General features: G+C 63.7%; 44 protein-coding genes (1 of these 44 only partly in view). 12 read left to right on the top strand and 32 right to left on the bottom strand.

Annotated features, from left to right (window positions below):
- Nucleotides 1-550 precede the first annotated feature (550 nt).
- A complete protein-coding gene (gene kce / locus C7450_RS10005) occupies nt 551-1,483 on the top strand; it encodes a 3,5-dioxohexanoate:acetyl-CoA acetone transferase (protein WP_110374277.1) in 933 nt (310 codons plus the stop codon).
- A 556-nt stretch (nt 1,484-2,039) separates the two neighbouring features.
- Nucleotides 2,040-3,428 (top strand): enoyl-CoA hydratase-related protein, encoded by a 1,389-nt coding sequence (locus tag C7450_RS10000; protein WP_110374276.1) that lies wholly within the window; start codon nt 2,040-2,042, stop codon nt 3,426-3,428.
- Between the two features lie 26 nt (nt 3,429-3,454).
- On the opposite strand, the gene C7450_RS09995 is transcribed toward C7450_RS10000, so the two are convergent.
- The 7 genes from C7450_RS09995 to C7450_RS09965 form a co-directional block, all read right to left on the bottom strand.
- Nucleotides 3,455-4,915 (bottom strand): pyruvate carboxylase, encoded by a 1,461-nt coding sequence (locus tag C7450_RS09995; protein WP_110374275.1) that lies wholly within the window; start codon nt 4,913-4,915, stop codon nt 3,455-3,457.
- Between the two features lie 4 nt (nt 4,916-4,919).
- Nucleotides 4,920-6,287, bottom strand: a complete 1,368-nt coding sequence (locus C7450_RS09990; RefSeq protein ID WP_110374274.1) for an acetyl-CoA carboxylase biotin carboxylase subunit — start codon at nt 6,285-6,287, stop codon at nt 4,920-4,922.
- A 16-nt stretch (nt 6,288-6,303) separates the two neighbouring features.
- A complete protein-coding gene (gene accB / locus C7450_RS09985) occupies nt 6,304-6,807 on the bottom strand; it encodes an acetyl-CoA carboxylase biotin carboxyl carrier protein (protein WP_110374273.1) in 504 nt (167 codons plus the stop codon).
- Between the two features lie 100 nt (nt 6,808-6,907).
- Nucleotides 6,908-7,624, bottom strand: coding sequence for an ABC transporter ATP-binding protein (locus C7450_RS09980; protein WP_110374272.1), 717 nt, complete (start codon nt 7,622-7,624; stop codon nt 6,908-6,910).
- Nucleotides 7,621-9,405, bottom strand: coding sequence for a branched-chain amino acid ABC transporter ATP-binding protein/permease (locus C7450_RS09975; protein WP_110374271.1), 1,785 nt, complete (start codon nt 9,403-9,405; stop codon nt 7,621-7,623). The genes C7450_RS09980 and C7450_RS09975 overlap by 4 nt, the downstream gene beginning before the upstream one ends.
- On the bottom strand, nt 9,402-10,277 hold the full coding sequence (locus C7450_RS09970) for a branched-chain amino acid ABC transporter permease (RefSeq protein WP_110374270.1): 876 nt from the start codon (nt 10,275-10,277) through the stop codon (nt 9,402-9,404). Before C7450_RS09970 ends, C7450_RS09975 begins: the two co-directional genes overlap by 4 nt.
- Nucleotides 10,278-10,377: 100 nt before the next feature.
- Complete coding sequence (locus tag C7450_RS09965) at nt 10,378-11,556, bottom strand: ABC transporter substrate-binding protein (protein WP_170147169.1); 1,179 nt, start codon at nt 11,554-11,556, stop codon at nt 10,378-10,380.
- A gap of 298 nt (nt 11,557-11,854) precedes the next feature.
- On the opposite strand from C7450_RS09965, the gene C7450_RS09960 reads away from it, so the two are divergent.
- The gene (locus tag C7450_RS09960; protein WP_110374268.1) at nt 11,855-12,898 is read left to right on the top strand and encodes an amidohydrolase family protein; all 1,044 of its coding nucleotides are present in this window, start codon (nt 11,855-11,857) and stop codon (nt 12,896-12,898) included.
- 7 nt (nt 12,899-12,905) lie between these two features.
- Nucleotides 12,906-13,694, top strand: coding sequence for an enoyl-CoA hydratase/isomerase family protein (locus C7450_RS09955; RefSeq protein ID WP_110374267.1), 789 nt, complete (start codon nt 12,906-12,908; stop codon nt 13,692-13,694).
- Here the strand turns inward: C7450_RS09955 and C7450_RS09950 are convergent.
- The 16 genes from C7450_RS09950 to C7450_RS09875 form a co-directional block, all read right to left on the bottom strand.
- Complete coding sequence (locus C7450_RS09950; protein WP_170147168.1) at nt 13,681-14,379, bottom strand: EthD domain-containing protein; 699 nt, start codon at nt 14,377-14,379, stop codon at nt 13,681-13,683. The genes C7450_RS09955 and C7450_RS09950 overlap by 14 nt on opposite strands.
- A gap of 63 nt (nt 14,380-14,442) precedes the next feature.
- Nucleotides 14,443-15,609: an ABC transporter substrate-binding protein gene (locus C7450_RS09945; RefSeq protein ID WP_110374265.1), complete on the bottom strand. Its 1,167-nt coding sequence runs from the start codon at nt 15,607-15,609 to the stop codon at nt 14,443-14,445.
- Nucleotides 15,610-15,702: 93 nt separating this feature from the next.
- A complete protein-coding gene (locus C7450_RS09940; RefSeq protein WP_110374264.1) occupies nt 15,703-16,419 on the bottom strand; it encodes an ABC transporter ATP-binding protein in 717 nt (238 codons plus the stop codon).
- Entirely contained in the window at nt 16,412-17,188 is a 777-nt protein-coding gene (locus C7450_RS09935) for an ABC transporter ATP-binding protein (RefSeq protein ID WP_110374263.1), read from the bottom strand. Before C7450_RS09935 ends, C7450_RS09940 begins: the two co-directional genes overlap by 8 nt.
- On the bottom strand, nt 17,178-18,125 hold the full coding sequence (locus C7450_RS09930) for a branched-chain amino acid ABC transporter permease (RefSeq protein WP_110374262.1): 948 nt from the start codon (nt 18,123-18,125) through the stop codon (nt 17,178-17,180). Before C7450_RS09930 ends, C7450_RS09935 begins: the two co-directional genes overlap by 11 nt.
- Nucleotides 18,122-18,994 carry a branched-chain amino acid ABC transporter permease gene (locus C7450_RS09925; protein WP_110374261.1) on the bottom strand — a complete coding sequence of 291 codons (873 nt, stop codon included), beginning with the start codon at nt 18,992-18,994 and terminating at the stop codon, nt 18,122-18,124. Before C7450_RS09925 ends, C7450_RS09930 begins: the two co-directional genes overlap by 4 nt.
- 74 nt (nt 18,995-19,068) lie before the next feature.
- Nucleotides 19,069-19,953, bottom strand: a complete 885-nt coding sequence (locus C7450_RS09920; RefSeq protein WP_110374260.1) for an alpha/beta fold hydrolase — start codon at nt 19,951-19,953, stop codon at nt 19,069-19,071.
- Nucleotides 19,953-20,996: an alcohol dehydrogenase catalytic domain-containing protein gene (locus C7450_RS09915; RefSeq protein ID WP_170147167.1), complete on the bottom strand. Its 1,044-nt coding sequence runs from the start codon at nt 20,994-20,996 to the stop codon at nt 19,953-19,955. The genes C7450_RS09920 and C7450_RS09915 overlap by 1 nt, the downstream gene beginning before the upstream one ends.
- On the bottom strand, nt 20,993-22,078 hold the full coding sequence (locus C7450_RS09910) for an acyl-CoA dehydrogenase family protein (RefSeq protein ID WP_170147166.1): 1,086 nt from the start codon (nt 22,076-22,078) through the stop codon (nt 20,993-20,995). The genes C7450_RS09915 and C7450_RS09910 overlap by 4 nt, the downstream gene beginning before the upstream one ends.
- 38 nt (nt 22,079-22,116) lie before the next feature.
- Complete coding sequence (locus C7450_RS09905; protein WP_110374257.1) at nt 22,117-23,307, bottom strand: acyl-CoA dehydrogenase; 1,191 nt, start codon at nt 23,305-23,307, stop codon at nt 22,117-22,119.
- Nucleotides 23,308-23,309: 2 nt separating this feature from the next.
- Complete coding sequence (locus C7450_RS09900) at nt 23,310-24,098, bottom strand: enoyl-CoA hydratase/isomerase family protein (protein WP_110374256.1); 789 nt, start codon at nt 24,096-24,098, stop codon at nt 23,310-23,312.
- On the bottom strand, nt 24,095-25,657 hold the full coding sequence (locus C7450_RS09895; protein WP_110374255.1) for a class I adenylate-forming enzyme family protein: 1,563 nt from the start codon (nt 25,655-25,657) through the stop codon (nt 24,095-24,097). Before C7450_RS09895 ends, C7450_RS09900 begins: the two co-directional genes overlap by 4 nt.
- Before the next feature lie 3 nt (nt 25,658-25,660).
- Entirely contained in the window at nt 25,661-26,506 is an 846-nt protein-coding gene (locus C7450_RS09890) for an MBL fold metallo-hydrolase (protein ID WP_110374254.1), read from the bottom strand.
- A 28-nt stretch (nt 26,507-26,534) separates the two neighbouring features.
- Nucleotides 26,535-27,464: a Zn-ribbon domain-containing OB-fold protein gene (locus C7450_RS09885; protein ID WP_110374253.1), complete on the bottom strand. Its 930-nt coding sequence runs from the start codon at nt 27,462-27,464 to the stop codon at nt 26,535-26,537.
- A gap of 12 nt (nt 27,465-27,476) precedes the next feature.
- On the bottom strand, nt 27,477-28,628 hold the full coding sequence (locus C7450_RS09880; RefSeq protein ID WP_110374252.1) for a thiolase C-terminal domain-containing protein: 1,152 nt from the start codon (nt 28,626-28,628) through the stop codon (nt 27,477-27,479).
- A 2-nt stretch (nt 28,629-28,630) separates the two neighbouring features.
- A complete protein-coding gene (locus C7450_RS09875) occupies nt 28,631-29,749 on the bottom strand; it encodes a thiolase C-terminal domain-containing protein (protein ID WP_110374314.1) in 1,119 nt (372 codons plus the stop codon).
- Between the two features lie 33 nt (nt 29,750-29,782).
- On the opposite strand from C7450_RS09875, the gene C7450_RS33515 reads away from it, so the two are divergent.
- Both C7450_RS33515 and C7450_RS09870 read left to right on the top strand, forming a co-directional pair.
- The gene (locus C7450_RS33515) at nt 29,783-30,181 is read left to right on the top strand and encodes a hypothetical protein (RefSeq protein ID WP_146227308.1); all 399 of its coding nucleotides are present in this window, start codon (nt 29,783-29,785) and stop codon (nt 30,179-30,181) included.
- 78 nt (nt 30,182-30,259) lie between these two features.
- Nucleotides 30,260-31,003: a TetR/AcrR family transcriptional regulator gene (locus C7450_RS09870; protein WP_110374251.1), complete on the top strand. Its 744-nt coding sequence runs from the start codon at nt 30,260-30,262 to the stop codon at nt 31,001-31,003.
- Nucleotides 31,004-31,006: 3 nt separating this feature from the next.
- On the opposite strand, the gene C7450_RS09865 is transcribed toward C7450_RS09870, so the two are convergent.
- On the bottom strand, nt 31,007-32,002 hold the full coding sequence (locus tag C7450_RS09865; RefSeq protein WP_110374250.1) for a Bug family tripartite tricarboxylate transporter substrate binding protein: 996 nt from the start codon (nt 32,000-32,002) through the stop codon (nt 31,007-31,009).
- Nucleotides 32,003-32,199: 197 nt separating this feature from the next.
- Here C7450_RS09865 and C7450_RS09860 point away from each other — a divergent pair, with 197 nt between their 5' ends.
- Both C7450_RS09860 and C7450_RS09855 read left to right on the top strand, forming a co-directional pair.
- Nucleotides 32,200-32,658, top strand: a complete 459-nt coding sequence (locus C7450_RS09860; RefSeq protein ID WP_110374249.1) for a tripartite tricarboxylate transporter TctB family protein — start codon at nt 32,200-32,202, stop codon at nt 32,656-32,658.
- Nucleotides 32,655-34,160, top strand: coding sequence for a tripartite tricarboxylate transporter permease (locus C7450_RS09855; protein WP_110374248.1), 1,506 nt, complete (start codon nt 32,655-32,657; stop codon nt 34,158-34,160). The genes C7450_RS09860 and C7450_RS09855 overlap by 4 nt, the downstream gene beginning before the upstream one ends.
- A gap of 113 nt (nt 34,161-34,273) precedes the next feature.
- Here C7450_RS09855 and C7450_RS09850 read toward each other — a convergent pair whose 3' ends face one another.
- On the bottom strand, nt 34,274-36,688 hold the full coding sequence (locus C7450_RS09850; RefSeq protein ID WP_110374247.1) for an arylsulfatase: 2,415 nt from the start codon (nt 36,686-36,688) through the stop codon (nt 34,274-34,276).
- Nucleotides 36,689-37,073: 385 nt separating this feature from the next.
- Nucleotides 37,074-37,457, bottom strand: a complete 384-nt coding sequence (locus C7450_RS09845; protein ID WP_110374246.1) for a DUF2147 domain-containing protein — start codon at nt 37,455-37,457, stop codon at nt 37,074-37,076.
- Nucleotides 37,458-37,668: 211 nt separating this feature from the next.
- Here C7450_RS09845 and C7450_RS09840 point away from each other — a divergent pair, with 211 nt between their 5' ends.
- Nucleotides 37,669-38,079, top strand: coding sequence for a DUF2177 family protein (locus tag C7450_RS09840; protein WP_210206411.1), 411 nt, complete (start codon nt 37,669-37,671; stop codon nt 38,077-38,079).
- Here C7450_RS09840 and C7450_RS09835 read toward each other — a convergent pair.
- From C7450_RS09835 to C7450_RS09815, 5 genes are all read right to left on the bottom strand, one after another.
- Nucleotides 38,063-38,650 carry a hypothetical protein gene (locus C7450_RS09835; RefSeq protein ID WP_110374245.1) on the bottom strand — a complete coding sequence of 196 codons (588 nt, stop codon included), beginning with the start codon at nt 38,648-38,650 and terminating at the stop codon, nt 38,063-38,065. The two genes, C7450_RS09840 and C7450_RS09835, sit on opposite strands and share 17 nt — an antisense overlap.
- Nucleotides 38,647-39,675, bottom strand: a complete 1,029-nt coding sequence (locus tag C7450_RS09830; protein ID WP_110374244.1) for an SAM-dependent methyltransferase — start codon at nt 39,673-39,675, stop codon at nt 38,647-38,649. Before C7450_RS09830 ends, C7450_RS09835 begins: the two co-directional genes overlap by 4 nt.
- Complete coding sequence (locus C7450_RS09825) at nt 39,672-40,505, bottom strand: DUF1295 domain-containing protein (RefSeq protein ID WP_110374243.1); 834 nt, start codon at nt 40,503-40,505, stop codon at nt 39,672-39,674. The genes C7450_RS09830 and C7450_RS09825 overlap by 4 nt, the downstream gene beginning before the upstream one ends.
- 162 nt (nt 40,506-40,667) lie before the next feature.
- The gene (locus C7450_RS09820) at nt 40,668-41,318 is read right to left on the bottom strand and encodes a ChrR family anti-sigma-E factor (RefSeq protein WP_110374242.1); all 651 of its coding nucleotides are present in this window, start codon (nt 41,316-41,318) and stop codon (nt 40,668-40,670) included.
- The gene (locus C7450_RS09815; protein ID WP_210206416.1) at nt 41,318-41,896 is read right to left on the bottom strand and encodes a sigma-70 family RNA polymerase sigma factor; all 579 of its coding nucleotides are present in this window, start codon (nt 41,894-41,896) and stop codon (nt 41,318-41,320) included. The genes C7450_RS09820 and C7450_RS09815 overlap by 1 nt, the downstream gene beginning before the upstream one ends.
- Nucleotides 41,897-42,073: 177 nt before the next feature.
- Here C7450_RS09815 and C7450_RS09810 point away from each other — a divergent pair, with 177 nt between their 5' ends.
- From C7450_RS09810 to C7450_RS09800, 3 genes are read left to right on the top strand one after another with little or no spacing between them, the layout of a single operon-like run.
- On the top strand, nt 42,074-43,453 hold the full coding sequence (locus C7450_RS09810) for an NAD(P)/FAD-dependent oxidoreductase (RefSeq protein ID WP_425351168.1): 1,380 nt from the start codon (nt 42,074-42,076) through the stop codon (nt 43,451-43,453).
- Nucleotides 43,453-44,277 carry a DUF1365 domain-containing protein gene (locus C7450_RS09805; protein WP_110374240.1) on the top strand — a complete coding sequence of 275 codons (825 nt, stop codon included), beginning with the start codon at nt 43,453-43,455 and terminating at the stop codon, nt 44,275-44,277. Before C7450_RS09810 ends, C7450_RS09805 begins: the two co-directional genes overlap by 1 nt.
- Nucleotides 44,264-45,484, top strand: coding sequence for an SAM-dependent methyltransferase (locus C7450_RS09800; RefSeq protein ID WP_110374239.1), 1,221 nt, complete (start codon nt 44,264-44,266; stop codon nt 45,482-45,484). The genes C7450_RS09805 and C7450_RS09800 overlap by 14 nt, the downstream gene beginning before the upstream one ends.
- A 294-nt stretch (nt 45,485-45,778) precedes the next feature.
- Here C7450_RS09800 and C7450_RS09795 read toward each other — a convergent pair whose 3' ends face one another.
- Nucleotides 45,779-46,837 carry the 3' portion of a M14 family metallopeptidase gene (locus C7450_RS09795; protein WP_110374238.1) on the bottom strand. The gene runs 147 nt beyond the window's last position, so 1,059 of the gene's 1,206 nt are visible here — the last part of the coding sequence; its start codon lies off the right edge, out of view; its stop codon occupies nt 45,779-45,781.

The raw sequence follows: 46,837 nt of genomic DNA, 5'->3' as shown, positions 1-46,837 counted from the left end.
GAAACCGCCGGCCATGATCACCATCCCGTCAAACAGAACATCGTCCAGTGCTGACGAGGCGTCCTCGTAACGCTTATTCCGCATGTACCCTCCCTTTGAATGAGCAGCGCCTGAGTATTTTTAGGCAGCAAAGCCAATCCGAAACGCGTCGGCGTGTTGCCGTGTAGCGCAGGACGTCCCGGAAACCGCCTCGGCCGAGCCTCCCTTGATGGCTCGCTCCACCTGCCATGTTGCGACAACCGCCATATTTCCCGGAAAATATTCGGGAAACGTTTCGCGCATTTGATTAGCACCGTTATGAGAGAACTGAAAGACATAGGATTGCAAAATATAAAATCCGAATATAATTCTGTTTCTGCGCCAGCGACGTGAGCAAGGAGGCATGCCACCGTGATGGGGTTGATCGACCACAGGCTCACACGACGCGGAGGATTGGCCGCCGGCCGCGGCACGATCGATCGCCTTGCCGCAACAGCGCCTCGTCGACAATCACTGTGACATATCGCTTCGCAATGCGGAGAGGCGGTTCGGCACGACAGGAGGAAAACCCATGAAACGCTCTAAGAAGGTCATCATCAGCTGTGCCGTGACTGGCTCGGTGCATACGCCGTCAATGTCGCCATATTTACCGGTCACGCCCGCCCAGATCGCCGAACAGGCGATCGAGGCGGCAGCTGCGGGCGCCGCCATTCTGCATCTGCACGCACGTGACCCGGAGACGGCGAAGCCGACGCAGTCGCCTGACGCCTTCCGCCTGTTCCTTCCGCAGATCAAGCAGGCCTGCGACGCCATCGTGAATATCACGACGGGGGGCGGGCTTGGCATGAGCATGGACGAGCGTCTGAGCGCGGCGAAATGGGCGAAACCCGAACTCGCCTCGATGAACATGGGCTCGATGAACTTCAATCTCTCCGGTGCGACGGCCAGGATCGCCGCATTCAAGCACGACTGGGAAAAGCCGTATCTGGAGAATACCAAAGACTACATCATGCCGAACACCTTCGCGCAGATCGAGCGGGCCATGCTGGAGCTCGGCGATCTCGGCACGCGCTTCGAGTTCGAATGCTATGATACGAGCCATCTCTACAATCTCGCGCATTTCGCCGAGCGCGGCATCGTCAAGCCGCCGTTCTTCGTGCAGGCGATCTTCGGCGTGCTCGGCGGCATCGGGCCGGAGCCGGAGAACCTGATGTCGATGAAGGCGACCGCCGACCGCCTGTTCGGTGACGACTACTACCTGTCGATCCTCGCCGCTGGCCGCTATCAGATTCCCTTCACGACCATGGGTGCCATTCTCGGCGGCCATGTCCGCGTCGGGCTGGAGGACAACCTGTTCCTCAACAAGCGCGAACTCGCACCATCCAACGCGGCGCTCGTCGCGAAAAGCCGGCGCATTCTCGAGGAACTCTCCCTCGACATCGCCACTCCCGAGGAAGCGCGGGCCATGCTGGGCACCAAGGGTGGTGACCAAGTTGGCTTCTAGTGGTTCTGCTCCGACATTTGCATCCGCCTGATACGGGCCTTGGAGCCAATGTCGGAGTCAAGAGAGCCACTAGCAAGTTAATGGTTCTAGTGGAGCTTTTGAATTTGACATTTGATCGAGAGCTTAATGTCAGGCGGGACTCACATGTCAAATTCGCTCCACTAGTGGTTCGGCTCCGACATTTGCATCCGCCTGATACGAGCCTGGGAGCCAATGTCGGAGTCAGGAGAACCACTAGCAAGTTAATGGTTTTAGTGGAGCTTTTGAATTTGACATTTGATCTGGAGCCTCATGTCAGGCGGGACTCACATGTCAAATTCGCTCCACTAGTGGTTCTGCTCCGACATTTGCATCCGCCTGATACGAGCCTCGGAGCAAATGTCGGAGTCAGGAGAACCACTAGTAAGTTAATGGTTTTAGTGGAGCTTTGAATTTGACATTTGATTTGGAGCCTCATGTCAGGCGGGACTCAAATGTCAAATTCGCTCCACGAGGTGACCATACTGCGACCGGTATTCCTGTTGCAGGAGAATGCCGTGGAGTGCGGAGCAGAGCCATGATCGCGAACGCGCCTTTCCATCTCGACCACTTCCGCTTTGAGATGGTGAGGCCGGCGATCGGCCATCTCATCTTCGATTCGCCGGGGCGCAAGGTGAATGTGCTCGGGGCGGCAGCGCTCGCCGATCTGGAGAGGATGGCCGCCTGGCTGCCCGAAAGCGGCCTTACAGGTCTCGTCTTGTCCTCGGCCAAGGCGAGCGGTTTCTGCGCCGGCGCCGACCTTGCGGCGTTCGAGGCGATCCATGCCATGGTTGCGGCGGCTGCGCCGGACGATCGCTTTGTCACCCTTCATGCCCACTTCGCACCCTTCACGCGCGCTTTCCGCCGTCTCGAGACGGCAGGCCCGCCGATCGCCGTGGCGATCGAAGGCCCGGCGCTGGGCGGCGGTTGCGAGCTGGCGCTCGCCGGGCATTGGCGGGTCATGGCGTCTGGGAGTACGGCCGCTCTGGGACTGCCGGAGATCACCGTCGGTCTATTCCCAGCCGGTGGCGGCACCCAGCGCCTTCCGCGCCTTATCGGGCTGGATGCCGCCGTTCCCATGTTGTTCGACGGGACATGGCTGTCGGCGGAAGCGGCCGTCGCAGCGGGTGCCGCCCATGCGCTCGCAGCGCCGGGGGAGACCGTCGCTGCGGCAGTCGCATGGCTGGAGAGCGTGCCGGATTGGCTCCCGCCCTGGGATCGCCCGGGCGGGGTGCCCGCGCCTTCGCCGACGCGACTGGCGGCCCTCCGTCGGGACCGTGAAGCCAAGGCCAAGGGGCACTATCCGGCTGTCACAGCCATGCTCGACTGCCTCGAGCGGGGCCTGTCGCTTCCCATGGACCGCGCCAATGCAATCGAACGCGACGCTCTGGCACGGCTTCTTCTGCGGCCGGAGCCCTGGGCGATGGTGGCGACCTTGTTTCACGGCCGCCAGGCCTATCAGCGCGCGGCGAAGGACAAGGGCCTGCCGCCCTGGCTGGCGCCGCTGGTCGAGGATGTGGGCCGGGCGCTCGCCTTCGAAGCGAACCGCATGGGTCGGGCGCTGGCCGAGCCGGCGGCTGTTCAGGCGGGCTTCACGAAACCTTTGCCGTCCTTGCCGGATACCAACGGACACGCGTCTCGGCCGCCGGTCGTGCCTCTGCCCTCTTGTGCGCCACTGACATCGGCGCAGACCACGGGCTTATGGATCGATGCACCATCCGCCGGCTGGCAGGGACAGGCGGCGCGGCTGTTGTCCCGCGCGCTTTTCGCCGCCGAGGCCCATGGTGCGGGATTGGCGGAGGCGGACCGTCAGTTGGCCGACTATGCCATAGTGGCGGAACTCGGATTTCCCGCCTATCTCGGCGGGCCCTTCGCGCTCCTTACCATGGCAGGAAGCGGATGGGCGAGGGCGCAGCTCGAGGAGTAGCACCCCGCCAACCGCCGCAAGTCTCGTCACGCGTTACGGCGTAGCGAGACGGTCATTCCCGCGGACTTGACCTCGATGACCGGAGAGCGGGTCAATTTCATCAGCTTGCGCACCTGTTCCAGCTCCGGCGACGACAGCAGCGGGTAAGTCGTCTTGACAGGCCCGGCCGCCCGCATCTTGGCGATATCGGCCGCCGGCACGGTCGCGCGCAGGATCAATTCGTCCTCATCGTCGGTCGCGTATTGCTTCTTCAGGTCCTCCAGCGTCGGTTGCTGTGGCGGATTGGCCAGGACGTCCTTGGCACGCGGCGAGGCCATGATCCGGTCGAGCACATTCTCGTCCACCGGCGCGACGGTCTTGCCGTAGAAGCCGGCCGCATATTGCACGACCTCGTCGGGCACCGTGCCGTAGCGCTTGCCCGTGACGATGTTCAGGACGGCCTGGATGCCGACGAGCTGGCTGAAGGGGGTCGCCATGCCGGGATAGCCGAGCTCGCGGCGGACGCGCGCAACCTCGTCCAGGACATCGCCCAGCCGGTCCATCATATTGTGCTGGGCGAGCTGGGCCTTGAAGGTGCCCATCATGCCCCCCGGAATCTGATGTTCGATGGAGAACACGTCGTATTCGGCAAACTGATTGACGAGGAATCCCGCCGCCTTGCCGACCGCCTCGAAGTGATCGGCGACCGGCTTGAAGAGCGATGTGTCGAGCCCATGGCTATGGCCCTTCAGCTCCACATTGCGCGCCATGATCTCGGTGGAGGGCACGGAAGGGCCATTGGCCATGGGCCGGCTTGCCGTGTGGATGATCGATACGCCGAGGTCGATGGCATCGAGATAGGCCTTGGCCGACAGGCCGAGCAGATTGTTCGCGTGCATCTCGATTTTCTTGCCGCGTGCATTTGCCACGATGGCCGGCACGAGCGTTGATAGTCGCTCTTTCTCCAGTACGCCCGCGGTATCGTAGAGCAGAAGCGTATCGATATCGGGTGACGCCGACAGCTGATCAGCCTTGTCGGCATAGTATTCGTCCGTATGGACGGGGGACAGGGCGAACATGATCGCGCCCGCCACCTCGGCCTTGGCCTCCTTGGCGACCTTGGCGAGGCGCGTCATCTTGTCGATGTTGAAGAGGACGTCGTAGATCCAGAAGGATCGCACGCCATGGGCGCAGAGGCGGCGCACCCACAGATCCATCAGCGCGTCGGGCGTAACGCCAAAGGTGACATTGGCGTTGGCGCGCAGGCCCGCCCTGACGGGCGTATGCGGCATGGAGGCCACAAGAAGATCGAGGCCCTCCCAGTAGTTCTCGTGGCAATAGCGCGTCAGCACATCCAGCATGCCGCCGCCGGTCAGGTCGATGGTGCGAAATCCCGTGCGATCGATGAGCGGTGATACGGGCAACGCCATGCCCGCCTGCATGCGAAGGCCCCACAGGCTCTGCTGGCCGTCGCGCATGGTTTCATCAAGGAACTCGATACGAGCCATGGGGCTACTCCGTGTCGGGCCGGAAGGCGGGCAGGCCGCGGTCCTCCAGCCAGCGTGTGGTGATGGTGTTCGCGCGGAAGTCCGGGTGGTCGAGAATGAAGGCGTCGAGCGGCAGGGTGGTGCGGATGCCTTCGATGCGAAAAGCCTTCACGGCCGCGAGCAAACGATCGAGCGCCTCCTCGCGTGAGCGTCCATGGGCGATCAGCTTGCCGACCATGGAATCGTAGAAGGGCGGGACCAGATAGCCCTCGTAGACGTGGCTGTCGAGCCGCAGGCCGGGGCCTTCCGGCGGTCCCCAACGCGTGACGCGGCCAGGGGAGGGCATGAAATCGCGCCCCGGGTCCTCGGCATTGATGCGCACCTCGATGGCGTGCCCGGCGATGGTGATGTCGCCCTGACGCAGGCCGAGGCCCTCGCCGGCGGCGACGCGCAGTTGCAGTCCGATCAGGTCCTGCCCGGTGATGGCCTCGGAGACCGGGTGCTCGACCTGGATGCGCGAGTTCACTTCGATGAAATAGAAGTCGTCGCGGTCCACGTCATAGAGGAATTCGACCGTCCCGGCGTTGCGATAGCGCGCATGGGCGGTCAGCCGGACAGCGGCTGCATGCAGGCGCTCCCTGACAGCGGCCGAGAGGGCCGCCGATGGCGCTTCCTCAATCAGCTTCTGGTAACGGCGCTGGACCGTGCAGTCACGCTCCCCGAAATGGAGGACGTTACCCTCGCCGTCGCCGAGGATCTGCACCTCCACGTGCCGGGCACGCTCGACGAAGCGCTCCATATAGAGCCGGCTGTCGCCGAAGGCGGCTTCCGCCTCGCGCGAGGCGCGCGCGAAGGAGGTTTCTATATCGCTTTGAGACGACGCCTTGAACATGCCGCGCCCGCCGCCGCCCGCGGAAGCCTTCATGACGACGGGATAGCCAAGGGCTTCGGCCGCTGCCTTCGCCTCGGCGACGCCGGCGATATGGTCGGTGCCGGGAACAGTGGGAACACCCGCCTCGAGCGCGAGCGCACGCGCGCCGAGCTTGTCACCCAAGGTCGCGATCGTCTCCGGTCGCGGGCCGACGAAGGTGATGCCGTGCTCCGCGCAGAGCCGCGACAACTCGGGCTTTTCGGAGAGAAAGCCGTAGCCCGGATGCAGCGCGTCACAACCGGTTGCAAGCGCGGCGTGAAGGATCAGATTGACGTTGAGATAGCTCTGGCCTGACGGTGCGGGGCCGAGCACCACCGCGCGGTCCGCCATCCGTGCGCCCAGGCTGTCCTTGTCCGCGGCAGAAATGCCGATGACAGTCTCGATGCCGAGCGCTTCGGCCGCGCGCAGGATGCGCACCGCGATCTCGCCGCGGTTGGCAATGAAAAGGCGCTTGATCGCCATATCCTTGGCCGTCCTGTCATGGTTCGATGTAGAAGAGGACCTGGCCGTGCTCGACCATCTCGGCGTCGTCGACGCACACACGGCGAACCGTGCCCTTCGTGCCGGCCTGCACCGCCGTGAACAGCTTCATCACCTCGAGCAGGCAGATTTCGGTGGAGGCCTCAACCGCCTGGCCGATTTCGACGAAGGGTGCGGCGCCGGGCTTCGGGGCGCGGTAGAAGGTGCCGAGATTGGGGGCCTTCACGGGAACCCAATGGGCCGGAACAGCCTCGCCCTGGGCCGGCGCGGGCGTTGTCGGCCTGGCCGCAGGAGCCTGGACAGCTACGGGCTGCACAGAAATTGCGGGTGCGGGTGCTGGTGCGGGTGCCGCCGTGACGGCCGCACTGCCCGGGTAAAGCCTGGCATTGGGATCGGTCGACAGGAAGAGCTGGAGCCCTTCGATGGCGACATGCAGCTCGTCCCAGTCGGATTCGTTGAAGAGTTCGATCAGGGTGGCAATCTCTTCGGATTTGACGGGCATGTCTTATTCCCTTTCCGCCGCTCGGTGTGGCGTTCTGATCGTGGCGCAGGGCAGGCTTTGTCCATGGCCTGCGCGGTACCGGCTTATCTGTCGCGACAGTTCAGTGACCGAGATAGCCCGTGCGCAGCGCCTCATGCGTCGCTTCGTCATCGACGCCGCCGCGGAAGGAAATCTCGCCCTGATTGATGACGACGATGCTGTCGGCATGTCGCAGCGCATGGGTCGCGAGTTGCTCGAAGACGACCACCGTCACGCCGCCGCGCCGAAGCCCCGACAGCAGGTCATAGACCTTGGCGGTGAGGATCGGCGCCAGGCCCAGTGAGGGCTCGTCGATCAGAATGGCGCGCGGTTCGGCCATCAGCGCGCGTCCGACGACGAGCATCTGCTGCTCGCCGCCCGAGAGCGTGACGGCCGCGCGATGCTTGCCCTGGCGTACCGCCTCGGGCATCAGCGCATAAACCTTTTCGAGCCGCGCCTCACGCACCGCGCGCGGCTGGCCATAGGCGCCGAGCATCAGGTTCTCGTCCACGGTAAGCTGGCCGAACAGCCTGCGGCCTTCGGGGATGAGCGCCACGCCATTGCGGATGAGACCCTGCCGGCCGGCGCGCGCCGTCACGTCAGCGCCCTCAAGCAGGATCTGGCCTTTGGCGGGCCGGATCGCGCCGGCGAGGATCTGCGCCAGCGTCGACTTCCCCGCGCCATTCGGGCCGAGTATCGCCATGAACGTGCCCTTCGGCACATCGAGTTCGATGTCGTTGAGAGCGAGAACGCCCTGATAGCGATGGCCGATGCCACGGGCGGCGAGAAGGGCGCTCATGCGGTCATCACCTTTCTGGCGTCCACGGCATCCTCGCCGAAATAGGCGCGCAGGACTTCTGGATGGTTGCGGATCTCATCGGGCAAGCCCTCCGCCAGCAGGCGGCCGAATTCGAACACGACGACACGGTCGGAAATGCCCATCACCTCCTGCACGGCGTGGTCGATGATGAGAATGGAGACCCCAGCCGCACGCATGCCCTGGAGGATCGTGCGGATCGCGGCGCGCTCGCCGGCGTCGAGGCCGGCGAAAGGCTCGTCCAGGGCGACCACGGAGACGCCCGTGGCCAGCACGCGTCCGACATCGGCGACTTTCTGGATGCCGAAAGGCAGTTCACCGGGCTTCATGTCTGCGACTGCACCAAGGTTGAGCCCGGCGATGATCCGCTCAGCGACTTCGGCCGCCGTCATGTTCGGCAGGCCGTGCGCCCGGCGTCGGGCCGCCCCCTGGAGCGCAGCGACCGCGAATGTCTCGCGGAGCGTGAGATCGCCGAACAGTTCCGCGTGCTGGAAGGTGCGTCCGAAGCCGATGCCGATGCGGTCGGACGGCTTCAGGATCGTGAGATCGACGGGGCCGAGCCGGACCGCCTCGGCGGAGGTCGCTTGATAGAAGCCGCTCAGGACGTTGAGGAAGGTTGTCTTGCCCGCGCCATTCGGGCCGATCAGACCGACTGAGCGGCCCGGCGGCAATGTCAGGCCGACACCCTGCAGGGCCTTCACGCCCCCGAACTCGACGGCGAGGTCTCTGGCCTCGAGGGTTTCGGTTGCCGGCGGCAGCAGCGTGCCGACGACCTGGGCGATGGCGCGGCTGTCCAAGGCCTGGTCGGAAGGCGTTTCCGGCTTTCGTGTCTTTGACCGCCGCTTCAGGGCGGCGCCGATGCTGGGCACGATGCCCTGCCGCAGGAAGAGGAGCGTGAGCACGGTGGCGATGCCAAACACGAATTCGGAGAAGGCCGGCACGTTGCGCGCCATTTCCGGCACGACGACGATAAAGGCCGCGCCGAGGAGCGCGCCGAGCAGGCTGCCTGCGCCGCCGACCACTGTCGCGACGATGAGCTTCACGCCCATGTTCAGGTCGAAGCCCACGGGATCGAGATAGCCTATCGAGAAAGCTATGCCGATGCCGGACAGAGATGCGATGGCGGCTGAAAACCCGAAGGCCGAAGCATTGTCCAGCTGCGGCTTCAGGCCGATGGCGGTGGCCGCGGTTCGCTGGCTTTTGATGGCGAGCCATCGGCGGCCGATGGGGCCGCGGGCGATGATCTCGGTGAGCAGGAAGGCCAGCGTCGCGAGGAGAACGCACAGCACGACAGCGTCGCCGAGGTCGAGTTCGCGGCCCAGCATCAGGCTGATTGCCGGGGTGACGGCAATGCCCTCGTCGCCGCCGGTGACCTCGGTCCAGTGGCCGATGATCTCGCTGGCGGCCAGCGACAGGGCCATCGTCAGGAGGCCGAAGTAGAGCACCGAGAACCGCCCTGCGCTGAGGCCGAGCAGGAAGCCGACGGAGCCTGCGCCGATCATGGCGAGGGGAATGGCCACCTCGACGGGCCAGCCGCGCAGGGCAAGCTGGGCCGAGAGATAAGCGCCGAAAGCGACGAAGGCCATATGCCCCATCGACCAGATGCCGGTGAGACCCGCGAGTGTCGAGACCGCCAGCACGGAAATCGAGACGAAGGCGACCGAGGCGATGACGAACTGGCTGTAGCCTTCGGCGAAGCCGACGAGCAGGGCGACAGCGGCGCCAATGCCGATGATGAGGAGGCTGCGGGATAAAGCGTTCATACCCGCTCCTTTCGGCCGGCGCCGAGGAAGCCGGAGGGCCTGACGAACAGCACCGCGACGATGACGGCGAAGACGATGGTATCGCGATAATTCGCCGAGAGATAACGTCCGGCGAGATTGTCGAGGATGCCGATGGCGAAGCCGCCGATGGCCGCGCCGGGCATGGATGTCAGTCCGCCGAGGAAGACGCCCGCGAAGGCGCGGAAGAGGGCGGCCAGCGTGAGGTTGGCGTTCACCGAGGTGTCCATCGCGAGGAAGAAGGCGGCGATGGCCGCCAGCCCGCAGCCGAGGAACCAGGCAATGGCTGCGATGCGCCCCGGATTGATGCCGACGATGCGCGCGGCGAAGTGGTCCTCGGCGCTCGCGCGCATGGCGACGCCCATGGGCGTGAAGCGGAAGAACCAGGCGACCAGCGCCATCGCCGCCAGGGCGATGCCGGTCGCCACGATCTTGTTCCAGGTCAGCGCGACGCCGAAGACGCTCGCCGTTCCGGGAATGATGGCCGGAATGGTTGTCGGGCGGTGGCCCCAGATCGCGCCGAGCGCAGCATGAATCACCAGGCCGAGCCCGATGGTGACGACGAGCGCGATGAAGAGGCTCTTGTGGCCGGCTCCCAGCGGGCGGATCAGGAACCGTTCTGTCAGGACGCCCGTTCCGCCGGCGACGACGATAGCGATCAAGAGGCCGCCGGCGACCGGCACGCCAAAGCCGATGGCCGTGACCGCGATATAGACGCCGAGCGTCGCCATATCCCCGATGGCGAAATTCACCGTATCAGTGGAGCGGAAGATGATGACGATACCGAGCGCCAGGAGCGCATAGGCGGAACCGCTGACGATGCCGGCAGCGATCACGGGCAACAGGTCGTGCATGGGACCTCATTGGAAAGAGGGGGCTCGTTCAGACCGTCTCGCGATCACAAGGAGAGGCGCAAGCCGTCACAGCAACGGCTGCGCTTCCTGCTGGAGTGCGTTACCAGTTGGATAGGGCGTCCACGAATGTGCCGGCCGTAGCCCACTGACCGCCCTTGATCTCGACCGGAATGACTTCGGTCGTGCCGAGGTGCCGCTCTGGCGTGACCGTGACCTTGCCGATGATGCCCGTGTCGAAATCCTTCAGCGTGTTGAAGCCTGTCATCAGGCTCTCGCGTGTGAGCGGTTCGCCGGCGTTGCGGATCGCCTCGGCGGTCACCATTGCAAGCGCATAGGTGAGGAGCGAGCCGTAGTCGGGCTTCTCGTTCGGCGCGAATTTGGCGAGCGCCTCCCGATAGGCCGCGACGGCGGGTGCATCGCTGTTAACGGGGAGCGTGAGCGAGACGCTGCGCAACCCTTCGACGGCTTCGCCGCCCAGGGTAATCAGGTCATTCGCGACATTGCCGCCATAGGTATAGAGGCTGGTCTTGACCTTCTGCTGCTTCAATTCCTTGGCGAGCGCGACAAGCTCCTGCATCGTGCCGATGAAGACGACGGCGTCAGGCGTCTTGCCGGCCAGTTCAAGCGCGATCGGCGCATAGTCCGTGGTGCCGAGCTTGACGGGAACCATGGTGACTGTGGCGTCGGGGATGGCCGATTTGACGCCAGGTCCCACATTGGACGCCACCTTTTCGTAGGCCGCGACGGCCGCGTGCACGACGGCGACATTCTTGTGCCCGTCCTTGCCCGCCCAGCGGCCGACCGCCCGGGCCTGATAGTCGAGCAGGGTCTGCGCGCCTACGATGAGCGGCCGCGGCGGCTCATACCAGTCAAGCGCCCCGGCATAGGGCATGACGAAAGGTGCACCCTCCTGCTGGAGGTAGGGAAAGGCTGCAGCGCTCGGCCCGGTGCCATAGGCGCCCTGGATGGCCAGCACCTTGTCGCGGTTGACGAGTTTGCGCGCGGCAGCGACCGCCTGCTGCGGATTGTAGGCGTGATCCTCGGTGATTACACGGATCTTGCGCCCGTTGATGCCGCCTTCGGCATTCAACTTGCCGTAGAAGGCCGTCTGCCCGGCGACTCCGGGCACGCCATAGACGGCGAAGGGGCCGGTCAGGGCCGACCAGGAGCCGAGGGTGATGGTGTCGGCGGTGACGCCCGGCCCGTCCGCCCGGGCGGGAGCCATCGCCAGATTGGCGGTCAGGACCAGAGCCGCGAGCCCATACTGCAGATGTTTCATGGTGTCCTCCCTCCGAAAGGCGCCGCGACAGGTTTGCGGCATCTTCATGCGTGCAATTGCATTTTTTCCGAATTATTTTCGTGTTAGATCTTCGTTGCGGCTTTGTCAATGCTTCGCCCTGGCCCTGCACGACGAAAGACATGGGTTCTCTCGTATGAAAGCCATATCTATCTGCTGTTGGCAGGCTTTCGACATGCGGCGCCTTCCCGATTTCGGGAGGCGCAACAGGCGGGCGCTTTGACAGATATGCGTAGAGCAGGATATTACCGAATAAACTTCGATTTTATGGAGGTCGCCGATGGCGCTCGAGTTTACCGGGGCACTTCGCTATCCCAACCCGAGGGTGGAATGGCTGGCCTTGCAGGATGAGGATATCCTCGATCCGTCGCTGCCTATCGTGGATCCGCACCATCATATCTGGGCGCAGGAGGGCAATCCCTATGGTGTTGCAGATCTCGCCGAGGATATCGGGCACGGCCATCGTGTGGTTGCGACCGTCTTCGTCGAAGCCCATTCCAGCTACCGCATTGAGGGCCCGGAGGAACTGAAGCCGGTTGGCGAAACCGAGGCCATTGAGAAGGCACTCGCGGCGCGGCCGGATCTAGCCGATCGCGGGCTCTGCCGCGGGATCGTCGGCAAGGCCGATCTTACGCTCGGCGGTGCGGTGGAGCGCGTGATCGCGGCGCATAGCGCGGCATCGCCGGAGCGGTTTCGCGGCGTGCGTCACCTCGTGACGCGCGATCCCCATTTTCCGAATGGCATCGCCCTGCGGCCCTCTCCGGAAGGGCTCCTGAAGCGCATCGATTTCCGCGAGGGCCTGGCGACCCTCGCCCGCCACGGTCTGAGCTTTGACGCGATGCTCTACCACAGCCAGCTCTCGGATCTGATCGAGGTGGCGCGGTTCCTGCCGGAACTGGCCATCGTGCTTGACCATTTTGGCTGCCCGCTCGGCGTCGGGCCCTACAAGGGACGTGAGGACGAGACGTTCCGCCAATGGCGGGAGAACATCCGAATGCTCGCTGCCTGCCCCAATGTCGCGATCAAGATGGGCGGCATGGGCATGGTGGTGACGGGCGCGACCTGGCACGAAGGCCCGCGTCCGCCATCCTCCGGCGATCTGGCCCGGGCCTGGCAGCCGCTGGTCGAGACCGCGATCGAAGCCTTCGGCGTGGACCGCTGCATGTTCGAGAGCAACTTCCCCGTGGACAAGGGCATGTTCTCCTATCCCGTCGTGTGGAACGCCTTCAAGCGGCTCGCCGCGGGCGCCAGCACCGCCGAGAAGGCCGCCCTGTTCCACAACACCGCGGTGCGTGTCTATCGCCTGCCGATCCCGCTCGTTTGAGGTTGCCATGCAACACAAGTTCGGTTCTTTCACGATGACAGTCGACGTCGACGGTGTCGCCTCCGTCGTCTTCTCGCGTCCGCCGGTCAATGCGGTGTCGATATCGGTCTATGAGGACATCGGAGCGCTCTGCGGCGCCATCGAGGCAGAGCCCGAAATCCGTGTCGTGGTGCTCACGGCGCCCGATGGGGCGAAGGCGTGGTGCGGCGGGGCCGACCTCAACGATTTTGTCGGGATGACCAGCGAGAAGCGCAAGGAGCGCTACCGCTTCATCAACGAGCAGATCCCACGGCTCGGCAATCTGGAACGGCCCATTATCGCCGCGATCAACGGCGCGGCCATCGGCGTCGGCGTCATCCTGGCCGCGCTGTGCGATCTCCGCATCGCGGCGGAGGATGCGGTCTTTGCCTGCCCGGAAATCGACTATGGTCTCGTCGGCGGCGGCTCGGGGCTCCTTGCATCGCTCAATGTGCCGCAGGCGAAGATCCGTGAGATGTATTTCACGGGTGAGCGCTTCACGGCGCGACAGCTCGAGACGACGGGCTTCTTCAACTACGTTGTGCCGCGCGCGGACGTCCAGGCCAAGGCGATGGAGCTTGCGCGGACGATCGCGGGAAAAAGCCTGCCCGCCATCCGCGCCCGCAAGGTCGCGTCCATCGCAGAGGCCGGCCAGGATTGGATGGATACCTATCTCGACTGTCAGGCGCTGTCGGCCGATCTCGTTGCGGGCATCGACAGCGGCGAGGGTGTGCGGGCCTTTCTTGAGGGGCGCAGGGCACGTTTCATCGATCGTTGAAAAGGTCGTGGAAGACATATTCATCGGCGATGAACGACATTTGCCCATCGTCGGTGAATATGTGCGTCCGCTCCTCCCGCGTTTCGCGGAAATGGGCGTGCATGTCGTTCTCACTGTCGAACCAGAGCGACTCCATACAGTCGATGGCGAGCGGCTCCGCAACGGCGGCGCCAGGCAGGCGGAATGTGCCCGCGATGGCATGATCGACCCGCCATCCCCGGGGAGAAATGCGACCCGGACGGCTCACCATCTGTGCAAGCAGCATGCGCTGGCCGGCTTCGTCGAGCCCCGCGGGACGCCGCGACAGGGTGATGACCTTCACAGGCGCCTTGCCGGCGTTCAGCACCTGTTCGGTGGCCGCGAAGGAGATTGTCCGGTTCATGTCGATGAAATTGCGTTCGTCCGGGGCAATCCGGTCCCGGTACACGTCCGTCGCGGAGAAGGCGTCCTCGTTCGGCGAGGAACCCGGCAGCCAGAATTCCGCCATGCCGGCAAAGGCGAAGGGAGAGCCCACAGGCCCCGCCGCCATGACATGGTTCTGCACATAGCGCAGGCGCCAGCTGCGGTAGCCCGGTGAGCCGGCGACGAGAGGACCGTGGATCTCACGCCAGTGATATCGAAACGCCGCATCCGACAGGCCGGGCTTTGCCACGAGGAAGGCGATTTTCTTGATGGAAGGTTTCATATTCATCTCGCACGCGGCCAAGTCCCGCCTGAACCGACTGTTCAGGCGGGAGAGGCTGGGCTGTTACCGCGTTGTGAGGGACGAGATGACGCCGACTTTGCCGTCCTTCACCTCATTGATGTTGATGACAACGTCGGACTGTGTGCCGCCGTCGAACTTATAGGTCTGCAGAAGGCCCTTGAAGTTAAGCTTGCGCAGGGCGTCGGCGATCTTTTGCGGGTCAGTGGAACCGGCCGTCTTCATCGCTTCAGCAAGGAGGTTGATATTGTCCACGGCCGTGATGCTGAAGGGCAGGGCGTCAGACCCTGTTTCCGCCTTGAACGCGGCCCTGAAAGCATCGAGTTCGGGATTGGACGACGTCGTGGGGCCGGTTGAAATATACACGCCCTCCATATCGCGCCCGGCAGCCTTCAGGAAGACCGGAGAAGCCCAGATCACCGCGACCGAGAGGAAGGGCTGCTTGAGCTGCAGCTCCCGATATTGCTTGATCATCGAGACGCCGTCTTCGACGAAGGCCGCGCCGACGACAGCCTCGGGGCCAGCCGCGCGCGCCTTCGTTAGGAGGCCGTAGAAATCGGTGGAGCCCGACTCGAAATATTCCGTCATCACCACGTCGGCGCCGAGCTTCTTGGCAGTGTCCGCGATGCTCGCGCCGGCCGCGCGTCCCCAGTCGTCATTGCGGCCGATATAGGCGATCTTCTTGATCCCCTTGTCCTTGATGAGGAATTCGATCGACGGGGCCACATTCATGATGGCGCTGAGCGTCGTGCGGAAGCTCAGCGGATGGTCAGGGCCGGTGACCGAAGGCGCCGAGGCGACGAAGCTGAGCGCAATGCGGCCGTTCTTCTCGGCGATCGGCACGACAGCAAGCGTCGTGGTTGAAGAAGGCGGTGTCAGGATCACCGGAATGGTCTTGTCGGCCACCAATTTTTCCGCAGCGGCAACGGCGCGCTCGGCTTTCGACTCGTCGTCGATATTGACGAGCTCGAACTTGTAGGTCTCGCCGCCGACCTTTACGCCGCCGGCCTCGTTGATCTTCTTGATGGCATATTGGGTGCCGATCAGCGCCTCGGAGCCGATCGAGGCATTGGGGCCGGTCTGGGCGAAGATCGCGCCGATCTTCACCGTTTTGTCCTGGGCGCTGGCCTTCTGCGCCAGTGCCGCTGGAACAAGCGTTGCCGCCAGGACGGCGGCGAGCGCTGCGCGCCTGCCAAAAGTCATTCGCGTCATCTTTTCTCTCCACCCTCCGTCCACTTATGAAGACTGCTCGCCGGTGGACTCGGACCGAGCAGGGCCTTTACCCCGGATGCGGGCGCCTCGCCCTCAGGTTCCGGAATGGCCGCCGAGATAGCTTGCCTTCACGGCAGGATCGTCCAGCAACTCTTGGCCCGTTCCCGTGCGCGTCACCCGGCCGGTGGCAAGCACATAGGCCCGGTGCGCGAGGCGCAGCGCCATGCGGGCGTTCTGTTCGACGAGCAGGATGGTGGCTCCCCCACGGTTCAGCTCCTGAATGATCCGCCCGAGTTGCTGCACGATGGCCGGTGCCAGGCCCAGCGAGGGCTCGTCGAGCATGAGCAGCCGCGGGCGCGACATCATTGCGCGGGCGATGGCAAGCATCTGCTGCTGCCCGCCCGAGAGCGAGCCTCCCGGCTGCGAAAGGCGTTCCCGTAGGATCGGGAAGGTGTCGAGCGCGGCTTCGAGGTCGGCGCGCACAGCGGCGTGGTCGCGTCGGTAGTAAGCGCCGAGATCCAGGTTCTCGCGCACGGTCAATTGCGGGAAGACATGGCGCCCCTCCGGCACGAGAGCGACACCGCTTTGCACCATGCGTGCGGAGGAGAGCCCGATGGTCGGCTTGCCCTCGAAGCGGATCTCGCCGGAGCGCGGCTTGAGAATGCCGCAAATCGTCTTGAGGAGCGTGGACTTGCCGGCGCCATTCGCGCCGATGACGGTGATGGCCTCGCCTTCGGCGATGGTGAGATTAACCCCATGGAGGGCGACGATGGGGCCGTAGGCCGCCTCGAGATCGCGGATTTCAAGCATCCTCGTCGCTCCCCAGATAGGCCTCGATGACGCGCGGATTCGCGGCGATCTCGGCCGGTGCGCCTTCGGCGATCTTCGACCCCTGATCGACCACGACGATCCGGTCGCAGATCCCCATCACCGCGGCCATGTCGTGCTCGACGAAGAGCACGGTCACGCCGCTGTCGCGGATACGCTGCACCATGGCAGCGGCGCCGGCGGTTTCATTGGGGTTCATGCCTGCGAAGGGCTCGTCCAGCAGCAGCAGACGGGGCTTCAGCGCCAGGGCCAGGCCGACGCCGAGCAGGCTTTGATGCGCATAGGGCATGTCGCCCGCGATACGCTCTGCCTGCGCCGACAGGCCGATGAAGTCGAGCACGTTCGTGACTTCACCGCCGATCGCGGCATGAATGGCGCGTGCCGCCGGCAGCCCGAACCAGTCCGCCCAGAAGCCCACCGGCGCGCGGGCCAGAAGGGCGGTTTCAAGATTTTCGCGGACCGTGAGCGCCGGGAAGATCCGGGTGCCCTGGAATGTCCGGGCGACACCGAGCGAGGCGATGCGGTCCGGACGCTCGCCGCTGATGCGCCGGCCCTCCAGCCGGACCTCGCCGCCGGTGAGCGGCAGCAGGCCGGAGATGAGGTTGAAGGTGGTCGTCTTGCCGGCGCCGTTCGGTCCGATCAGGCCGAGGATTTCGCCGCGGTTCACGGTGAAGGTCACATCCTTCACCGCCTTCACGCCTCCGAAATGCTTGGCGATGTGGTCGACTGCAAGGAAGGGTTCACTGGCCATCGCGCGCCTCCCTTGCCAGGGTGCGTTTGAAACCGCGCAGCAGGCCGAGGATGCCTTGCGGCGCGAACAGGGTGACGACGATCAGCACGACGCCCATGAGGATGGGGCGGAAGTGATTGGCAAAACTCAGCAGTTCCGGAATGTAGGTGAGGAACGCCGCGCCTATGATCGGCCCCGCGAGCGTGCCGACGCCACCCACGACCACCATCACGATCATGTCCACCGAGGCGAAGAGCGTGAACTGGCTCGGCGCCAGGATGGTGAGAAACGGACCGAGCAGGATGCCGCCGAGGCCCGCGACGAAGGCCGAGATGCACAGGCCGGTCACCTTCTGCCGCATGATCGGGATGCCGACGAATTCCGCGAGGATCTCATCCTCCCGCACGGCGACCAGCATGCGGCCGGTCTTGCTGCGGACGAGCCGCAAGAGCGCCGCGAGGCTCACCACGAGCACGACGAGCGCGAGATAGTAGAAGGCGGTCTTGCTGGCGAAGGAGACGCCGAAGATCGGTTCCGGCGGCGCGATGCCGCGCAGCCCGAGCGGGCCGTTGGTCACTTCCTGCCAGTTGGCGATGATGAGGCGCACGATCTCTGCGAAGGCAAGCATCACGAGAATGAAGAACGGCCCTCTGAGCCGCAGCGTGATCAGCCCGACGATCGCGGCAATCCCCACGACGACGGCAAGCGCGATCGGCGCGGCGAGCCAGAAGCTCAGGCCGAAGTTGAGGCGCAGCAATGTCGAGGCATAGGCGGCGATGGCGACGAAGGCGATCTGTCCGAGATTGATCTGGCCGATATAGCCGAGGACGAGACCCATGCTGAGCGCCATGATCGCCCAGATCACGGTCAATGTCAGGAGATAGACCTGATACTCGCTGACGACCTGGGGCAGGGCCGCCATGACGATCATGAAGAGGGGCAGCGCGAGCTTGTTCATCGCGTCCTCCCGAACAGGCCGGCGGGGCGCAGCAGCAGCACGGCGATCAGCAGGAGGAAGGTGAAGATGTCCTTGAAAGCGAAGCTGATATAGGCCCCGGCGAGCGTTTCGATGAGGCCGAGCAGGAGCCCGCCGGCGATGGCGCCGGGCACGCTGCCGAGGCCGCCGAAGATCACGATCACGAAGGCTTTGAGCAGCGGTGCTCCCCCCATGGCGGGCTCCACGGCATAAAGGGTGCCGAGAAGACTGCCGGCGACGCAGGCGAGCGCTCCGGAGACTGCGAAGACGAAGGCGATGATCCGATCGCCGTCGAGGCCGATGGCGGCCGCGCCTTCGCGGTTCTGGGCGATGGCGCGCAGCGCCTTGCCGATGCGGGTGCGGTAGAGCATGAGATAGAGGGCGGTGACCATGATCGCCATGATGAGGATGACCACGAGCCGCTGGCGCGTCAGCACCACGTCGCCGAGCATGACGATGCCGGATATGCCCATTTCGATCTTGCGCGGCGCGGAGCCCCAGATGATGAAGGCGGATTCCCGCAGGACATAGAGCAGTCCGAGGGTCACAAGGATGACCTGCAGTTCGCCCTGCAGCGACGTATAGGACTTGCGGGTGAGGGGCCGGATGGTGAGGTAGAAGAGGATGACGCTGAGGAGCGCCGTGGCAGCCATGCCGGCGGGGAGGGCGGCGAAAAAGGGCAGGCCAAGCGCGCTCATCAACGTCAGCGTGAAGAAGGCGCCGAGCATCAGGATTTCGCCATAGGCGAAATTGACCAGGCGCGCTGCGCCGAAGATGAGCGTGAAGCCAAGCGCCGAGAGCGCATAGATGCTACCCAGCACTATTCCGTTCACAACTTGCTGGGCCAGCATGTCAGGGCCCTATACCGCGTGAGCGCATTATTCGACTGTCCTCCCTCTGCATTGTTTTGAGTTTCCGAACGCCTCTACGGCGGTCTGCTTATGAAATCCTCGATCAGCTTTGCCACGACGGCCGGTTCGTCATGGTGCAGGTTGTGGCTGGTGCCGGGGATCTGGCGGCGTGCGAGGCGCGGCATGAGAGCGGCCCGGCGCTCGATCTCGGCGGGAAAGCGCACAGGCGCATTCGGGCGCGTGTCCTCGGACATCACCCACAGGGCGGGGGCTGTGATGCCGGCCCACAGCCGCCCCCACTCCGCGATCGTGCGCAGCGACGGCAGCGAGCGCTGGAAGTCGCCGGTATAAAGCCAGCGTCTTTGGCCATCCGGGCCTTCCGCGCTGGAATGTTCGGCGAGCAGCATCGCCTGCCCTTGCGTGAGCCGGGGATTGGCCTGCCGCAGGCGTGCCGCCATCGTAGCGATATCCGGATAGGCACGCCCCTCGCGCTCCCTGGCCTCGATATGCCGCCGCAACAGGGCGACCGGATCCACGGGAACATGGTCGACGAGCGGGCCAAAGCCATCGAGCGAGACGAGATGGGAGATGCGCTCCGGCCGCAGGCCGGCGAAAATGCCGGCGACGTTACCGCCGAGGCTATGCCCGACCAGCGGCACCGCGCGTGACGGAAACAGAAGCTCAAAGAGTGCGGCGAGGTCGCCGACGAAATCATGGAGCCAGTAGGACTGGGCGCGGTCCGAATGCCCGTGGCCGCGCCAATCCGGGGCTATCACCTGCCAGTCGCCCTCAAGATGGTCCACCACGAACTGAAAGGTTATCGATGAATCACGGGTGCCGTGCACCATCAGGAGCGGCCGGGCATTCTCACGGCCCCAGCGACGGACGGAATAGCGGAGACCGCGGATTTCCAGGGTCTCGCAGCGGGACGGGATGTGCGGAGGGTCGGCGTCGGACATCAGCCACTCCCGCCATGGAGGAGTACCATCCGGCCGGACGTGCCGCGGGCTTCCATGCGACGATGGGCTTCGGCTACATCCTCGACGGGGAGGACGTCGGCGATCTCCGGCGTGATAGCGCCGCGTTCGACAAGGGCAATGACCTTCTGCAGATCGGCGAGGGTCGCATGGGCGCTTCCCACGAAATCCATCTCCCGCAGGATAGCCATGGCCGGGTTGAGCGCCACGCTGCCGGGGTCGACATTGCCGACGATCACCATGCGTCCCGCCGCCCTGAGCGCGCGGACGGAGGAAGGGAAGGTGGGCCGCCCGGCGATCTCGATCACCGCATCGGCGCCAAGGCCGCCGGTCAATTCCCTGACCCCCTTGTGGAACTGGAAATCGGGCGCGACAACAACCTCATCCGCGCCCGCAGCCCGCAGCCGCTCGACCTTGTCGGGCGACGAGGAGATGGCGATGGTCCTGAGGCCGAGCAGCCGCGCAAGCTTGACGGTATGGATGCCGACGCCACCGCTTGCGCCGGTGATGACGACACTGTCGCCAAGGGTGAGTTGCGCACGGCGCAGCGCGTGGAAGCCGGTACCGATGGCGCAGCTCAGCGTGCAGGCGATCTCGAGCGGGATCGCATCCGGCAGTTTCACCGTATTGCGCTCGGTGGCGAGTACATACGGGCCGTAGCCGCCGGAGACGTCCTCGCCATAGAAGCCGGGCCCCGACGTGCAGACATTTTCCCGGCCGGAGCGGCAGAGTGCGCACAGTCCGCACGGCATGCGCTGGATCGTCGTGACCCGGTCGCCCGGCGCAAAGCGCGTCACCAGGGGGCCAACCTCCTCCACCGTTCCTGCGATCTCATGGCCCATGACGGCGGGCAGTCGCGTATGCGGGAAATGGCCGGCCCGGTTCAGGAGATCATGGCCGCATACACCGCAGGCATGGACCCGCACCCGCATCTGGTCGGGCGCGCAGCGTGGCATGGGCATTTCGCGACATTCGAAGACCTCGGGTCCGCCGAAGCGGGGCAGGATCATGGCGCGCATCGTCATCCGGCCAGCTCCATGGAGCGCAGCGTCGCGCCGATGACCCGCTCGCGGTGCCAGTCGGCGTCGCCGAAGGAGGCCTCCTCGCATTTGATGCGACGCAGGAAGAGATGCAGCCCCAACTCCCAGGTGAAGCCGATGCCGCCGTGGAGCTGGATGGCTTGGTTGCAAGTGAAGCGGGCGTTGTCGCCACACCAGGATTTCGCCATTGAGACGGCCCGCGCTCGCTCGTCCGGCGCCGCTTCGTCCAATGCCCAGGCCGCGTAATAGGCAGCGGAACGGCAGGCATCGACGGCGACGGCCATGTCCGCGCAACGATGCTTGATCGCCTGGAACGAGCCGATCACCCGGTCGAACTGCTTGCGCTGGCCAACATAAGTCACGGCCTCGTCGAGCGTGCGGGCGGCCATGCCCGTCATTTGCAGCGCCGCCACTGCGGCGGCGGCATCGAAACAGGCCACTACGGCCGCGGGATCGGGCCTGCCGCCAACAATGTCGCCGGCAGTCAGGGTCACGTGGTCGAAGATGACCTCGTGGTAGCGCGCCGTCAGATCCAGCGTATCCTGCTCACGCAGTGTGACGCCGGCCCGGGAGGGCTCGACGAGTGCGAGGCCCAGGTCGTCGCCGAAGCGCAGCGCCACCAGCAGCTTGTCGGCAGCGGCCGCATCGGGCACGAGGATCTTGGAGCCGGTCACGGTCCAGCCCGCATCGGTCGGCCTTGCCGTCAGCGTCATCGCGGCGGGTACCGTTGCTACCGTTTCCGCGAAGGCGGATGACAGGCGCAACGCGCCTTCGCCATGGCCGGGAAGCAGTTGTGCCCGCTGTTCCGGCGTGCCGAAGCGCGCAATGGCGCCGCCGGCAACGATGGCCGCTGCGATCGGGGCCGGGACGAGGGCGCGCCCGAATTCCTCGAAGATAAGCGCCAGATCGGTATAGCCGAGGCCGAGGCCGCCGTCCTCCTCGCGGGTGAGCAGGGCAAAGACGCCGGTCTCGGCCAATTGCCCCCAGAGTTCGGCGGGCGTGCCGCTGCGCAGATGCTCCATGGTCAGGGCACTGGCCAGCAAGTCCCGCACGGTGTCCTGGAACATGTATTGTTCCTGGTTGAAGTCGAAATCCATGGCCGGGCCTATTTGGGCAGGCCGAGCACGCGCTCGGCGATGATGTTGCGCTGGATCTCGGAAGAGCCCGAGTAGATGGTGAAGGCCTTGGAGCGCAGGAAGCCGAGCTGGAAGCGCCCGCCGTCCACGGCATGTGCATCGCCTGCTGTCAGCGGCGCGAGCGGCCCCAAGACCTCCATGGCCGTATCGAACATGTCCTGCATGACATGGCTCCAGTAGAGCTTGTTCATGGAAGCCTCCGCCCCGCGCGGTGCACCCTTCAGGCTCTTTGAGAAGGCGCGCAGGCAGTTGAGCCGCATGATCTCGATACCGACGAGGGACTTCGCCAGCTTCTGGCGCAGAAGGCCATCCTCGATGGCGCTCCGGTTGCCGCGCTGGAGCTTCGCCGCGGTGGCGAGGAGCTGGTCGAGCTCCTGGCGGAACACGAGCTGGCGCCCGAGCGCATCTTCGGGGCCGCGCTCGTAGGCAAGCGTCGTCATGGCGATACGCCAGCCGCCGTTTAGTTCCCCAACGAGATTCTCGACGGGAACGCGGACATCATCGAAGAATGTCTCGTTGAACTCGCATTCGCCGGAGATCTGGCGTAGCGGCCGGATGGTTATGCCCGGCGTCTTCATGTCAACGAGAAGGAAGCTGATGCCCTTGTGCTTGGGCGCGGACGGATCGGTGCGTGCCAGCAGAATGCACCACTGCGAATATTGTGCGAAACTCGTCCAGATCTTCTGGCCATTGACCACGAAATGGTCGCCGTCCCGCACGGCCTGACAGCGCACGGCGGCGAGATCGGACCCCGCGTTCGGCTCGGAAAAGCCCTGGCACCAGACTTCTTCGCCGGAGATGATCTTGGGCAGGAAGCGGGCCTTCTGCGCGTCCGAGCCGTGGTGGAGCAGCGTGGTGGCAACGAGGTTCCGCCCGATGATGTTAAGTCCCTCGGGTGCCTTCGCCCGTGCCATTTCCTCGGCGAAGATGGCTTGTTCGACAAGCGTTGCACCGCGTCCGCCATAGTCCTTGGGCCAGGCGATGCCGTTCCAGCCGCCCTTGTAGAGCTTACGCTCCCAGTCCAGGCGGAACATGGCGTTCTCGTCCTCGTCCTCCGGCAGGAAGACGGTCTCGCCCCAGCCTTGCGGGAGGTTGGCGGCAAGCCATCCGCGCAGTTCGTCGCGGAAGGCGAGATCCTTCGGGCTATAGGTGAAGTCCATATCTATTCCGCCCCTCGGAAGTTGGGCTGCCGCTTCTCGCGGAAGGCGGCGACGCCTTCCTTGTGTTCGGGCGTGGTGTAGGCGATGGTCTGTGCGAAGCTCTCGTATTCGAGCATCTGCTCGAGGCTCGATGTCGATGATTTATTGAGCAACGTCTTGATCATCGCGAGCGATGTCGGCGGTCCGGCGGCGATCTCCGCTGCCAGCTTCTGCGCGCGCGGCATGAGTTCATCATGCGGCACGACGTGGTTCACGAAGCCGAGTTCACGGCCCTCTTCCGCCGTGACCTTCTTGGCGGTGAAACAGAGTTCCTTGGCCTTGTTCAGTCCGACGACGCGCGTGAGGAGATAGAGGCCGCCGAGATCCGGGACGAGCGCCAGACGGGTGAAGATCTGGCTGAAGACCGCCTTCTCCGAGGCAATGACGATGTCGCAGGCGAGCGCGATATTGAAGCCGGCACCGACGGCCGGGCCGTTGACGGCGGCGATGACAGGCTTCTCCAGCGCGATCAGCGGCTGCAGGATGTCGCGCAGGATCCAGCGATGCCGCGCGCGCCTGTCGAGAAGCTTGGCATCGGGGTTCATCGACTTGACGTCGGCTCCGGCGCAGAAGCCGCGGCCTGCGCCGGTCAGCACCACGGCGCCCACGCTGCGGTCGCCCGCAATATCACCGATCAGGCCGGACAGTTCGTGGTAGAGCGTGTCGTTGGTCGCGTTCAACGCGTCCGGGCGGTTGAGGGTGATTGTGCCAACGCCGTCGGCAATCGCGTAGAGAAGGGTCTCAAAGCTCACGGCGTAACTCCTGGGGGACTGGCGTTGGTGGCTGGCGACTTCAGGCCGCGGCGCAGGATCTTGCCGGTCGGCCCCTTGGGCAGCTCAGCCAGGAAATGGACGGCGGCCGGCACCTTGTAATAGGCAAGCTCCTGCTTGCAGCGGTCGATCAATGCCTCGGCGGTGAGATGGCAACCGGGCTGGAGCGCGACATAGGCCACCGGGACCTCGCCCAGCTTGTCGTCCGGCTGGCCGGCGACCGCGACCTCGCGAATGCCGGGGACGTGGTAGAGCACGTCCTCGATGTCGGCGGGATAGATGTTCTGCCCGCCGCGGATGATCACGTCCTTCTTGCGGTCGACGATATAGCCATGCCCGTCGGCGTCGAAATAGCCGAGATCACCCGAATGCAGCCAGCCATCGCGGATGGCGAGCGCCGTTTCTTCGGGCTGGCGATAGTAGCCCTGCATGATGTTGGGGCCCCTGATGCAGATCTCGCCGACCTCGCCGGCCGCCGTGGGACGACCGTCGTCGGTGAGGATGCGGACCTCCATGCCCGGAAGGACCTGGCCGATCGACTTTGGCCGTTCGATACGGCCATCCGAGCGGAGGGTGATATGCTCCAGCGTCACGATGGCGGAGGCCTCGGTGAGGCCGTAGGCCGTCATCACATCGGTGTCGCGGCCCATCACCCGATAGATGCGCTCGAGCAGCGCGGCCGGCACCGGTGCGGCGCCCGTGAGGATACGCGACACCGACGAGAGATTGCGCGTCTCCGCCTCAGGATGATCGACGATGCGCTGCAGCATGGTGGGCACCATGGGCAGGAACGTGCAGCCATGGGCGGTGATGGCGTCGAGGCAGCGGTCCGCATCGAAGCGGGGCAGCAGCACCATCGTGCCGCCGGTCACCATCAGCGCGTTGATGCCCTGGTTCAATCCGAAGGTGTTGTAGAGGGGCAGGGCGCAGAGAATGACGCTCTCGCTGTTGAGCCCGAGCCATTCCGGCGTCCTGTCGTAATTGGCGCGCAGATTGGCGAGCGACAGCATGACGCCCTTCGCCTTGCCGGTCGTGGCAGAGGTGTTGAGCATCATACCGATGGCGGTTTCGGGGAGGTCGACCGGCCTCTCGATCGCTGCTCCGGTCTGCCCCAGCCCGTCGGCGGATGCGAGACGGCCGGCCCCGGTCGGCAGCCCGAACACCAGAACGCCGCGCAGTTCGCCGCAATCGGCCGCGTCCGGCAGGTTCTCGACGAAGTCGCGATCCATGATGAGCACTTCGAGGTCGCAACTCGTGATGACATGGGCGAGATCCGCCCGCTTGTAGAAGATGTTGAGCGGTGTCAGCGTCGCGCCCAGGGCAAAGATTGCCTGTTGGGTGATAATGAAATCCGGCCTGGCCGTGGTCATGAGCCCGACCCGCGTGCCGCTGCCGACGCCGGCCGCCGCAAGCCCTGCCGCTACCCGCCGCACGGCATCCGCGAGGCGGGCGAAGGTCCAGGTCTCGCCTTCGTAAATCAGCGCGATCTTGTCCGGCCGTTCGCGCGCCTGGCGGAAGAGGTGATCGGCGAGATTGGGCATGGTCTACTCCGCCGCCTTGGAATGTGCCGCCTTGGAATGGTCCGCCTTGGAATGGCTGAGATCGCCACGCGTGGAGGCCGGCACTTCAAACCACTCTGCCGGAATATGGCTGGGGATGCGGAAGTCATGCGCCGGAATGACGATGTCACAAGCCGCCTGCACGCGTGCCATGCTGTCCTGATAGACGCGCTCGCTCTCGCTGCGGATGGCGCCGGGGAGATAGCTGCCGGTCATGAACCGCATCGGGTGCTCGGTCGCACGCGGATCCGCAGGGAACCAGCAGCGATAGTGGTCGCCGAGATCGGAGACGAGCGCCACCTTGCCCTTCGTGGTGCTGACGATGGGCACCTGCATGCCCGGCGTGTGGCCGGGCACCTTCATCAGTCGGACACCCGGCATCAGATCGACATCGCCATCGATGAGCCGCAGTCCGGACGGCTTCTTGCGGGCGAGAAGGCTGAGCAATGTCTCGCGCAGATAGTAGATCCGCTGCGTCGCGACCGGATCGACCGCATGGAAGACCTCGTCCCTCTGCACGACGACGCAGGCCTGCGGGAAAAGATCGAGATTCCAGGCGTGGTCAAAGTGCAGATGCGTGGCGATGATGATGTCGATGGCACCCGGATCAGTCCCGCATTCGCCCAATGTCCGCACGAGCGAGTCCGGGCCGCCGCCGGTCGCCGCGATCCCGAGGCGCCGCCGGGTCTCCTCGACGCCCGGCATGCCGACATCGACGAGGATGCGGGTGGTACCATCCGTCACGTACCAGGCGTGGATCGGATCCCGCAGGAGGCTTTCGCCCTGCGGGATCATCAACTCGCCGAGCCTGAGCGTATGAATTTCGAACATCGAGCCGCCCCTTCCTCGTCCCGGACCCTTATTCCTCGCCGTCGATGACCTCGAAATGCGAGATGTCGGCGAGCGAGCCGGTGCGTTCGCCTTCGCGCCAGACGGCGCGTACCCGGGTGCCCGGCTTCACCAGCTCCTTGGCGCGGCTCATGTCGATGCCGCCGACATTATGGATGAGGCGGGTGGACGCGCCGTCCAGCATGATCTCGGCATAGATATACGGCGGGGGCTGGGTCTGGCCGATGAATTCCAGGTGAATCACGGACATGGCGCGTACGGTACCGGTCTGCTTCAGCTCCACCCAGGTTCCCGTCGGCTTGTGGGTGATGTCGTCGATCTCGCGCGGCGGCAGCAGGGCCCCCTCGCCGTCGGAGGTGCGCACGCCCATGATCCGGCGGTTGGTCTTGATCTCGTCGAACAGCCGCCCGTAATACGGGCCGAAGGCATGCTCGTAGTGCAGGTCGAGGCGATAGGGAATCTGCTCCACGGGCTTTGCCGGCGCTTCAAGCGGGCGGATCTCACCCTGCGGCGCATTCGCCGCGATCCGGAAACCCTCGATCGCGAGGATGCCTTCGCCATCGCCCCAGACGGCCTCGACGCGCTGGCCGACCTTTAGGCCGTCGAGCGCCGTGCCGAGGATGCGATGGGTCATATCGACATCCGATCCGTCGATGCGGATCAGCGCGATGATCCCTGCATCGGTTTGCGTGAAGCCGTTAAGGGTGCCCGTATGCGGCGCCTCGACCAGCTCAGGATCGCTGTCGCCGGTGTTCGGGCAAAAATCCTGGGCCGGCACCACGACGGTGCCGCTCGCGAAACGCGAGCCGACGATACGGCGGTTCTTGACCTCCGCGACGAAGGTACCCGCCGCACGCCCCGGCGTCAGCGTATAGGGCATCGACAGGTCGCTCGGGAAGGTCGTCAGGTCCTGGGCCCAACTGTCCGGAATGGCAAGCATGAGGCTTCCTCCTTATGCGCTGAGCACGGCGACGCCGCGCAGATTGGCCCAGCCGCCGCCGGACTGGACAAGCGCCAGCTTCGCGTTGGGGATCTGGATATCACCCGCTTTGCCCATGACCTGGGCGGCGCCCTCGATGAGGCGGATGAGCCCGGCCGCGCCGATGGGGTTGGCCCCCGCGCAACCGCCCGAGGGGTTGACCGGAATGTCGCCGTCCATCTGCGTGGCGCCGGAGGAGATCAGCTCCGCGGCTTCTCCGGGCGCGCAGAGACCGAGGCTTTCGTAATAGCTGAGTTCGAAGCAGGTGTAGGGCTCCTGCACCTCGACGACGTCGAACTGCCGGCGCGGATTGGTGATGCCGGCCGCGCGGTAGATGCGGCGGGCGGCGAGCGCCAGGGGCTCGGACACCAGCATGGAGCGCTGCGCGGCGTTGTCGGCCTCGCAGAAATAGCCCATGCCGCGGATCCAGGCCGGGCGATCCGTTGATTGCGCGGCCGCTTTCTCGGAAGACAGCACCACGGCAGCGGCACCGTCGGAAATCGGCGGCACGTCGAGCAGCTTGATCGGCCAGGCCAGGGGGCGTGAATTCAACACCTCCTCGACGGTGATCTCCTTCTTCACATGGGCATAGGGGTTCTTCATCGCGTTCTTGCGATTCTTGACCCCGACCATGGCAGCGGCTTCCTCGGTATGGCCGAGGACATCCATGCGCGCGCGCCAGTAGGCGGCGGAGAAGCCCATGATACCGACCGCGAACTCGCGCCCCCAGAACGGATCATAGAGCGTGGAGATGGAGTACTGCAGAGCGCCTTCAGACAGCTTGTCATAGGCAACGACGAGGACGCGCTCGGCAAAGCCGCCGGCGATCTGGTAGTAGCCGGTCAGCGCGCCAGCGAGGCCGGTGCCGCCACCGCTGGTGACGCGCACCACCGGCTTCAACCGCGCGCCGATGGCATCGGCCACCCATTTCTCCGGCTGGTTGACGGCTGCGAACAGCACCGGCCCGGTGGCGACGATCACCGAGTCGATATCCTCGATCGTGAGCTTCGCATCAGCCAGCGCCCTGTCCACGGCCTCGCGCACGAGCCCAGCCTGGCTGACGTCCGTGCGGCGGCGCGCATGATGCGTCTGACCGACGCCGACAATTCCAACGTGACGCGCCATGATCAGACCTCCAACGTGAAGACGCAGTGCGACTGCATGCCGACGCCACCGGCACCGTGCACGATGGCCGACGTGGCGGCGGACAGCCCGTACTCGGCGGGATAGCTCAGCTGCCGCGCGGCCTCGGCGAGCCGCACGAGACCTGTGGCCATGATGGGATCGGCCGGCAGGGCACCGCCCGAGCGATTGATCGCCGTGCTGGCATTATCGAGAAGGGAAATCGCTTGGCCCTGCTTGGCGAGGCCGAGGGCTTCCAGCACCATCAATTCTGACGCCGCCGATGAGGCGCTGACCTCCGCAATATCCGCCTTCGCAGCCTGCCAGCCCGCCTTGCGCAACGCCATCGCCGCGGCCGCCTCGCAGGCTTCGAGCCGTCCCGGCGTCCGGCTGGCGAAGGCATGCCGGTCGCTGGCGCTGCCCATCCCCGTCACCCAGACGGGAGGGCGCGCAACGCGCCGGGCGATATCCTCCGACGCGAGAAGAACGGCGACCGCCCCATCGAGGGGCCGTGACAGCATGAGCTCGGTGAGCGGCGCTGCAGCGTTGACATCGGCGAGTACCGCTGCTTCGTCCGGAACCTTGTCGATTGCCACCTTTCCATGCCGTGCCGCATCGCTCCAGCGCTGGTGCGTGACGCGCGCCAGCGCGCTCAGGTCGAGCGCGGCGTCTGCCAGGTAGCGCTGGGCCTGCAGGCCGCTGGCAGCCCGGTGGTCGAAGCCGACGGGGCGCTGGTAGAAGGGCTCGCACTGGCTGGCGTAGAAGGCGTTGGTCTCGGATTCCGACGGCTTGGAATAGGCGATGATGAGCCCCACACGGGCGGCACCCGAGGCGATCTTCGTCACGCCATACTGCGCGGCCCAAAGCCCGTCTTCCTCGACCCGGGATTCCTCTTTGTGGTGAGCGCCCATGGCGCCGAGAAAGCCGCAGTTCGAAATGGAGCGGCCGTCGAGGACGTCGCTGCCGGAATCGAAGACGAAATCCACGTCCTCCAACGTCAGGCCGGTGCCCTTGAACACCTGCGCCACAACCGCCGAGATCAGGTCGATATGCTGCGCGCCGCTCCAGGCGGGGCGAAGCTCTGTCTGTGCCGAAGAAACGACGGCAACCCGGTCCAATGTCATGAGCGTTCCCTTTGCAGTTCCGGAGGCGCCGCCATGCGGGTCGCCCGGAACCGTCATTTCTTTCCGGCCGGCCAATGTTACCGACCAGGCAAGCGGATCATGATCCAATCTATGTCGCCGGAACACGCCGACTGTCAACTCAAAAGTCGTATAATTTTCGGTTTTTGGATCATCGACACGCGAGCCCAGCCGTGGACTGGAGAGGTGCTCGCACTGATTGTTATGGCAATCCGCGAAGATTCGACCGACGCTCGCTCGTTTCTCTGGCAAAAATACGAAATGAAGTCGGATTTCAACTTGCCTTGGAGAGTCGTTTCATGTGCTGATGGCGAACTTGGGACAGCCTGCCGGATTCATCCCGGCGGATTGCCTCTGCCCGTCGCGCAAACTTGCTTCGGGATGATTGCCGAATTAACTTCGGCGGAACGATAATGTGGCCGGGAGCCACCCGGGCTCCGAGAGGAGCGGGTGATTTGCCCGGTTTCAAGAGGTCTTTGAGCAAACAGGGCTATGCTGAAGAAAGCAAACGAGGCCGGCAGGCCGGTCGAGACGCCCATTCCCTGGGAGGACTTCCTGGCTGACATCGTCAACCGGTGGAGTGGTGAGACAGGTGAGCGTAAACAAGATCGATCCAAGCGCCGGGAGCAGGAGATTCTACGCGCCGCCTTGCGTGTTTTCGCACGTGATGGCATCTCGCGAGCGCGGATCGGCGATATCGCCTCGGAAGCCGGCATGCCGGTCTCTTCGATCTACGAGTACTACCCGGGCAAGGAGGAGCTGGCCTATGCGGTGCCGCTCAGTGTTTTTGGCCGCTTCTACAGCGAATATGCCGAAGCCGTTGCCGGCAAGACGACGGCTCGTGAACGCCTGAGGCTTTATCTCTGGCTGGCCGCTGATTTTGCCCGCCGGAATCCCGAGTGGTCGCGCACGTTGTATCTGGAAATCTGGCCAAGCGTTCTGGTCGGGGAGACCACCGTTCGCCACGCGATCGACGACTATGCGCGCATCATCGTCCACCTTATCCGCCAGGGGGAGGCGGCGGGCGAATGGCCAGCCGGCCACAATCCCTACGAGACAGCGACGATCCTGAACGGCAGCGTCAACCAGCTCATCATTACCTGGTTGATCTATCGGCGCCCGCGCGATCTGATGAAGGCGACGGGCTCCGTTATCGATCGTGCGATGACACTTCTGGGGCCTGTGGAGCCGCCCCGCCCGCGGCGTAAACCGCGACCGGGGACAGCCAAGAGCTGAGTGTCAGTCAAGCTTGATGCCGAGGCGCTTGACGACCGGTCCCCAGCGGTTGAAGTCGCGCGTAATCTCGGCCGCCATTGCCGCGGGCGAGGACCAGGTCACGACGAAGCCGGCATCCTCGAGGCGCTTCTTCACCGCGGGCTCCGCGAGAGATGCCTTGAGCGCGGAGCTCAATGTCTCCACCGTGGCTTCCGGCACGCCGGCCGGCGCCAGCAGGCCGATCCAGGTGTAGGCCACGAGATCGGGGAAGCCCGCTTCCTTGAAGGTTGGGACGTCGGGAAGCGTGGCGGAGCGCGTTTCGTCGAAATTGCCGATCACGCGAACCTGGCCGCCGTTGTGCAGAGGCGTGAGGGTCGCGACCGAATCGACAAGCGCCTGGATCGTCCCCGAGGCAAGATCGGTCCGCGCCATCGCCCCTTGGACGTAGGGCGCGTGCTGCATCTTGATCCCAAGACTGTCGCTCATCACTTCCGTGACAAGTTGAGCATTGGTTCCAAGGCCGAAGGAGCCGTAGGTCATCGTCGCGCCGTGCTGCCGGGCATAGCTCTGGAACTCGGCAATCGTTTTGGCGGGGACGGCATTGGCAACCGCAAGTGCAATCGGAGCCTTCACCGCGATGCCTATCGGGCTGAAGTCCGCGGCCTTGTAGGCGATCTTGCTGTAGAGATGCGGATTGGTGCCGAGCTGCGACGTGGTGATCATGCCGAGGGTGTAGCCGTCGGGTTTGGCACGGGCGACGTAGTCGGCGGAAACCATGCCGCTCGCACCCGGGCGATTGTCGACCAGAAAGCGCTGACCAAGTCTTTTCGTGAGATCGTCGGCGATGATGCGGGCTGCGATATCCACGGTGCCACCGGCCGAATAGCCGATCGAGATGGTCACCGGCCGCGTTGGAAAATCTTTCGCATTCGCCGGCGCAGCGCCGCAAGCCAGGAGCGCGGCGAGTGCCGGTGCAAAGCGCCATCGCGTCATGTGAAGTCGAGCCAGAATCCGATGCATGTCGTCCTCCCAGTGTTAAAAGCCGAATATAATTCCATTTTTATTGCAAATGAACATCACTCCCGGCATAATGGCAAGTGTAATGATTGCGCAAGATTGGGATTGCCAATCTGTCGTGTGTGCGCGCCATCGCGCATTCCTAAAAACGGAAAAAATTTCCACTTCCGGAGAAGTGCCGGACGTGCGGGGGAGGGGTGATGATACGTGGGATACGCAGCCCTGAGGATCTGGGCGCCGGCGTTCTTATGATCGCCGTTGCGGGCGGTTTCCTCTTTTTCGCGCAGGATCTCCACCATGGCGCCCTCGCGCAGATGGGTCCGGGATATCTTCCGCGCTATGTCGCCGGCATGTTGGCCGCGACGGGCGCGGTCCTGGCGTTGCGCGGGCTCCGACTGGACGGCCAGAGATTGCCGCCGCTCCGTCCCCGCGCCATAGCCATGCCCATCCTTGCCGTCGTGGTCTTCGGCCTGATGATCGAGCCGCTGGGGCTTGCACTGGCTTCGCTGGCCGCTGTGCTGACCGCTGCCGCCGGGTGCCGGCGTGACGACTGGCTGCGCACCACGCTTGTCGCCGTCGTGCTTGCCGCGGGCGCGTGCCTGTTGTTCGTGGCCTTGCTCGACATGCCGCTCGCCGTGTTCCCCACGGTGCTGCAATGACCCTCATCGATAACCTTCTGGTCGGCTTCGCCGTGGCGCTGCAGCCGTCCAACCTCGCGCTTGCCTTCGTGGGATGCCTCGTCGGTACGCTGATTGGCGTGTTGCCTGGACTTGGGCCGCTGGCAACACTTGCCATTCTCCTGCCGATCACCTTCCATTTCCCGGCGGAATCGGCGCTGATCATGCTCGCGGGCATTTACTACGGCGCGCAATACGGCGGCTCGACAACGGCGATCCTTGTCAACCTGCCGGGCGAGAGCTCGGCAGCGGTGACTTGTATCGATGGCCATCAGATGGCCCGTCAGGGGCGTGCCGGTGTGGCTCTGGCGACGGCGGCCTACGCGTCATTTGCTGCAGGTACGATCGCGACACTGATCATCGCGACCCTGTCGCTGCCGCTATCGCAATTGGCGCTTATGTTCGGACCCGCCGATTACTTTGCGCTCATGCTGTTTGGCCTGGTCGGGGCCACCGCGCTCTCCAGTGGCTCCATGATGAAATCCGTCGGTATGGTCCTCGTCGGCATACTCCTGGGGCTCGTCGGGCTTGATATCAATTCCGGGGTCCAGCGCTACACGTTCGGGTTGCCGCCTTTGATGGGGGGAATCAGCTTTGTCGCCCTCGCAATAGGTCTTTTCGGGATCGCCGATATAATGGCGAACCTGACAAAAGGGCCGCCGTCGGAATCGGCAGCCGCCGCGAAGATCTCCAGCATCTGGCCATCTCGCAGCGATGTCCGCGCGGCATGGGCGCCAGCTTTGCGCGGCACTGGAATTGGCGCGTTACTCGGCATCTTGCCGGGGGGTGGAGCCCTCCTGTCGTCCTTTGCAGCCTACGCGGTGGAGAAGAAGGTATCGCGTCACCCGGAACGCTTCGGCCGGGGTGCCATCGAAGGCGTCGCTGCCCCCGAAGCCGCCAACAATGCGGGGGCGCAAACCTCCTTCATTCCCATGCTGACCCTGGGCATTCCCTCCAATGCCATCATGGCCGTGATGGTCGGTGCACTCATGATGCAAGGCATATCGCCGGGCCCGCAGGTGATGACGACACGCCCGGATCTCGTCTGGGGGCTGATCGCCAGCATGTGGGTGGGCAATGTCATGCTGCTCGTCATCAATCTGCCACTGATCGGGCTATGGGTCCGCCTCCTGGCCATCCCCCATGCCACGCTGTTTCCCGCTATCCTGCTCTTCTGCTGCATCGGTGCCTATGGCGTTGGCAACTCGACCTTCGATGTGATGCTGGCCGCGGGCTTCGGGGCCTTTGGCTTTCTCCTGCTACGCTACGGCTGCCCAGTCGCACCGCTGATCATGGGCTTCATCCTGGGGCCGATGCTCGAAGAGAATTTCCGGCGTGCGATGATCATCGCCCGGGGTGACCTCACGATCTTCGCCGTTCGGCCGATCAGCGCGTGCTTCCTCCTCGCGACGCTGCTCCTGATCGCGAGCTTCGTCGCTCCCAATATCTGGCGCCGGCGGGACGAGATCTTCAGCGAGGATTGATAAGATCTCGCCGGATCGGTCTCGCAACGGGCAAGTGATCGATCCGGGTCGCCTGGCAGAAGGCCATGTGCAATCGAGGCGGGTGCTTCCCGGCGCCCGCCTGCGTTGTCAGCTTAAAGCCGCGGCGGCTCGAGCTTGACCGTCAGCTTGTCGATCTTGCCGGTGAAGGGGAAAGGCACCGAATAGTCCTTGTCGTCCACCGGCGTACCCGTGTCGATTCCGACGTTGAACGTTTCATCCCAGGCGAGCGTGATCGGCAGGCTCTTCGGCATGGGATGGCTATCGACTGCCACGCCGTCCACTTTCAACGTCCCGGTGCCGCCTTTGCCAAGGCCGCCGCCATCGTACTTCCAGTCAAACTCCAGCGTGTGCTTGCCCGGTGCGAGCGCCATTTTGCCCTGCCATTTGACGCGCTCCAGATCGATCAGGTTCCAAGTGAATACCGGCACACCCTTGAGCAAATAGAAGCCGTAGCCGGCGAACCGGCCGCCATCGGTCATCAGCATGCCATCGGCGCCGCCGGCGGGTACGTCGATTTCGGCCGTTATGGTGTAGGAACGGTTGAGCAGGCTCGGCGCCGAGCCGGTATCGGGGAATGGCACGTTCATCACCCGGCCGGAATAGGTGAACTCGCGGCGGCCGGGCGTGAAGCTCGGCTTCTCCGAGATGAACCTGGCGAGGCGGCTGTCATCGAGCGGGAACACCCGATACTTGGTGGCCTCCAACGTGAACAATTGCTGCATGTCGCGCAGCTTGTCCGGCATGGAGGCAGCGAGGTCGTGTGCCTGGGTCCAGTCCTTGTTGGTGTCGTACAGTTCCCACTTGAAGCCGTTCATGACATCGGCCGGTGGCTGGGCGAGGGTGAGGATCCAGGGCGCCTGCACCGGCGGCGCTGCGGCAACCCAGCCGTCGTTGTAGATGGCGCGGGAGCCGAACATCTCGAAATACTGGGTGGTCCGGCGGTCAGGCGCTTTCGCGTCGCCCCATGTGTACGCCATGCTCACGCCCTCGATCGGACGCTGCGCAATGCCGTTGATGGAAACCGGCTCGGGCAGGCCCGCCGCCTCCAGGATGGTCGGCACGATGTCGATCACATGGTGGAACTGATGGCGGATGCCGCCGGCGTCCTTGATCCGGGCGGGCCAGGACATCGCCATGCCGTTGCGGGTGCCGCCGAAGTGGGAGGCGACCTCCTTGGTCCACTGATAGGGCGTCGCCCAGGCCCAGGCCCAGCCCACCGCGAAATGTGGATAGGTTTGATCGGTGCCCCAGGCATCGTAGAACCGCATGTTCTGGTCCACGGTCGGGTTCACGGCGTTGGCTACGGCGAACTCGTTGAACAGGCCGTTGAGCGTACCCTCGGGGCTCGCGCCGTTGTCGCCGCTGATGTAGATGACGAGCGTGTTGTCTTGCTTGCCGGCGTCGCCGATGGCCTGGATCACGCGGCCAATCTCATGGTCGGTATAGGCCAGATAGGCGGCGTAGATATCGGCCTGGCGGATGAAGAGCTTCTTGGCGTCGGCCGAAAGCGAATCCCAGGCGGGAATATTGTCCGGCCAGGCGGTAAGTTCGGCATCCGCTGGAATGACGCCAAGCTTCTTCTGATTGTCAAAAATCTTGTCCCGCAGCTTGTTCCAGCCCTCGTCGAACAGGTGCATCGCGCTGATCTTGTCCACCCATTCCTTGGTCGGATGATGCGGTGAGTGGGTGCCGCCGGGCGCATAGTAGATCATGAACGGACGGTCGGGTTGGACGTCGTTCAGCATGTTGATACGCGCGATGGCCTCATCGGCCTGCGCGGTAATCAGGTTCCAGCCGGGGTTGCCAAGATAGGGCTCGATGGGGGTGGTGTTGCGGAACAGATTGTTCGGCTGCCATTGGCTCGTGTCGTCGCCGATGAAGCCGTAATAGTAGTCGAAGCCCTTGACGGGCCCGGTCGGCCAGTTGTGGAACGGGCCGGCCTGGCTCGCCTCCCATTGCGGCACGTTGTGGTCTTTGCCGTACCACGATGTGTCGTAGCCGTTTTGCCGCAGGGTCTCGCCGATCGCGACGGCGTCGCGCGGGATCACGCTGTTGTAACCGGGATAACCCGTCGCCTGGTCGACGACGACACCGGTTGCCACCGAGTGATGGTTGCGGCCGGTCAGCAGCGCGGCCCGCGTCGGGGAGCATAGCGCCGTCGTGTGAAAACGGGTGTAGCGCAGCCCTTGGGCGGCGACACCGTCCAGTGCAGGCGTCGGAATTACCCCGCCAAACGTAGATGGCGCCGAAAAGCCGACGTCGTCGGTCATGATCAGGAGGATGTTCGGAGCGCCCTGGGGCGGGACGATCCGGGCCGGCCAGGAGGGCTTGGACTGCGCCGCGTTCGTCTGAATGTCGCCCCTGAACGGCTGCGGCGGATTCGGTAGATATCTGCCGTCGATGGTGGTCGTGGCAGCCGGCGAGCCGGTGGTCTGCTGGGCTTGGGCTACGGAAACCGCAAGCATGCTGGCGGCGGCAAGAGAAAGAGCGAGTGGCGGCGCTTTCATGTCCACGATCCTCCGAGGGTCAGAGTAGAGCGTCGTCAGGACGGCAGGCCAAATGAGCCGGCTTCGAGACCTCCTCGCAGCCGAACCGATGGCCTACCACCATCAGTGAACCTCGGTCTCCGTTGACGCGCTTGACCGGGAAGGACAATCACTTGACCTATTGGGACAGGCAGCGCGGCTCGCATCCAAATGCGTGATGCCCCTAAACGTGATCGGTCAACGGCAGTCCGCTTGGGTCAAGCATGTCCGGCCCGGCCCGTGCGAGGCTGTCGATCTACGCCGCCAGGACAGGGCCGCACTGCACATGACCCTCGTGGGACTTGCGCCGACCGCGCCGGTGGATGACAGGTCAGACAAGCTGCACCTTATTGGACGCATCTGCATTTTAGCCGCCGCCTGCCGGCGTCCAGTTCACATCCCGACAGAGCAAGCCGGCCAAAATGCACCCGCGCGTCTTGAGGGTGTTTCCGCTGACGATGACGGTGATGTCATAGGTCCGGTTTCGTTTCGGATCAAAGGCCGTACCGGTCAATATGCCGTCCGACTGGCGATCGAGCGACATGATGAGCTTGTCACCGACCTCCTCGCCCTTGCTCGTGTCCTTGATCCAGAGATTGGTGGCACAAAGGTTCGATCCGCATGAGGCGATCCTCACACGCGCATTGCCATCATCCCGCAACCAAACGCCGTTCGGACTGCGTTCCTGGGCGGCCAAGGCGGCGCATCCCACAATCGCGAGGCTACAGAACGCTGCGGCAGCCTTTAGCATGGCTTGCGATCCCTCAGATTTTCCATTGCCGTGCAGATGGCTACGCAGGCGCGGCCGGCTCGGATCACCTGTTCCATGCGCGGTATGCGCGCTCGCCCGCGCAGACGAGATCGCCAGCCATGACGACCGACCGGGTTTTTCACCCTTCTGTGATCCAACCGTTACGGGAGCACGTATGTTAATCGATCTCAGGCGCTGAAAGGATAATTACTTGAAATCCTATGGTCTTGCCTACATGGCAACCGGGTTGGTATTCCTCGTCATCGATGCGATTTGGTTGACCGTTGCCGCGCAGCGTTTCTACAGACCACTGATGGGCGAAATGTTGTTGGAAGGTTTCAGGCTCATCCCGGCAATACTTTTTTATGTTATCTACATCGGTGGTATTGTCGTTTTCGCTATCGCTCCTGCCTTCGCGACCGGTCGCTGGTCGACAGCGACTGTGTATGGGGCAATGCTCGGGCTTTTTGCCTATGCGACCTATGATCTGACCAATCAGGCGACATTGCGGAACTGGCCGGTTATCGTGACCATCGTCGACCTGTCCTGGGGGACTTTCCTGACGGCACTGGCGGCGACGACAGGCTTTCTCATCACACGGGCTTTCACGTCCGCGTCTTGATCTGGCTGATCAATCCCGACGCGATCAGCCCTATGAAAATCGTGAGCGTTGCCGCGCTCATCGCATTCAGCCTCGAAAAGCTGAAGTATTCCGTTGGGGAGTAGAGGTGGGCCGGTGTTCCATAAAGACCGTGCAGCCCGAAATATATGAGCAACGTAGCTCCAATCAGTAAGAACGAGATTTGCCTTTCAGAGCTCCTGAAGAAGATCGCGGAAATCAGCGCGCAAGGAATGAGGAATATTTCCACCCCGGACGCGGGGCCAAATACCTTGGCGCTTACAACCGTGTTGCTCAACCCGGCGATGGGGAGAAGCGCCCGGCCGGCGACGGGCCATCGTCTGGCCAGCGCTGGCACCGCGAGGAATAATGGCGTTGACAGGAAGGTAAAAAAGGTTGGCCAGACATGATCGCTAACCATCCAGAAGACATAGAGCGGATAGAAGGGCTGGTTCGAGGCGACGACCAAAGCAATCAGATTGCATGCAGCCACCATCGGGTCAGAATGGTCAGCATAGGCCGCAACCCGTCCCCAGGCCTTTCGGATGAAGATCGGGGACTTCGTGTCTCTCATGTCGGACGCATGAGATAGTGGCTCACGCCCCATTCTTCGCCGTCGGCATGACCGAAGAGTCCGGCCGTGGCGAGATAGAACAGGCGCCAGCGCTGGCGCCAGAGCGCGGCATCGGATCCATAGACCTCATTGAGGATTTGATCGATCTGCGAACGTTCCGCATCGAAGCGCGCCAGCCAATCCAGGGCCGTCTTCTGGTAGTGAAGCCCGCTCCAGCGCCAGTCCTTCTCAAGGGTGAAGCAGTCGGGAAAATGCCGGATGAGCCCATGACTCGGCATGATCCCGCCGGTGAAGAAATGCTGGGCGATCCAGTCCGCGTCATTCCGGTGGTCGAAGCGATAGGGACTGTGCCTGTGGCTGAAGACGTGAATGAACAGCCGGCCCTGCTCCGGAACAAGCCACGTCTTGATGCGCGCGAGTAAAACCCGCCAGTTCGACATGTGTTCAAACATCTCGACCGATACAACTCTGTCATAGACCCTGTCGGGCGTGAACGCGTTCATGTCGGCGGTCACCACGCGGATGTTGTCGAGGCCCCGCGCGCGCGCTTGCGCCTCGATGTAAAGCCGCTGGGGCTTGGCATTCGAGACAGCGGTGATGGTCGAACGGGGGTAACGCTCGGCCATGAACAATGTGAGCGATCCCCAGCCGCAGCCGAGCTCCAGTATCGAATGCCCATCCGTGAGATCAGCGTGCGCGATCGTTTCTTCCAGCGCGAGACGCTCGGCCTCATCCAACGTCTCGCGCCCTTCGGGATAGAGGCAACAGGAGTATTTGCGGGCCGGCCCCAGCGTGAGGGCGAAAAATTCGGGCGGCAGTTCGTAATGTTGTGCGTTCGCCGCTTCAGTGAACGCGGCGACGGGATAGGCGGCCATGGCGCGCGCAAAGTCGTCATCCTGTCGATCCGATTGGGCGGCAAGTTTCCTTTTCGTGCGGCCGACGAGGAAGTCTATACCCATGCGCGCGAGGGAATCGGGGAGGGGGGTGCGTTCGGCGGCGCGTATGGCCGAGGCAATAAGGCTCATCGTGAATCTCCATTGTCTTGGGAGGCACCATCCCCTTTCGGGAGACCCGGCCAGAATGCGTTCACGCGTCGCTGATAGGCGCGGAAGGCATCGCCGCGGGAGCGCACCATATGCGCTTCGAGGGGCGGAATCCCGGAGGCGTGGACGAGAAGCCAGTACATCAAGAGCGGCCCGGCGAACGCCAGCCAGCCCTGGGGGTAATTGCCTGTCAGATCGATCGCAATGACCGCATAGGCAACCCAAACGAGCCACTCGAAGACGTAGTTCGGGTGGCGCGTGTATCGCCAAAGCCCGGTGTCGCAAATCTTGCCCGTATTGAGTGGATCGGAGCGAAATCTGGAAAGCTGGCGATCGGCGACTGCCTCGCCCATGATGGCCGCCGCGAGCAAGGCCACGCCCGTTCCGTCGCTGAGGGTAAGACCCGGCATCGGGTTGCGCGCGGCGATCATGATCGACAAGGCCAGAACGAGCGCCGCCAGGGCCTGGATCTGCAGAAACCAGAACAGGCGCGCCTTGTACCCTCGACCCCATTCCACACGCAACTGCGTGTAGCGCGGATCTTCGCCGCCGCTGAGCGTGCGCATCGTGATGTGGATGCCGAGACGTAACGACCAGAACAGCGCCATAGCTGCCACAAGCAACTGACGGTGCGTGAGTGCGTCGTCACCCATCGGAATGAGTGCCAATGCCGCGCCGAATAGCCCGGTCGCGAAGGACCAGATCGCGTCAATCCAGCCGGAGCGGCCTGTCCACAGCGCCATCAGCCAGGCCCATGCCATGGTTGCCGAAAGACATATCGCGACCCCGACGATTGCGACGACACCGGTCATGAGACGCTGTTCTCCATGGTCGTCAAAATGTGACGCGGGCCGGCGTGCTTTGTTTCAGGGCGACGCCCGCGACATCTTTGAGAAGGGGTGCCAGGAGGATGATCTTCATGCGCCCGTGACATCTTGAACGGCAGTGCTGAACGATGCCATCGAGGACCTCGGTCAGAAGCCTACGAGCGGGCGCAAAAGGCGCCCAAGAAGTCCGTGAAGGCGCGTGTCGCCCTCCAGGGCGGCCAGGCAGATGCAATCCGCTTCGCGGCCCACGACCGGACGGTGATCGACGTCGTCATCAGCCTCGTCGAGGTCCCCCGGGACATACCGGCCGCGTTCGTCCGAGAGCGATCCGGACAGGATCTGCATGAATTCCCGGCCGGAGTGGCCATGCGCCGGGAGATGGAGACCGGCGCGCCCCTTCAGCAGCATAACCTTCGCGTCCGGGCTGCCGGCGATCCTGACCTTGCTCCACCTGAACCCCGGGCCGAGCCATCGCCATGGACCTATCTCACAGTCCCGCATGGCCTTGGGAAGTTCGAAGCCCAACGCCGATTGCCGTCGTGTAAAGGGCCGTCTTGCCGGCGAGGGCTGCGCGATGGCGAGACGTTCCATCGTGCGTCCGAACAGGTCAGCGGCAAGCGGAGCCGGCGGCATGTCGTCCAGCATGGCGCCGCCCACGGCCTCGAAGCGTCCCAGTCGATCGCGGCAAACCGGACAACCTTCCAAATGGACGGATACGACGAGCGCAGGTCCGGCGCTCAAGGTTCCCGCCGCAAAGCGCGCGAGCGTTTCGTCGCTGGGATGATGGTTTATCCTCATCAATCGTTGTCCAATAGTGTCCTTAGCCGGTTCAGAGCGAGCCGGACACGAGATTTGACGGTGCCGAGCGGGATTCCCAACTCGCGAGCAATCTCGGCATGGGGCTTCTCGGCAAAGAATGACAGCCTAACGATGGTTGCCTGTTCGGTGGGGAGACTGCTCAATGCCTTCCGCACACCTTCTTCGCGTTCTTCGACAATGGCGATGTCTTCGCTCGATGGTGACACGTCGGGCCTATCGCTCGGATCGACGAGAATGTCCCCGGGCCGGGAACGCATGCGGCGCAGACGGTCGATCCTTTGGTTCCGAGCGATCGTGAACACCCATGTCGACACGCCCGCTTGGCGGGGATCGAAGTAGGATGCCTTGTGCCATATCGCGATCATGACTTCCTGCGTCACGTCCTCGGCTAGCGGATCCGCGAGACCCGAGCGCAAAAGAAAGCTCTTCACGCGCGGCGCGAAATAGGTGAAGAGCCGCTTGAACGCGTTCCGATCCCGCTCCCGCGCGACGGCTTCTATCAGGCGGATCAACTCCCCCGGAGAGGGAATTGTCTCTTCTTGTCTGGCCTCGTTCAAAACAATGAACCTCGCTGCCGGACGGGCCTGCCAGGATTGCCTGTTGTCGAGATGGGAGCTTGCAACATCCATTTGCCCTTCATACGCCTCGCCCCCGCAATCGGATCACGCCTCGGGTGATCTATCGCGCATCGGGTTCCGTAAATACTGGCAGTTTGATGCGCGGAGGGAAATCATTTGACCGGAAAGTTCCCAGTTGCCGGCCTGAACGCATGGGTCGAGGGTAGGCGGGAATCCGACAAAGCCCTTGATATCGCCGTTGTCGGGAGCGGCATTTCCGGCCTCTCCGCCGCATGGCTTATGTCGAAGCGGCACCGGGTTGTCCTGTTTGAAGCGGATGGCCGGCTTGGCGGACATAGCCACACCGTGGATGCCGCGGGTGTCGCCGTCGATACCGGTTTCATCGTGTTCAACGCGGCGACCTACCCAAATCTGACAGCGATGCTCGATCATCTCGGCGTCGCCACGCAGCAATCCGACATGTCGTTTGCCGTATCGCTCGACGATGGCCGGCTCGAATATTCGGGCTCGGGTCTGTCGGGTCTGTTCGCGCAGGGTCGAAACGCGATCAGTCCACGATTTTGGCTGATGCTGCGCGATCTCCTGCGGTTCTATCGTGAGGCGCCGCGCGACATTGCGGCGCTGGGTGCGATGACGCTCGATGCATATCTCGACGCGGCGGGATACGGCGAAGGGTTCCGGAATGACCACCTTTATCCGATGGCCGCGGCCATCTGGTCGACGCCGGCTGCGCAGATCGGTGCCTATCCCGCCGCATCGTTCATCAGGTTCTGCGAAACCCATGGGCTGCTCAAGCTATATGCCCGTCCGGCCTGGATGACCGTGGCCGGTGGCAGTCGCGCCTATGTGCGCGTGCTCGCCGACGCCATCCCCGAGGTGGTTGCGAATTCAAAGATAAGAACGATCATGCGCTCCACGAAGGGCGTCGAAATCATCGGTGATGACGGTCATCCCCGTCATTTCGATCAGGTCGTCATCGCGACCCACGCAGACCAGGCCCTGCAACTGCTAGGCGATCCGAGCAGCGAGGAACAGCGTTTGCTTGGATCATTCGACTACATCAGCAATGAGGCGGTTCTTCACTCCGATAAGCACCTCATGCCGCGGAGACCACGGGTCTGGTCCAGCTGGAACTACATGACGAGCGGTAATGGCGACGGGCGTAAGCTGGCGGTCACCTACTGGATGAATCGTCTCCAGAATATGAGGAGCGAACAGCCATTGTTCGTCACGCTCAACCCCCACAGAGAGATTGCGCAGAGCGCGATTCTGAAGCAGATGCGTTACAGTCATCCCCGTTTCGATGTGCGCGCGATGGATGCGCAACAGCAGCTTTGGTCGCTGCAGGGTTCGCGCAACACCTGGTTCTGTGGCGCTTATTTCGGCGCCGGCTTTCACGAGGACGGGCTGCAGGCGGGTCTCGCCGTGGCCGAGGCTCTCGGCGGCGTCCGGCGTCCGTGGTCGGTTCCCGACGAATCGGGGCGCATCCATGTCAACCAGGCCCCATGGGCTCCCGATCTCATCGAGGCCGCCTGATGTCAGGCTTCCAGTCGGCTCTTTATAGGGGCTCGGTGATGCATCGCAGGCTGCGGCCAAAGCAGCACAGCCTGCGCTACAGCATCTTCTACCTGCTGCTTGACCTCGATGAAATCGACGCTTTGGCGCATAAGCTCCGCTTGTTCTCGCGCAATCGGTTCAATCTCTTCAGCTTCCACGATCGTGATCACGGCGGGACAGAGGCAATATCGCTTCGCGATGGGATTGAGCGACATTTGCAGGAGGCCGGATTGGATTTCGGTGGTCCGATCCGACTTCTCGCGATGCCGCGCATCCTGGGATATGCGTTCAACCCGCTCAGTATCTATTTCTGCCACAGGCGTGATCAATCGCTTTCCGCGATCTGTTACGAGGTCAATAATACGTTCGGGCAACGTCACAATTATCTCATCCCCGTGCCATCAGGCGTGAAAGCTCCGATCCGGCAGGAAAGCCGAAAATCTCTCTTTGTCTCGCCATTCCTGACAACTGATATGGACTACACCTTCCGGGTCGTGCCGCCAGATAAGGAGTTGTCGGTTTCGGTCATCGGCGGTGACACGGCTGGGCCCCTGATCGTCGCCAAGCTCGTCGCCACCCGACAAGAATTGACCGACGCTTCGCTCGCACGCGCCTTCGTCGCCTATCCACTCATGACGTTCAAGGTCGTCGCGGGCATCCATTGGGAAGCGGTGCTTCTCTGGCTAAAGGGGGTTCGCCTCAACCACAGACCTTCTCCGCCCGCCCAGCCCGTAACACTGGGGCATGCAGCCATGCCCGCGGTCAATCATCCAGAGAAGAACTCCGCGAATGGTATTCGATAGCAAAACGCGAGTATTCGGCAGTATCAATCGGCCAAGAGAAAATCTCGTCACCCACCTCCTGCGCCGAATGATCGCGCAGATCGAGTTCGGCCATATCACGGTGGTGCTTCCTTCCTCGGATCGGGTCGAGCATTTCGGGAAACGACCGGGAGCTTCGGCTGAACTGGTGGTTCACCGCTGGCGGGCGATCCGGCGGCTCGTCAGCCATGGCGACCTGGGTTTCGCAGAGGCCTATATCGACGGCGACTGGTCGAGCCCGGATCTTGTCGGCTTGCTGGAACTGGCAGCGCAGAACATTGCTGTGCTCGACCGAGGAATGGCGGGATTTCAGATTGTTCGGATGGCCAATCGAGTCCGACATCTCCTGCGGACGAACAGCAAATCAGGCAGTCGTCGGAACGTCTCCTTCCACTACGATCTTGGCAATGCCTTTTATGAGTGTTGGCTTGATCAGAGCATGACGTATTCGTCGGCGCTTTATACGAACCCGGACATGACACTGGCGGAGGCGCAGGACGCCAAGCTGTCACGGATCGTCGAACTCCTGGATTTGCGTGGCGGTGAGACAGTGCTTGAAATCGGCTGCGGCTGGGGTGCCCTCGCGGTCCGGCTTGCGCAATCCGCCGCCCAGGTTACCGGTGTCACGCTATCGTCGGAGCAGTTGGCTTTCGCGCAGGAGCGGGTGGAACGGGAAGATCTCAACGACACAATCGCGCTGAAATTAGCTGACTACAGGGATGTCGACGGGTCCTACGATCGGATCGTTTCGATCGAGATGCTGGAGGCCGTTGGGGAGGCTTATTGGCCGGTATATTTCAAAACCCTGCATGAGCGTCTTCGCACAGGTGGAATTGCCGTACTTCAGGTGATCACCATCGATGAGGCCCGCTTTCCAGCCTATCGTCGTTCAGCAGATTTCATCCAACGCCATATTTTCCCGGGCGGCATGCTTCCGACCAGGGAGATGATCGCCGAACAGGCAAAAGCAGCCAATCTCAAGCCGGTTTCGGCGCAAATGTTCGGCCAGGATTACGCGAAGACACTTGCCGAATGGCGCAAGCGCTTCATTGCATCATGGCCGCAGATTGAAGCAATGGGCTTTCCAAAGCGCTTCCATCGTCTTTGGGAATACTACCTCAGCTACTGTGAGGCTGGCTTCAGGAAGGGTACGATTGATGTCGGCTTCTACGTGTTGGCAAAGGGGTGAATTTGCTCTTATTTTTTTCAGCGGAGCAAGTCCGCAAAAGACGGTCTTGCTCTAGCTAGGCTCGCGGCGAGCATTGGAACGGGCGCGTTCGGATGATGGCCAGGTGGGTGGTTTGTCGGGATGAGCTACATGAGAGTGTGAACGCGGAGCGTCACCTCTCCGTCCAGCCTGCGGATCTCGTAGCGTCCCCGGTCCGCCTCTCCCGACGACCGCGCGCCTCATCATGGCGACCGTTCGGCAGGAGGCTGTTAGCGGATATGACCGTCCGCCGTGATCCACATCCCGACAGAGCGACTACTCAGGATAAGTTTCGCCGCGGTCCGGCGACGCCTTGTGAAAGAGGATGAATACGAGGGGGTTGCCGGGCTCGGCCATTGCGTCACTGCGCTGCCCTGTCACCTCGCCGGCCACGCCGCTTGTATATTCCGCGACCACTTCGCCGAAGCTGTTGCGCTGGATCGCCACCTTCTGTCCGGCTTCCACCTTGTCGTTGAGCTTGACCAGATGCTCGACGATTCCGCCCTCGGTCGCCAGGATCGGGAAGGCACTGTTGCCGACGAAAACACGCACGTCCTTGCCGGTTCGCCCTATCGGTCCGGCCAGGATGCCGTGATGTTTGAGGACGTTCAGGGTGCCTTCCACGAACAGCGCGACCATCTCGAGGTCGAGCACACGCGCCGCACCGATCTCCGGGGTAAAAGCAGGGATTCCCACGTCCATGAAGGCGTTATGCAGGACACCGGGATAGACATGATTGTCGAAGATCTGGCCGACCGGATAAAGTTCCAGCATCGCCTTGACCTCGGGCACGTCCATTCCGCCGATATTGAAGGCGGAGACCGCAAATCCGGTCGTCCCGGTATGGAAGTCGATCGCAGCGTCGGCATTCGGACGCAGCAGCCGGTTGAACAGGAGCCCCGCGTGCCGGCTGGGTGCGGTCAGGCCGTTCTCGTTCCCGGGCCATTCCCGGTTCATGTCGATCAGATCATTGCCTCTGCCGAAATTGGGCCATCGGCGCTGCATGCCTTCCACCGCCGGGCGGGCCACGTCGGTAACGGCCATCACCGTGCCGGACATCTCCGCCGGATCGAGAAGGTTCATCACCGTCTGCACCGTATGGATGGAACTCATCTCGTCGCCATGAACGCCGCTGGTGAGGACGATGCGCTTGCCCGGCTTTGCCCCCTTGGCGACCGTCACCGACACATACCAGTGCTGCCCGCTGGGCATCTCCACGCCCTGAAAATACAAAAAGTGCTTCTGCCCGGGTTCGAGGTCGTTGACGTCCAGGGTACTGACGACCTTCTTCCCGTGAATCGTGTCGCCGGTGAAGACCGTTGCGGACGGTGCAGC

Origin of the sequence: Chelatococcus asaccharovorans (assembly GCF_003201475.1) — a bacterium.
GTDB classification, from domain to species: Bacteria; Pseudomonadota; Alphaproteobacteria; order Rhizobiales; family Beijerinckiaceae; genus Chelatococcus; species Chelatococcus asaccharovorans.
The sequence above is the reverse complement of the archived record's forward strand: the minus strand, read 5'-3'. Positions and strand labels throughout refer to the sequence as shown.

Bases quoted from the DNA above. Each gene is read 5' to 3' on its own strand.
- kce (WP_110374277.1), top strand. From the start codon at position 551: ATGAAACGCTCTAAGAAGGTCATCATCAGCTGTGCCGTGACTGGCTCG.
- C7450_RS10000 (WP_110374276.1), top strand. From the start codon at position 2,040: ATGATCGCGAACGCGCCTTTCCATCTCGACCACTTCCGCTTTGAGATG.
- C7450_RS09995 (WP_110374275.1), bottom strand. From the start codon at position 4,915: ATGGCTCGTATCGAGTTCCTTGATGAAACCATGCGCGACGGCCAGCAG.
- C7450_RS09990 (WP_110374274.1), bottom strand. From the start codon at position 6,287: ATGGCGATCAAGCGCCTTTTCATTGCCAACCGCGGCGAGATCGCGGTG.
- accB (WP_110374273.1), bottom strand. From the start codon at position 6,807: ATGCCCGTCAAATCCGAAGAGATTGCCACCCTGATCGAACTCTTCAAC.
- C7450_RS09980 (WP_110374272.1), bottom strand. From the start codon at position 7,624: ATGAGCGCCCTTCTCGCCGCCCGTGGCATCGGCCATCGCTATCAGGGC.
- C7450_RS09975 (WP_110374271.1), bottom strand. From the start codon at position 9,405: ATGAACGCTTTATCCCGCAGCCTCCTCATCATCGGCATTGGCGCCGCT.
- C7450_RS09970 (WP_110374270.1), bottom strand. From the start codon at position 10,277: ATGCACGACCTGTTGCCCGTGATCGCTGCCGGCATCGTCAGCGGTTCC.
- C7450_RS09965 (WP_170147169.1), bottom strand. From the start codon at position 11,556: ATGAAACATCTGCAGTATGGGCTCGCGGCTCTGGTCCTGACCGCCAAT.
- C7450_RS09960 (WP_110374268.1), top strand. From the start codon at position 11,855: ATGGCGCTCGAGTTTACCGGGGCACTTCGCTATCCCAACCCGAGGGTG.
- C7450_RS09955 (WP_110374267.1), top strand. From the start codon at position 12,906: ATGCAACACAAGTTCGGTTCTTTCACGATGACAGTCGACGTCGACGGT.
- C7450_RS09950 (WP_170147168.1), bottom strand. From the start codon at position 14,379: ATGAAACCTTCCATCAAGAAAATCGCCTTCCTCGTGGCAAAGCCCGGC.
- C7450_RS09945 (WP_110374265.1), bottom strand. From the start codon at position 15,609: ATGACGCGAATGACTTTTGGCAGGCGCGCAGCGCTCGCCGCCGTCCTG.
- C7450_RS09940 (WP_110374264.1), bottom strand. From the start codon at position 16,419: ATGCTTGAAATCCGCGATCTCGAGGCGGCCTACGGCCCCATCGTCGCC.
- C7450_RS09935 (WP_110374263.1), bottom strand. From the start codon at position 17,188: ATGGCCAGTGAACCCTTCCTTGCAGTCGACCACATCGCCAAGCATTTC.
- C7450_RS09930 (WP_110374262.1), bottom strand. From the start codon at position 18,125: ATGAACAAGCTCGCGCTGCCCCTCTTCATGATCGTCATGGCGGCCCTG.
- C7450_RS09925 (WP_110374261.1), bottom strand. From the start codon at position 18,994: ATGCTGGCCCAGCAAGTTGTGAACGGAATAGTGCTGGGTAGCATCTAT.
- C7450_RS09920 (WP_110374260.1), bottom strand. From the start codon at position 19,953: ATGTCCGACGCCGACCCTCCGCACATCCCGTCCCGCTGCGAGACCCTG.
- C7450_RS09915 (WP_170147167.1), bottom strand. From the start codon at position 20,996: ATGACGATGCGCGCCATGATCCTGCCCCGCTTCGGCGGACCCGAGGTC.
- C7450_RS09910 (WP_170147166.1), bottom strand. From the start codon at position 22,078: ATGTTCCAGGACACCGTGCGGGACTTGCTGGCCAGTGCCCTGACCATG.
- C7450_RS09905 (WP_110374257.1), bottom strand. From the start codon at position 23,307: ATGGACTTCACCTATAGCCCGAAGGATCTCGCCTTCCGCGACGAACTG.
- C7450_RS09895 (WP_110374255.1), bottom strand. From the start codon at position 25,657: ATGCCCAATCTCGCCGATCACCTCTTCCGCCAGGCGCGCGAACGGCCG.
- C7450_RS09890 (WP_110374254.1), bottom strand. From the start codon at position 26,506: ATGTTCGAAATTCATACGCTCAGGCTCGGCGAGTTGATGATCCCGCAG.
- C7450_RS09885 (WP_110374253.1), bottom strand. From the start codon at position 27,464: ATGCTTGCCATTCCGGACAGTTGGGCCCAGGACCTGACGACCTTCCCG.
- C7450_RS09880 (WP_110374252.1), bottom strand. From the start codon at position 28,628: ATGGCGCGTCACGTTGGAATTGTCGGCGTCGGTCAGACGCATCATGCG.
- C7450_RS09875 (WP_110374314.1), bottom strand. From the start codon at position 29,749: ATGACATTGGACCGGGTTGCCGTCGTTTCTTCGGCACAGACAGAGCTT.
- C7450_RS33515 (WP_146227308.1), top strand. From the start codon at position 29,783: ATGCGGGTCGCCCGGAACCGTCATTTCTTTCCGGCCGGCCAATGTTAC.
- C7450_RS09870 (WP_110374251.1), top strand. From the start codon at position 30,260: ATGCTGAAGAAAGCAAACGAGGCCGGCAGGCCGGTCGAGACGCCCATT.
- C7450_RS09865 (WP_110374250.1), bottom strand. From the start codon at position 32,002: ATGCATCGGATTCTGGCTCGACTTCACATGACGCGATGGCGCTTTGCA.
- C7450_RS09860 (WP_110374249.1), top strand. From the start codon at position 32,200: ATGATACGTGGGATACGCAGCCCTGAGGATCTGGGCGCCGGCGTTCTT.
- C7450_RS09855 (WP_110374248.1), top strand. From the start codon at position 32,655: ATGACCCTCATCGATAACCTTCTGGTCGGCTTCGCCGTGGCGCTGCAG.
- C7450_RS09850 (WP_110374247.1), bottom strand. From the start codon at position 36,688: ATGAAAGCGCCGCCACTCGCTCTTTCTCTTGCCGCCGCCAGCATGCTT.
- C7450_RS09845 (WP_110374246.1), bottom strand. From the start codon at position 37,457: ATGCTAAAGGCTGCCGCAGCGTTCTGTAGCCTCGCGATTGTGGGATGC.
- C7450_RS09835 (WP_110374245.1), bottom strand. From the start codon at position 38,650: ATGAGAGACACGAAGTCCCCGATCTTCATCCGAAAGGCCTGGGGACGG.
- C7450_RS09830 (WP_110374244.1), bottom strand. From the start codon at position 39,675: ATGAGCCTTATTGCCTCGGCCATACGCGCCGCCGAACGCACCCCCCTC.
- C7450_RS09825 (WP_110374243.1), bottom strand. From the start codon at position 40,505: ATGACCGGTGTCGTCGCAATCGTCGGGGTCGCGATATGTCTTTCGGCA.
- C7450_RS09820 (WP_110374242.1), bottom strand. From the start codon at position 41,318: ATGAGGATAAACCATCATCCCAGCGACGAAACGCTCGCGCGCTTTGCG.
- C7450_RS09805 (WP_110374240.1), top strand. From the start codon at position 43,453: ATGTCAGGCTTCCAGTCGGCTCTTTATAGGGGCTCGGTGATGCATCGC.
- C7450_RS09800 (WP_110374239.1), top strand. From the start codon at position 44,264: ATGGTATTCGATAGCAAAACGCGAGTATTCGGCAGTATCAATCGGCCA.